The sequence below is a fragment of the Humibacter antri genome (assembly GCF_054777235.1).
Map to the genome: position 1 here is coordinate 112,772 of NZ_BAAHAW010000023.1, position 56,196 is coordinate 168,967.

At 66.6% G+C, this 56,196-nt stretch carries 48 protein-coding genes and 2 riboswitches (1 of these 50 running past the window's edge); of the genes, 29 read left to right on the plus strand and 19 right to left on the minus strand.

What is annotated here, in order from left to right; translation table 11 throughout:
- Both ACYVDK_RS11285 and ACYVDK_RS11290 read left to right on the plus strand, forming a co-directional pair.
- Window positions 1-740: the 3' portion of a 4-hydroxy-3-methylbut-2-enyl diphosphate reductase gene (locus tag ACYVDK_RS11285; RefSeq protein WP_460521805.1), read on the plus strand. The gene continues 352 nt to the left of window position 1, outside the view; only the last 740 of its 1,092 coding nucleotides appear in the window; its start codon lies beyond the left edge, outside the window; it ends in the stop codon at window positions 738-740.
- Window positions 737-1,330 (plus strand): DUF6264 family protein, encoded by a 594-nt coding sequence (locus tag ACYVDK_RS11290; protein WP_460521713.1) that lies wholly within the window; start codon window positions 737-739, stop codon window positions 1,328-1,330. Before ACYVDK_RS11285 ends, ACYVDK_RS11290 begins: the two co-directional genes overlap by 4 nt.
- Before the next feature lie 101 nt (window positions 1,331-1,431).
- Here the strand turns inward: ACYVDK_RS11290 and fbaA are convergent, their stop codons facing one another.
- Window positions 1,432-2,466, minus strand: a complete 1,035-nt coding sequence (gene fbaA / locus ACYVDK_RS11295) for a class II fructose-bisphosphate aldolase (RefSeq protein WP_460521715.1) — start codon at window positions 2,464-2,466, stop codon at window positions 1,432-1,434.
- Window positions 2,467-3,087: 621 nt separating this feature from the next.
- Here fbaA and glpX point away from each other — a divergent pair.
- Complete coding sequence (gene glpX / locus ACYVDK_RS11300) at window positions 3,088-4,062, plus strand: class II fructose-bisphosphatase (protein ID WP_460521807.1); 975 nt, start codon at window positions 3,088-3,090, stop codon at window positions 4,060-4,062.
- A 35-nt stretch (window positions 4,063-4,097) separates the two neighbouring features.
- Here the strand turns inward: glpX and ACYVDK_RS11305 are convergent, their stop codons facing one another.
- Both ACYVDK_RS11305 and ACYVDK_RS11310 read right to left on the minus strand, forming a co-directional pair.
- On the minus strand, window positions 4,098-5,450 hold the full coding sequence (locus ACYVDK_RS11305) for a DNA recombination protein RmuC (RefSeq protein ID WP_460521717.1): 1,353 nt from the start codon (window positions 5,448-5,450) through the stop codon (window positions 4,098-4,100).
- A 248-nt stretch (window positions 5,451-5,698) separates the two neighbouring features.
- Entirely contained in the window at window positions 5,699-6,283 is a 585-nt protein-coding gene (locus ACYVDK_RS11310; protein ID WP_460521719.1) for a 3'-5' exonuclease family protein, read from the minus strand.
- Between the two features lie 308 nt (window positions 6,284-6,591).
- Here ACYVDK_RS11310 and ACYVDK_RS11315 point away from each other — a divergent pair, with 308 nt between their 5' ends.
- From ACYVDK_RS11315 to ACYVDK_RS11325, 3 genes are all read left to right on the plus strand, one after another.
- Window positions 6,592-8,325: an ABC transporter ATP-binding protein gene (locus ACYVDK_RS11315; protein WP_460521721.1), complete on the plus strand. Its 1,734-nt coding sequence runs from the start codon at window positions 6,592-6,594 to the stop codon at window positions 8,323-8,325.
- Window positions 8,322-10,439 (plus strand): ABC transporter ATP-binding protein, encoded by a 2,118-nt coding sequence (locus ACYVDK_RS11320; RefSeq protein ID WP_460521723.1) that lies wholly within the window; start codon window positions 8,322-8,324, stop codon window positions 10,437-10,439. The genes ACYVDK_RS11315 and ACYVDK_RS11320 overlap by 4 nt, the downstream gene beginning before the upstream one ends.
- A gap of 89 nt (window positions 10,440-10,528) precedes the next feature.
- Complete coding sequence (locus ACYVDK_RS11325) at window positions 10,529-11,278, plus strand: class I SAM-dependent methyltransferase (protein WP_460521725.1); 750 nt, start codon at window positions 10,529-10,531, stop codon at window positions 11,276-11,278.
- Between the two features lie 34 nt (window positions 11,279-11,312).
- On the opposite strand, the gene ACYVDK_RS11330 is transcribed toward ACYVDK_RS11325, so the two are convergent.
- Window positions 11,313-12,086: a helix-turn-helix domain-containing protein gene (locus ACYVDK_RS11330; protein WP_460521727.1), complete on the minus strand. Its 774-nt coding sequence runs from the start codon at window positions 12,084-12,086 to the stop codon at window positions 11,313-11,315.
- A 145-nt stretch (window positions 12,087-12,231) separates the two neighbouring features.
- Here ACYVDK_RS11330 and ACYVDK_RS11335 point away from each other — a divergent pair, with 145 nt between their 5' ends.
- The 5 genes from ACYVDK_RS11335 (at window position 12,232) to ACYVDK_RS11355 (ending at window position 15,537) form a co-directional block, all read left to right on the plus strand.
- Window positions 12,232-12,612, plus strand: a complete 381-nt coding sequence (locus tag ACYVDK_RS11335; RefSeq protein ID WP_460521729.1) for a VOC family protein — start codon at window positions 12,232-12,234, stop codon at window positions 12,610-12,612.
- A gap of 45 nt (window positions 12,613-12,657) precedes the next feature.
- Complete coding sequence (ychF, locus tag ACYVDK_RS11340) at window positions 12,658-13,731, plus strand: redox-regulated ATPase YchF (RefSeq protein WP_460521731.1); 1,074 nt, start codon at window positions 12,658-12,660, stop codon at window positions 13,729-13,731.
- A gap of 33 nt (window positions 13,732-13,764) precedes the next feature.
- Complete coding sequence (locus tag ACYVDK_RS11345; protein WP_460521733.1) at window positions 13,765-14,046, plus strand: type II toxin-antitoxin system RelE/ParE family toxin; 282 nt, start codon at window positions 13,765-13,767, stop codon at window positions 14,044-14,046.
- The gene (locus ACYVDK_RS11350) at window positions 14,021-14,341 is read left to right on the plus strand and encodes a HigA family addiction module antitoxin (RefSeq protein WP_460521735.1); all 321 of its coding nucleotides are present in this window, start codon (window positions 14,021-14,023) and stop codon (window positions 14,339-14,341) included. Before ACYVDK_RS11345 ends, ACYVDK_RS11350 begins: the two co-directional genes overlap by 26 nt.
- 374 nt (window positions 14,342-14,715) lie before the next feature.
- Window positions 14,716-15,537 (plus strand): Fpg/Nei family DNA glycosylase, encoded by an 822-nt coding sequence (locus ACYVDK_RS11355; protein WP_460521737.1) that lies wholly within the window; start codon window positions 14,716-14,718, stop codon window positions 15,535-15,537.
- A 115-nt stretch (window positions 15,538-15,652) separates the two neighbouring features.
- Here the strand turns inward: ACYVDK_RS11355 and ACYVDK_RS11360 are convergent, their stop codons facing one another.
- Entirely contained in the window at window positions 15,653-16,051 is a 399-nt protein-coding gene (locus ACYVDK_RS11360; protein WP_460521739.1) for a PPOX class F420-dependent oxidoreductase, read from the minus strand.
- 131 nt (window positions 16,052-16,182) lie between these two features.
- Between ACYVDK_RS11360 and ACYVDK_RS11365 the strand changes: the two genes are divergently transcribed.
- Window positions 16,183-16,641, plus strand: a complete 459-nt coding sequence (locus ACYVDK_RS11365; RefSeq protein WP_460521741.1) for an SRPBCC family protein — start codon at window positions 16,183-16,185, stop codon at window positions 16,639-16,641.
- Between the two features lie 33 nt (window positions 16,642-16,674).
- On the opposite strand, the gene ACYVDK_RS11370 is transcribed toward ACYVDK_RS11365, so the two are convergent.
- The 5 genes from ACYVDK_RS11370 to ACYVDK_RS11390 all read right to left on the minus strand — a co-directional run bounded on the left by ACYVDK_RS11370 (window position 16,675) and on the right by ACYVDK_RS11390 (window position 22,694).
- The gene (locus ACYVDK_RS11370) at window positions 16,675-17,844 is read right to left on the minus strand and encodes a cysteine desulfurase family protein (protein WP_460521743.1); all 1,170 of its coding nucleotides are present in this window, start codon (window positions 17,842-17,844) and stop codon (window positions 16,675-16,677) included.
- 8 nt (window positions 17,845-17,852) lie between these two features.
- A complete protein-coding gene (gene nadC, locus ACYVDK_RS11375) occupies window positions 17,853-18,836 on the minus strand; it encodes a nicotinate-nucleotide diphosphorylase (RefSeq protein WP_460521745.1) in 984 nt (327 codons plus the stop codon).
- The gene (nadB, locus tag ACYVDK_RS11380) at window positions 18,830-20,416 is read right to left on the minus strand and encodes an L-aspartate oxidase (RefSeq protein WP_460521747.1); all 1,587 of its coding nucleotides are present in this window, start codon (window positions 20,414-20,416) and stop codon (window positions 18,830-18,832) included. The genes nadC and nadB overlap by 7 nt, the downstream gene beginning before the upstream one ends.
- A 2-nt stretch (window positions 20,417-20,418) precedes the next feature.
- Entirely contained in the window at window positions 20,419-21,732 is a 1,314-nt protein-coding gene (gene nadA, locus ACYVDK_RS11385; protein WP_460521749.1) for a quinolinate synthase NadA, read from the minus strand.
- Window positions 21,733-21,944: 212 nt separating this feature from the next.
- Window positions 21,945-22,694, minus strand: a complete 750-nt coding sequence (locus ACYVDK_RS11390; protein WP_460521751.1) for an NUDIX hydrolase — start codon at window positions 22,692-22,694, stop codon at window positions 21,945-21,947.
- Window positions 22,695-22,920: 226 nt separating this feature from the next.
- Window positions 22,921-23,020: riboswitch (glycine riboswitch) on the plus strand.
- A gap of 1 nt (window position 23,021) precedes the next feature.
- A riboswitch (glycine riboswitch) is annotated at window positions 23,022-23,123 on the plus strand.
- A gap of 81 nt (window positions 23,124-23,204) precedes the next feature.
- Between ACYVDK_RS11390 and gcvT the strand changes: the two genes are divergently transcribed.
- The 3 genes from gcvT to gcvP are packed head-to-tail and all read left to right on the plus strand — an operon-like array spanning window position 23,205 to window position 27,788.
- A complete protein-coding gene (gene gcvT / locus ACYVDK_RS11395) occupies window positions 23,205-24,431 on the plus strand; it encodes a glycine cleavage system aminomethyltransferase GcvT (protein WP_460521753.1) in 1,227 nt (408 codons plus the stop codon).
- Window position 24,432: 1 nt separating this feature from the next.
- Window positions 24,433-24,819: a glycine cleavage system protein H gene (gcvH, locus tag ACYVDK_RS11400; RefSeq protein WP_460521755.1), complete on the plus strand. Its 387-nt coding sequence runs from the start codon at window positions 24,433-24,435 to the stop codon at window positions 24,817-24,819.
- A 26-nt stretch (window positions 24,820-24,845) separates the two neighbouring features.
- Window positions 24,846-27,788 (plus strand): aminomethyl-transferring glycine dehydrogenase, encoded by a 2,943-nt coding sequence (gene gcvP / locus ACYVDK_RS11405; RefSeq protein ID WP_460521757.1) that lies wholly within the window; start codon window positions 24,846-24,848, stop codon window positions 27,786-27,788.
- Window positions 27,789-27,928: 140 nt separating this feature from the next.
- Here the strand turns inward: gcvP and ACYVDK_RS11410 are convergent, their stop codons facing one another.
- Window positions 27,929-28,909, minus strand: a complete 981-nt coding sequence (locus tag ACYVDK_RS11410; protein ID WP_460521759.1) for a hypothetical protein — start codon at window positions 28,907-28,909, stop codon at window positions 27,929-27,931.
- A gap of 268 nt (window positions 28,910-29,177) precedes the next feature.
- A complete protein-coding gene (locus tag ACYVDK_RS11415) occupies window positions 29,178-30,002 on the minus strand; it encodes a CPBP family intramembrane glutamic endopeptidase (RefSeq protein WP_460521761.1) in 825 nt (274 codons plus the stop codon).
- Window positions 30,003-30,286: 284 nt separating this feature from the next.
- Between ACYVDK_RS11415 and ACYVDK_RS11420 the strand changes: the two genes are divergently transcribed.
- The 3 genes from ACYVDK_RS11420 to ACYVDK_RS11430 all read left to right on the plus strand — a co-directional run bounded on the left by ACYVDK_RS11420 (window position 30,287) and on the right by ACYVDK_RS11430 (window position 34,929).
- Window positions 30,287-32,047 carry an ABC transporter family substrate-binding protein gene (locus tag ACYVDK_RS11420; protein ID WP_460521763.1) on the plus strand — a complete coding sequence of 587 codons (1,761 nt, stop codon included), beginning with the start codon at window positions 30,287-30,289 and terminating at the stop codon, window positions 32,045-32,047.
- Window positions 32,048-32,222: 175 nt separating this feature from the next.
- A complete protein-coding gene (locus tag ACYVDK_RS11425) occupies window positions 32,223-33,755 on the plus strand; it encodes an ABC transporter permease (RefSeq protein WP_460521765.1) in 1,533 nt (510 codons plus the stop codon).
- Between the two features lie 55 nt (window positions 33,756-33,810).
- The gene (locus ACYVDK_RS11430; protein ID WP_460521767.1) at window positions 33,811-34,929 is read left to right on the plus strand and encodes an ABC transporter permease; all 1,119 of its coding nucleotides are present in this window, start codon (window positions 33,811-33,813) and stop codon (window positions 34,927-34,929) included.
- A 23-nt stretch (window positions 34,930-34,952) separates the two neighbouring features.
- On the opposite strand, the gene ACYVDK_RS11435 is transcribed toward ACYVDK_RS11430, so the two are convergent.
- Complete coding sequence (locus ACYVDK_RS11435) at window positions 34,953-35,582, minus strand: PH domain-containing protein (RefSeq protein WP_460521769.1); 630 nt, start codon at window positions 35,580-35,582, stop codon at window positions 34,953-34,955.
- Window positions 35,583-35,722: 140 nt separating this feature from the next.
- Between ACYVDK_RS11435 and ACYVDK_RS11440 the strand changes: the two genes are divergently transcribed.
- From ACYVDK_RS11440 to ACYVDK_RS11450, 3 genes are all read left to right on the plus strand, one after another.
- Entirely contained in the window at window positions 35,723-37,633 is a 1,911-nt protein-coding gene (locus ACYVDK_RS11440) for an ABC transporter ATP-binding protein (RefSeq protein ID WP_460521773.1), read from the plus strand.
- A gap of 234 nt (window positions 37,634-37,867) precedes the next feature.
- Window positions 37,868-39,775: a GTP-binding protein TypA/BipA gene (gene typA / locus ACYVDK_RS11445; RefSeq protein WP_460521775.1), complete on the plus strand. Its 1,908-nt coding sequence runs from the start codon at window positions 37,868-37,870 to the stop codon at window positions 39,773-39,775.
- A gap of 156 nt (window positions 39,776-39,931) precedes the next feature.
- Window positions 39,932-40,375: a hypothetical protein gene (locus tag ACYVDK_RS11450; protein ID WP_460521777.1), complete on the plus strand. Its 444-nt coding sequence runs from the start codon at window positions 39,932-39,934 to the stop codon at window positions 40,373-40,375.
- A gap of 83 nt (window positions 40,376-40,458) precedes the next feature.
- Here ACYVDK_RS11450 and efeB read toward each other — a convergent pair whose 3' ends face one another.
- From efeB to efeU, 3 genes are read right to left on the minus strand one after another with little or no spacing between them, the layout of a single operon-like run.
- Entirely contained in the window at window positions 40,459-41,748 is a 1,290-nt protein-coding gene (gene efeB, locus ACYVDK_RS11455; protein ID WP_460521779.1) for a Dyp-type peroxidase, read from the minus strand.
- Entirely contained in the window at window positions 41,745-42,968 is a 1,224-nt protein-coding gene (efeO, locus tag ACYVDK_RS11460; RefSeq protein WP_460521781.1) for an EfeM/EfeO family lipoprotein, read from the minus strand. The genes efeB and efeO overlap by 4 nt, the downstream gene beginning before the upstream one ends.
- 18 nt (window positions 42,969-42,986) lie before the next feature.
- Window positions 42,987-44,621 carry an FTR1 family iron permease gene (efeU, locus tag ACYVDK_RS11465; protein WP_460521783.1) on the minus strand — a complete coding sequence of 545 codons (1,635 nt, stop codon included), beginning with the start codon at window positions 44,619-44,621 and terminating at the stop codon, window positions 42,987-42,989.
- 130 nt (window positions 44,622-44,751) lie between these two features.
- Between efeU and ACYVDK_RS11470 the strand changes: the two genes are divergently transcribed.
- The 4 genes from ACYVDK_RS11470 to ACYVDK_RS11485 all read left to right on the plus strand — a co-directional run bounded on the left by ACYVDK_RS11470 (window position 44,752) and on the right by ACYVDK_RS11485 (window position 48,137).
- A complete protein-coding gene (locus tag ACYVDK_RS11470; RefSeq protein ID WP_460521785.1) occupies window positions 44,752-45,117 on the plus strand; it encodes a hypothetical protein in 366 nt (121 codons plus the stop codon).
- Between the two features lie 120 nt (window positions 45,118-45,237).
- Window positions 45,238-45,558, plus strand: a complete 321-nt coding sequence (gene fdxA, locus ACYVDK_RS11475; protein WP_325454634.1) for a ferredoxin — start codon at window positions 45,238-45,240, stop codon at window positions 45,556-45,558.
- Window positions 45,559-45,574: 16 nt separating this feature from the next.
- Entirely contained in the window at window positions 45,575-46,681 is a 1,107-nt protein-coding gene (gene dapC / locus ACYVDK_RS11480) for a succinyldiaminopimelate transaminase (protein WP_460521787.1), read from the plus strand.
- A gap of 145 nt (window positions 46,682-46,826) precedes the next feature.
- Window positions 46,827-48,137 (plus strand): type II citrate synthase, encoded by a 1,311-nt coding sequence (locus ACYVDK_RS11485; RefSeq protein WP_460521789.1) that lies wholly within the window; start codon window positions 46,827-46,829, stop codon window positions 48,135-48,137.
- A 188-nt stretch (window positions 48,138-48,325) separates the two neighbouring features.
- On the opposite strand, the gene ACYVDK_RS11490 is transcribed toward ACYVDK_RS11485, so the two are convergent.
- Together ACYVDK_RS11490 and dapD are read right to left on the minus strand one after the other, a co-directional pair.
- Window positions 48,326-50,926 carry a penicillin acylase family protein gene (locus tag ACYVDK_RS11490; RefSeq protein WP_460521791.1) on the minus strand — a complete coding sequence of 867 codons (2,601 nt, stop codon included), beginning with the start codon at window positions 50,924-50,926 and terminating at the stop codon, window positions 48,326-48,328.
- A gap of 63 nt (window positions 50,927-50,989) precedes the next feature.
- The gene (gene dapD / locus ACYVDK_RS11495; RefSeq protein ID WP_460521809.1) at window positions 50,990-51,964 is read right to left on the minus strand and encodes a 2,3,4,5-tetrahydropyridine-2,6-dicarboxylate N-succinyltransferase; all 975 of its coding nucleotides are present in this window, start codon (window positions 51,962-51,964) and stop codon (window positions 50,990-50,992) included.
- 44 nt (window positions 51,965-52,008) lie between these two features.
- Here dapD and dapE point away from each other — a divergent pair, with 44 nt between their 5' ends.
- From dapE to ACYVDK_RS11510, 3 genes are all read left to right on the plus strand, one after another.
- Window positions 52,009-53,079 (plus strand): succinyl-diaminopimelate desuccinylase, encoded by a 1,071-nt coding sequence (gene dapE, locus ACYVDK_RS11500; protein WP_460521793.1) that lies wholly within the window; start codon window positions 52,009-52,011, stop codon window positions 53,077-53,079.
- Between the two features lie 72 nt (window positions 53,080-53,151).
- Window positions 53,152-54,402 carry a hypothetical protein gene (locus ACYVDK_RS11505; protein ID WP_460521795.1) on the plus strand — a complete coding sequence of 417 codons (1,251 nt, stop codon included), beginning with the start codon at window positions 53,152-53,154 and terminating at the stop codon, window positions 54,400-54,402.
- 64 nt (window positions 54,403-54,466) lie between these two features.
- Window positions 54,467-54,640 carry a DUF3117 domain-containing protein gene (locus tag ACYVDK_RS11510; RefSeq protein ID WP_440294658.1) on the plus strand — a complete coding sequence of 58 codons (174 nt, stop codon included), beginning with the start codon at window positions 54,467-54,469 and terminating at the stop codon, window positions 54,638-54,640.
- Between the two features lie 172 nt (window positions 54,641-54,812).
- Here ACYVDK_RS11510 and ACYVDK_RS11515 read toward each other — a convergent pair whose 3' ends face one another.
- Window positions 54,813-55,445: an O-methyltransferase gene (locus ACYVDK_RS11515; RefSeq protein ID WP_460521797.1), complete on the minus strand. Its 633-nt coding sequence runs from the start codon at window positions 55,443-55,445 to the stop codon at window positions 54,813-54,815.
- Window positions 55,446-55,588: 143 nt separating this feature from the next.
- On the opposite strand from ACYVDK_RS11515, the gene ACYVDK_RS11520 reads away from it, so the two are divergent.
- Window positions 55,589-55,927 carry a twin-arginine translocase TatA/TatE family subunit gene (locus tag ACYVDK_RS11520; protein ID WP_460521811.1) on the plus strand — a complete coding sequence of 113 codons (339 nt, stop codon included), beginning with the start codon at window positions 55,589-55,591 and terminating at the stop codon, window positions 55,925-55,927.
- The last annotated feature ends 269 nt before the right edge of the window (window positions 55,928-56,196 follow it).

Below are 56,196 nucleotides of genomic sequence, written 5' to 3' on the forward strand. Positions count from 1 at the left end.
TGACGAAGGTGCATCGTGAGGCGGTGCGGTTCGCGCGCGACGACTACGAGATCCTGCTGATCGGCCACGCCGGGCACGAAGAGGTCGAGGGCACGGCCGGCGAGGCGCCGGAGCACGTGACCCTGGTGAACGGTCCGGACGACGTGGACGCGCTGCAGGTGCGGGATCCGGAGCGGGTGGTATGGCTGTCGCAGACCACGCTGTCCGTCGACGAGACGATGGAGACGGTGCGTCGCCTGCGCGAGCGGTTCCCGAAGCTCGCCGACCCGCCGAGCGACGACATCTGCTATGCCACCCAGAACCGCCAGGTCGCCATCAAGAAGGTGGCGCAGGAGGCGGATCTCGTTCTCGTCGTCGGTTCCGCGAACTCGTCGAACTCGGTGCGGCTCGTCGAGGTGGCGCTGGAGAACGGGGCGCGGGCAGCGCATCGCGTGGACTACGCCAGCGAGGTCGAGCAGGAGTGGCTCGATGGCGTGACCACCGTGGGCGTCACGAGTGGGGCATCCGTGCCAGAGGTGCTGGTGCGGGAGTTGCTCGACGATCTCTCGGAGGCCGGCTACGACGATGTCGAGATCGTCAAGACCGCCGAGGAAGACCTGATGTTCTCGTTGCCGAAGGAACTGCGACGCGATGAGACGGGTACGCAGGATGCCCGCGCACTGGGTGGTCGGGAACGGGGCGGTCTGGAACCGGGCGACCTGGAACGGGGCGACCTGGAACGGGGAGGTCCAGCCCGATGAGCGATTCCACCCCGCGTCCCCGTCCGCAGTACGGCGAGTACGCGACAGCGGAGCAGCAGCGTGCGGCGGTCAAGGCGCCGGAGACGAACCCGCACTACTCTCCGCCCGACGAACACCCGTCGCAGGCTCCGCAGCCGTCGCCGTTCCACCCGGATGCCGTTGAGCGGCCCACGCCGCCGCAGGCGCCGGATGCCGGCAATCCTGCCGACTCGTCGGCGGGCCTCCGGCATCCTGTCGACCGCATGGCCACCATCGCGCTGCTGATGCTCGGCCTCTTCAACGTGATCACCACTATCACCGGCCGCGACGGCATCGCCGGTCAGATCGACAGCGCCTACCACAGCATGGGACTGACCGGCGACTATGTCGTGACGCCCCTGACCGGAACGGTCGCCGATGTCGTCGCCATCGCATTCCTCGCCCTCTGGGTGGTGGCGGCCGGGCTGTCAAGCTGGACGATGCTGCGCGGCAGAATCGCGTTCTGGATACCCCTGGCGGCCGGTTTCCTGGCCAGCCTGGCGAGCGTCGTCGGCTATCTCATCCTGTTCCTGCACGACCCGACGTTCCTGGCCTACCTGCAGCGCATGTGAGGTTGTGCATTACTCGGGAGGCGCGGTGCATGCGAGAAGGGCGTCGACTCGACGCCGACGCCCTTCTCGCGACGCGCTACGTCGCTTCTGCCCGACTACGTCTACTTGCCGGAGAGGGACTGACCGGCCGAGCCGAGCTGCTGCGTCGCCTCGATGACGCGCTGGGCCATGGCGGTCTCGGCGACCTTGCCCCAGGCACGCGGGTCGTACTGCTTCTTGTTCCCGACCTCGCCGTCGATCTTGAGCACGCCCGAGTAGTTCTCGAACATGTACCCGGCCACGGAACGCGTGAATGCGTACTGCGTGTCGGTGTCGATGTTCATCTTGATCACGCCGTTCGCCACAGCCTGGGCGATCTCCTCGTCGCTTGATCCGGAGCCGCCGTGGAAGACCAGGTCGAGCGGCTTCGGGCCGGTGCCGAAATGCGTCTCGATGCCCTGCTGGATCTCACCGAGGAGTTCGGGGCGCAGCTTCACGTTGCCCGGCTTGTACACGCCGTGCACGTTGCCGAAGGTGAGGGCAGCGATGTAACGGCCGTTCTCGCCGAGGCCGAGCGCCTCGACGGCCTTGGTCACGTCGCCCACAGTGGTGTACAGCGCATCGTTGGTGCCCTCGTGCTTGACGCCGTCCTCCTCGCCACCGACAACACCGATCTCGACCTCGAGGATCGCGTTGATCGCCCGGGTTCGCTTGAGCATCTCCTGTGCGATCTCGAGGTTCTCGTCCAGCGGCACGGCTGAGCCGTCCCACATGTGCGACTGGAAGATCGGGTTATGGCCGGCCTTGACCTCTTCTTCCGATGCGGCGATCAGAGGCAGCACGAAGTCTTCGAGCGCCGGCTTCGGACAGTGGTCGGTGTGCAGGGCCACGGTGATCGGATAGCTCTTCGCGACCTCGGTCGCGAATCTGGCGAACGCGAGCGCGCCGGTCGCACGCGCCTTCACGGTCTGGCCGGCGAAGTAGTCTGCGCCGCCGGTGGTGACCTGGATGATGCCGTCGGACCCGGCCTCGGTGAGGCCCTGCAGAATCGCGTTGATCGACTGGGAGGATGCCGCGTTGATCGCCGGGTAGGCGAACCCGCCCTTCTTCGCTCGATCGAGCATTTCGGCGTACTGTTCCGGGGTCGCGATGGGCATGACGTCTCCTCATGTAGCTAAGGCGGGGTCTGTTAAGAGGTCGCGACCGAGTCTAGAGGCGATTGAGGTGAGAGCCCCGCGAGCTTGCTCGTGGGGCCGAGCCGATTGAGTCTGTGAGCGCGAAGCGGCGATAGAGGCGATTGAGGTGAGAGCCCCGCGAGCTTGCTCGTGGGGCCGAGCCGATTGAGTCTGTGAGCGCGAAGCGGCGATAGAGGCGATTGAGGTGAGAGCCCCGCGAGCTTGCTCGTGGGGCCGAGCCGATCGAGCCCTTCAACCGGCATCGTCGCGATGGCCGGTGAGGCGTCCTGGATACCGCAGAAGCGCAGACGAGATCGAGCGACCGGTTCACGCTCGGTGAAGAATCGCGAATCATTCACCCAAGTGCCCCCGGGAGATTCCCGATCTGCTCGTAGCGTAGAACGCGAACGATACCGAGTCCCACTAGCAGGAACACGCGGGCGAGCGGCGGCACGGAGTTTGACCGCACCTCGGATCGCAGCAACTGATTTCGCAGGAACCAACTCATTTCGCAGGAACTAAGGAGCGCTTGTGCCCAGCGACCTGATCGATCGGCCGACAGACCTGGAAGGTCTTACCCGCGAAGACGCCCGGCCTGACGAAGTGCACCAGGCGGCGGTGCTCCGGCCGGACCGCAACCTCGCCCTCGAGCTGGTGCGTGCGACGGAGGCCGCGGCCATCCGAGCCACACCGTGGATCGGCAAGGGGCGGAAGAATGATGCCGACGGTGCCGCCGTCGATGCCATGCGTGCGTTCCTGGCCACTGTCGACTTCGACGGCGTTGTCGTCATCGGCGAGGGCGAGAAGGACCACGCACCGATGCTCTTCAACGGCGAGCATGTCGGCACCGGGCGAGGGCCCGCGTGCGACATCGCAGTCGACCCGATCGACGGTACGTCGCTCACGGCGGCGGGTCGGCAGAACGCGCTATCGGTCATCGCAGTGAGCGATCGCGACACGATGCTGGATGCTTCCGGCGTGTTCTACATGGACAAGATCGTCACCGGACCGGAGGGCGCCGGCGTCGTCGACATCCGCAAGCCTGTGGGAGAGAACCTGCGTGCGCTGGCTCGCGCGCTCGGCAAGCAGATCGGGGAGCTCCGGGTCGCGGTGCTCGATCGTCCGCGTCACGCCGGACTGATCGAGGAGATCAGGGAGGCCGGCGCCGGCACACGGCTGATGCTCGACGGCGATGTGGCAGGCGGCATCAACGCGGCGCGCCATGACTCGCGCATCGATGCGTGCATCGGAATCGGCGGGAGCCCGGAGGGCATCACGACGGCGTGTGCCCTGAAAGCGCTCGGCGGGTTCATGCAGGCACGTCCGGCGCCCCGCGACGACGAGGAGCGAGAGCGGGCTGTCGCGTCCGGGCTCGACCCCGAGCGGGTGTACGAGCTCGAGGATCTCGTGGCCGGCGACAACACTATCTTCGTGGCCACCGGCGTCACCGACGGCGGCCTGGTGGACGGCGTGCGGCGTGAGGGTCAGCTCATCCGCACTAGCAGCATCGTGCTCCGCTCCACCTCGGGCACGGTGCGCCGCATCTCGGCAGAACACCTCGTCTCGAAGTGGTGGTGATCGGCGCTCGGGCCCTGGAGCACTAACGACAGGGATCAGTGCCGGTGGTCGCCTATGGCGATCGGTTCAGCGTGCCGGTCGTCGAGCTCCGACGCAGATTCGAGCGCACCGACGAGCTCGAACGCCGTCAGTTCGCGCGGCGACTCCTCGAGGCCGCCGAGCGAGGGGATGACTTTCGACTCGTCGAGCGCGCCCAGCTTGCGGGCAGACGGCAGCACCTGCCGTTCCAGGGAGCCCACGAACTTGTTGTAGTCGTTGACGGTTCCCTTGATCGACCTGCCCAGCTTGTCGATATGCGCAGCCGTCGTCGCCAGGCGTGAGTACAGCTCGCGGCTGAGGTCGAACAGCAGTTTCGCGTCTTGCGTCAGCACGTCTTGCTGCCAGCTGAACGCCACCGTCTTCAGCACCGACCACAGCGTGACGGGGGATGCCAGCGCCACGCGCTTGCCGAACGCGAACTCCATGATGGTGGGATCGGCCTCCATCGCCCCCGAGACGAGTGACTCGCTGGGGATGAACGCGATGACCATCTCGGGTGAGGCATCCAGACCCTCCCAGTACGCCTTGCTGCCCAGCGTCGTGATGTGATCGCGCACGGCCTTCACGTGCTGCTTCATCAGCGCGGCGCGGCGGGCTGCTTCCTCGCCGGCGGCCGTCGCCGGGATCTGGCTCGCCTCCAGGAACGCGTTGAAGGGCGCTTTCGCGTCGACGGCGATGTTCTTGCCGCCTGGCAGGTGCACGACCATGTCCGGCCGACCTGCACCGGCATCCGAACTGATGCTCGACTGCACGTCGAAGTCGACACGTTCCAGCAGCCCTGCGGCCTCGACGACACTGCGCAGCTGAGTCTCGCCCCATACGCCTCTCGTGCTGTTCGAGCGCAGTGCAGAAGCCAGTGCTTCGGCCGTGCCGCGCAGGCGCTCCTCCGACTCCGATGCCGACCTCAGCTGCTGCGTGAGTTCGCCGTGCTGCCTGCTGCGCTGCTCCTCGAGGTCGGTGACCTTCTTCTGCATGCCCTGCAGCGACTCCCGCACCGGAGCGAGCGCCTCGAGCACCTTGCTCTCAGCATGCTCGCGCTCGCGCTGTGCCGTGAGTTCTTGCCGCTGCCGCTCGGCCAGCTCCTCGTACTGCTGCTGCTGGCGTCGGATGCCCTCGCGCAGTCCATCGGCCGTCGCCGTCACGGCGGCGAGCTGTTCGCGCAAAGAGGTCTGGGCCGCCTGCTCCTGCGCCCGAACCTCGGCCAGCTGAATCGCGTGCCGTGCCTCGATCACCTCGGGAGACTCGGTCGTCGCCGGCACCTGAACGCCTCGCCGGCCGTAGACGACGGCGCCGAACACGCCGGCCGTACCCCCGACGAGAAGGCCGATGATGAGGAAGAGAGCGTCCATGTGCCCATGGTCGCAGGCACCGCCGACATCCGATTGAGGCCCGCCCATGGATGCTGGCATCCATGGGCGGGCCGATTTAGGATGTTGAGCGGCGAAGCCGTGATCACATCCGATTGAGCGGTTGTGGATGCTGGCATCCGTGGGCGGGCCGATTGAGGATGTTGAGCGGCGAAGCCGCGATCACATCCGATTCATGCGACGTCGAACGACAACGATGAGCACATCGCCCCGAGCCGGTGCGGTGCGACTCAGGCCGCAGCGGCGACCTCGCCGATGTGACCGATTCGCACGGGCACGTTGGCGGCCAACTCCTCCAGCGAGTGAGCGCCGTGGCGCCCTGCCGCGTGCACGATGATCGCTGCGCAGGCCTCCGCGTCGGCGAGCGCCTCGTGGTGATGGAAAGCCTCGAAACCCGCGGCCATCGCGGCTACGGGCAGACGGTATGAGTCGAGCGAGTAGGTCTTGCGTGCGACCTGCAGGCTGCATAGGTAGTCGTATCCGGGGCAACGGATGCCGGTGGCCGCGCATGCGCCGCGGATCACGCCCATGTCGAAGCCCGCGTTGTGTGCGACGAAGGCGTCGCCGCCGGCGAAGCCGATGAGGTCGGCGAACTGCTCGGCCCAGTCACGGGCATCCGTCACGTCGCACGCCTGAATTCCGTGGATGCGGACGTTCCATTCCAGGAAAGCGTCGTGCCCGGGCGGCGGTTTGATCAGCCAGTTCGCGGTGTCGACCACGCGACCGTCGCGCACCTTGACGAGGCCGACCGAACAGGCCGATGCGCTGCTGGAATTCGCGGTTTCGAAGTCGATGGCGGTGAAGTCCAGTGGCACGCCGCCATGCTCGCACGCATGCAGTCGATGTCCTGGCACCGCTCCGGCGTGCCTGAGACACGCCATCGAACGGGAGTGTCGCGACCGATTTCGAGAAGATGCTTGCGGCCGGAATTCTCACGATATATCGTGTTCGAGGTTTCGCGATATATCGTGAGACGGCATCGCCTGTCCGGAGCTCGACACTGCTCGATTCCGCTGACAACAGAACGCGTACCGCAATGTCGGCGGTATGCCCCACAATGTAACGATCCCTCCGGCATCGCCACGCACCGCCTGCCGACGCAACGCATCCATCGGAGTCTTCTGTGCTGCTCAAACTTCTCGTCCGCTCTCTGAAGCCGTACAAGTGGCTTCTGGTCGGCGTGCTGGTCTTCCAGTTCGCGTCGGCCCTGGCCAGTCTTTTCCTGCCCAGCCTCAACGCCGACATCATCGACAACGGCGTCGCCAAGGGCGATACCGGCTACATCTGGCGCACCGGCACGCTGATGCTGGTCATCTCGTTCGGCCAGATCGTGGCCTCGGTCATCGCAACGTATTTCGCGGCCATGGCGTCGATGCGCGCGGGGCGAGACATCCGCGACCGGATCTTCGACCGGGTCTCCGCATTCTCCGAGCGCGAGGTCTCGTCGTTCGGTCCCGGATCCCTCATCACCAGGAACACGAACGACGTGCAGCAGGTGCAGATGCTGGCCATGATGTCGGCGACGTTCCTGGTCTCCGCCCCGCTGCTGGCGATCGGCGGCATCATCCTGGCGCTGCGCCAGAGCCTCAGTCTTTCCTGGCTGATCGCCGTCGCCGTGCCCGTGCTCCTGATCGTGGCCACACTGATCATCAGTCGAATGGTGCCGCTTTTCCGCAGCTACCAGAAGAAGCTCGACGCGGTGAACCGGGTGATGCGCGAACAGTTGACAGGCATCCGCGTCGTGCGCGCGTTCGTGCGCGAACCGATCGAAGAGGAGCGCTTCCGCGACGCGAACACCGACATCATGGTCGTTGGACGCAAGGTCGGGTCGCTCTTCGTACTGCTGTTCCCTGCGGTCATGCTCATCCTGAACGTGACGGTGATCGGTGTGATCTGGTTCGGCGGCATCAAGGTCGGAGCCGGCGAGGTGCAGATCGGCACGTTGTTCGCGTTCATGCAGTACGTGATGATCATCCTCTCCGGTGTGATGATGGCGAGCTTCATGACGATGATGATCCCCCGCGCCGCGGTCTCCGCCGAGCGCATCAGTGAGGTGCTCGACACCGACTCGTCGCTCGAAAGAGCCGATCGCCCGGTCTCCGAGTTCCCCGCGCCGGGAACGGTCGAGTTGGCGGATGCCTCGTTCACCTACCCCGGAGCCGAGCATCCGGTGCTCTCCGGCATCAGCTTCACGGCGAACCCGGGTGAGACCGTCGCCATCGTCGGATCGACGGGCGCGGGCAAGACCACCCTGATCTCGTTGCTTCCGCGGCTATTCGATGTCACCGACGGCGCAGTACTGGTCAACGGGGTCGACGTGCGCGGCGCAGATCTGGCCGCCCTGTGGCGGACCATCGGCCTCGTGCCGCAGCGCCCCTTCCTCTTCACCGGCACAGTCGCCTCCAACCTGCGGTTCGGGCGCGAGGAAGCAACCGACGACGAGCTGTGGCGGGCGCTTTCCATCGCGCAGGGAAGCGACTTCGTTGCCCAGATGGAGGGGGGCCTGGACGCCAGAATCGCCCAGGGCGGCACCAATGTCTCGGGCGGGCAGCGGCAACGGCTGGCGATCGCGCGAGCCATCGTTCATCGGCCGCGCATCCTGGTCTTCGACGACTCGTTCTCGGCGCTCGACCTCGCGACGGATGCCCGCCTCAGGCAGGCGCTGTGGCGCGAACTCCCCGAGGTGACCAAGATCGTCGTCGCGCAGCGCGTCTCCACGATCACGGATGCCGACCGCATCGTCGTGCTCGACGACGGCCGCATGGTCGGCCTCGGTACACACGACGAACTCCTGTCATCGAACGACACGTATCGGGAGATCGTGGAATCACAGCTCGGAGTGGAGGCAGGACGATGAGCGCCGCCCAGAAGACCCGGAGGAGCCGGGCGACGGCCAAGAGCGCGGTGACGACGGAGCTCACACCCGAGGAGAAGCTCGAACTGGAGCTCGCCGAGCAGGCGAGGCTGAGGGCCGACGACTGGAGCGGTGGGGTCGCACCGGGTAAGGCGTCGAACTTCGGCCCGTCGTTCCGGCGGCTCATCGGGCTGCTGAAGCCGAACGCGGTGGCGTTCATCGTGGCGTCTTTCCTCGGCGCCATCGGCGTCGCGCTGACGGTGATCGCGCCGAAGGTCCTCGGCGAGGCGACGAACATCCTGTTCGAGGGCGTCGTCTCGAAGCAACTCCCAGCCGGCGCCACCAAGCAGCAGGTGGTCGAGCAGCTCAACCATGCCGGCCAGCACGATCTCGCCAACATCGTGCAGGCCATGCAGAACCTCGTGCCCGGCCACGGCGTCGACTTCGTGCGGCTCAGTCAGGTGCTCGTCATCGTGCTCGCGTTGTACTGCGCCTCGTCTGTGCTCGGCTGGTTGCAGGGCTACATGATCAACGTGATCATGGTGCGCACCATGTGGCGGCTTCGCGAGCAGGTCGAGGCGAAGATCAACCGGCTTCCACTGAGCTACTTCGACCGGGTGCAGCGTGGTGAGCTCATCTCGCGGGTCACGAACGACATCGACAACATCACCCAGATGATGCAGCAGTCGCTGTCGAGTGCTCTCACCAGCGTGCTGACGGTGCTCGGCGTGCTCATCCTGATGCTGTCCATCTCATGGCAGCTCACGCTCGTCGCGCTTGTGGCGCTCCCGCTGATGGCCATCATCTTCGGCGTCATCGGCCCGCGATCGCAGAAGGCGTTCGGCATCCAGTGGCGCAAGGTCGGACGGCTCAACGCACGCGTCGAGGAGTCGTTCTCCGGCCACGCTCTGGTCAAGGTGTTCGGCCGCGAGGAGAGTTCTCGGGCTGCATTCCGTTCCGAGAACGAGGAGCTGTACCAGGCGTCGTTCAAAGCGCAGTTCCTGTCGAACACGATGATGCCGGCCATGATGTTCATCGGGAACCTCACCTACGTTGGCATCGCCGTGCTCGGCGCGCTCATGGTCGCCGGAGGCCAGCTCAGGCTCGGCGACGTTCAGGCGTTCATCCAGTACTCGCAGCAGTTCACTCAGCCGCTGTCGCAGCTGGGCGGCATGGCGGCCGTCGTCCAGTCGGGTACGGCATCCGCCGAGCGCGTGTTCGAGCTGCTCGACCAGGACGAGCAGGAGCCCGATGCGGTCGACGCTCCAGCCCCGGTGGACGGCGACGGCACGATCGAGTTCGAGCACGTGTCATTCTCGTACAGCCCCGACCGGCCTCTCATCACCGACCTTTCCTTCCGGGTGGAGCCGGGCCAGACGGTCGCCATCGTGGGCCCGACCGGTGCAGGCAAGACGACGCTGGTGAACCTGATCATGCGGTTCTACGAACTAGACGGCGGACGCATCCTGCTGAACGGGCAGAACATCGCCGACCTCACCCGACACGACATCCGGGCGAAGACCGGCATGGTGCTGCAGGATCCGTGGCTGTTCGCGGGGACCATCAGGGAGAACATCCGCTACGGGCGTGCGGATGCCACAGATGACGACATACTCCAGGCCGCTGCGGCGACCTATGTCGACCGTTTCGTGCACTCGTTGCCTGATGGCTACGACACGGAGCTCGACGAGGACGCCTCGAACGTGTCGGCGGGTGAGAAGCAGCTGATCACGATCGCGCGCGCGTTCGTGGCGAAGCCGAGCGTGCTCATCCTCGACGAGGCGACGAGCTCCGTCGACACGCGCACCGAACTGCTGCTGCAGCACGCGATGAACGCGCTGCGACAGGGCCGCACATCGTTCGTGATCGCCCACCGGTTGTCGACCATCCGCGATGCCGACCTCATTCTCGTGATGGAGCACGGCGACATCGTCGAGCAGGGCACGCACGAGCAGCTGATCGCGGCGAACGGTGCCTACTACCGGCTGTACAACGCGCAGTTCCAGCAGGCGGCGACGGATCTCGACGAGGAGTTCGCGGGCATCCAAGATCCGCTCGGGCAAGAGGCGCGGGAGATCGCGGAGCTCGACGAGCCGGATGCCGCGGTGGTCGACTGACGTACCTGCACGGCAGGGCTGAATGACCCGCCCGGATCAGGTGCCGGCTCCTTCGATCGAGGTGCCGGCACCAGCCGTATCGTGAGCACATGCGCTCACGCGATTCGAAGTTCGAACATGCCCGGTCGTTCGGCGGCGTCGCCGACGTGTACGAGGCGTCCCGGCCCGGGTATCCGGCAGAGGCCGTGGAATGGCTCGTTCGGACCGGACAATCGCGTGTGGTGGACGTCGGTGCCGGAACAGGCAAGCTGACGCGTGCGCTGGTAGCAGGCGGCCGCGAGGTCGTCGCGGTGGATCCGTCTGCACAGATGCTGGAGATACTCCGCTCCACGGTTCCCGGCGTCGAGACGCTCGTCGGCACGGGGGAACGGATGCCGCTTCCCGACGAATCAGTCGATGCAGTCACGTTCGCGCAGGCCTGGCACTGGGTCGACGCGCCGGTCGCATCCGTCGAAGCGGGCCGGGTGCTCAAGCCCGGCGGCACCCTCGGCCTGATCTGGAACATGCGCGACGAGCGCGTCGACTGGGTGCGTGAGCTGGGTGTCGCGATGCATGCGGATGGCGATCAGTACACAACAGGCATGAACACGGACCCGCAGGTGCACGCGCCCTTCGGCGAGCCCGATACTGCGTCGTTCGAATGGACCCAGCCCGTCGATCGTGACGGACTCATCGATCTTGTGCGCTCCCGCAGCTATTACGCGGTGATGGCACCGCCGCAGCAGGAGAGCACGCTGCGGGCGGTGCGCGAGCTCCTCTCGACGCATCCTCAGATCGCCGGCAGCGAGACGATCGAGCTGCCCTACGTGACGCTCGCGTTCCGATACGTGCGCCCGTGACGTAAGCGTACGTTCACCGACAACGATCCTTCAGTCAACGGGCACGGAGCTCCATCAGCGCTGCGGGTGTCATGCCCGTCAGAGACACGCACTCCCTGGTTAGGTGCGGTTGGTCGGCGAACCCGGTGATCGCGGCAGCGTCGGCGAGCGAGCCCGAACGCTCGTGCGCGACGAGAAAGCGCTGAAAGCGGTCGATGCGCTGCAGCGTCTTCGGCCCGTAGCCCACATCGGCGGTGAACAGGCGCTGCAGATGGCGGCGGCTGACGCCGAGCTCGTCCGCGAGCCCGCCGACCGTGACGCCGGGATTCCGCATCCGCCGTGCAGCGTGGGCGGAGATACGACGCTGCGAGACATCCTGCGCCACGGCCGTCGCGAAGCGCAACACCGCGCTCATCGCGTCGCCTGAGGTGCCGGCGCTCTCGACCGCACTGAGCGCGTCTCGCACGAAGGCGGAGCGGGAAGATGCCGAGCGCACGGTCCAGGCATCCGCAGCGTCCAGCCGGGAGTTCCGGATCTCGCTGAGCGGAACCCCGAAGGCCGCACCTCCGAAGCCGGGGCCGAATCGCACGCCGACGAAGACCGTGCTCTCGCCGAACGAGGTGGAGTTCGCCATCGTGTCGGGTCCGGCGACCACGACACCGACGCCGGATGCCCAGATCAGGTCGGTGCAGGCATCCGGCAGCACCAGCGCGACGCCCGCTGTGCTGCGCTCGCCGTCTCGATCGGACGTGCGGGTCCAGACGCAGTCCACGATCCCGGCCAGGGGCGCGGGAGCGGGGTACTCGGCATACCCGAGCGGAAGCGGCATGGCGGCAGCTTCGCACATCGTCGGCCGATCCGCGCCGGTGCGCCTCTGCGAGATCCTGTCCGATTCGTTCAAGACGGTCGGGGCCGCATGCGATTCACTGGCAGCAGAACGGCGAGCCGCTGACGGTTCGCGCGAAAGGAGAATCGTGTTCCTCGGACTTCGCACAGTCATCCATTCCGCACCCGACCTCGACGCCGCGAAGACGTGGTGGTCCGGGGTGCTGGGGGCACCGCCCTACTACGACGACGGCTTCTACGTGGGGTACAGCGTCGGCGGATACGAACTGGGACTCATCAAGGCAGGCGACCCCGCCTCGGGCCCGAACGTCTACTGGGGCGTCGCCGACGCCGACGCGGCAGTGGAGCAGCTGGTCGCTGCCGGTGCCGCCGTCGTTGAGTCGGTGCAGAACGTGGGTGGCGATATCCGCACTGCATTGCTCGCCGATCCGTCCGGCGCCCGCTTCGGTGTGATCGAGAATCCGGAGTTCGCCGTAGAACCAATCGAGTCGCGCGGCCCAGGGCGCTGATCGCGGCCGCCTGGCCGCTCCGGTCGCCGGATACGATGGATGCCCGTGGCTCTCACTATCGGCATCGTCGGCCTGCCCAACGTCGGCAAGTCCACTCTCTTCAACGCGCTGACCAAGAACCAGGTGCTCGCTGCGAACTACCCGTTCGCAACGATCGAGCCGAACATCGGCGTGGTGAACCTGCCCGACCCCCGCCTGCAGGTGCTGTCGGACCTGTTCCATTCGGAGCGGATCGTGTCGGCGACGGTCAGCTTCGTCGACATCGCCGGCATCGTCCGCGGAGCATCGACAGGCGAGGGCCTAGGCAACCAATTCCTCGCGAACATCCGGGAGGCGGATGCCATCGCGCAGGTCGTGCGCGGATTCGCCGACCCCGACGTCGTGCACGTGGAGGGCGAGGTGAACCCGGCCGGCGACCTGGAGACGATCGGCGCTGAGCTGATGCTGGCAGACCTTCAGACACTCGAGAAGGCCATCACGCGCTACGAGAAGGAGGTGCGCGGGCGCAAGCTCGACGCCGCAGTTCTCGAGACCGCGAATGCGGCGAAGGACGCCCTGGAACGGGGTGTGCTGCTGTCGGCATCCGGGCTCGATCTCGCGCTCGTCAAGGAGCTCGGGCTTCTGACCTCGAAGCCGTTCATCTTCGTCTTCAACGTGGACGAGCCCGTGTTGACGGATGCCGCGCGCAAGGCCGAGCTCGCCGCTCTCGTCGCTCCCGCCCATGCTGTCTTCCTCGACGCGAAGCTCGAGTCGGAGTTGGTCGACCTCGACGAAGAGGATGCCGCGGAACTCCTGGCGTCCACCGGCCAGGAGGAGAGCGGGCTGGACCAGCTTGCCCGGATCGGATTCGAAACACTCGGTCTGCAGACATTCCTGACGGCGGGCCCTAAGGAGTCGCGGGCGTGGACGATCCACAAGGGCTGGAAGGCCCCGCAGGCTGCCGGCGTCATCCACACCGACTTCGAGAAGGGATTCATCAAGGCCGAGGTCATCTCATTCGGCGACCTCGTCGAGCTCGGCTCGGTGCACGAGGCGCGCACACACGGCAGGGCGCGCCTCGAGGGCAAGGACTACATCATGCAGGACGGCGACGTGGTGGAGTTCCGGTTTAACGTCTAGCGTTATTGACGCTACGCGTTATGAGCTGAGTGTGTGATCAGATCGTTCGGCAGCAAAGACACCGAACGCATCTGGCATGAGCAGTACGTCAAGTGTGTGGATCGTGTGGAGCAACGGGCGACCCTACGGAAGCTGGAACTGATCCATGCGGCGAAGGACCTCGAAGACCTGCGGATCCCGCCGGGCAACCGTTTGGAGCAGCTTACGGGCGACCGCCGCGGACAGCACAGCATCCGCGTGAATTCACAATGGCGCATCTGCTTCGACTGGAAAGATGGAGGTGCGGAAGATGTTGAACTCGTCGACTACCACTGAGGCGGATCTGATCGAGCCGATCCACCCGGGGGAGATCCTGATGGAGGACTTCATCGAAGGTTTCGGGATCACTCAGAACAAGTTGGCAGTGTCTATCGGTGTGCCGCCGCGGCGGATCAACGAGATCGTTCACGGCAAGCGTGGGATCACTGCCGACACGGCCATCCGTCTGGCGCGCTACTTCGGCACCTCGGAGGAGTTCTGGATGAATCTGCAGTCGAACTACGAGCTTCGGATGGAACGCCGTGCACTGCAGGACAAGGTTGCAGAGATCACGCCGTTGAAGGTCGCGTGACAACGCTCACACTGACAGCGTCTCGCCTGCGCAGACGGCGACAAGGCGCCCATCGTTCTCCGTCACCTTGATCGGCACATCGAACTCACGCGCGCTGAATCGGGGTGTCTTGACTTCAGCGTAGAGCCGGCGGCTGATCCGTTGGTGTACGCCGTCCGTGAGAGAGATTCGTGGACGAGCCAGCGTTCGAGTCACACCAATCACGCGTTCGGGGAAGTGACTGGGGTAGAGCAACCGCAGGCATCGAGCGAGATCACGTGATCGAGTTGGGCGCCGCCCTGTGAACTGGTCAGGCGCAGTAGCGAGGACCGCTGGCGCGCCTCGACTTGTGACCTGCACGCGCCACCGTCGCACGTCTATGCAAGGCTGACCCCGTGCCCGAGTCACCCGAGGTGCAGGCCGTGGTCGAGCAGATCGGCGAACGGCTCACCGGTCGCGCGCTCACCGCGGTGGACGTGCTCGAGTTCCGTGTCGTCAAGACGCGGTCTCGCCCGCCGGAACGTCTGGTCGGATCAGTACTTGCCGACGCTCGGCGTTTCGGCAAGTACCTCGATCTCGTCTTCGGCGACCAACATCTCGTAGCCTCGCTCGGCAGGCACGGCTGGGCACGATGGGACGTCGCCGTCGCGCCTGAGCAGCAAGTGCCGCCCGCTCTGGCGATCCTCGGCTTCGGCGACGGTACGCGGTTGGAACTGACGGATGCCGGTGGCTGGGTGTCCCTCGCCGTGTGGATCGTCGAGGACCCGCTCGATGTCTCCGCTATCGCCGCGTTGGGACCGGATCCGGCCGATCAGGGCTACTCGCGCGCGGACTTCGACCGTGCGTTCGCCGGCCGGCGCAAACAGCTGAAGGCCGTGCTGGAGGAGCAGAAGTCCATTGCAGGCATCGGCAACGCGTACTCCGACGAGATCCTGTTCGCGGCGCGACTGAACCCGGTAGCCCACGCCTCTGCACTCGACCAGGACGAACTCGATCGGCTCTTCGAGAACACGGTCGGGGTCATGCGAGGCGCGATCGACGCGCGCCGCGGCATCCCGATGTCCGAGCTCAAGGCCGCGAAGACGGCCGCGATGCAGGTGCACGGGCGTACCGGCGAACAGTGTCCTGGATGCGACGGCACGATACGGGACTTCGCGTTCGCCAGCACGACGGCCCAGTATTGCCCGCGATGTCAGACCGGAGGCGAACTGCTCTGAACACGGGCGTGCCTTCGTGAGGCGCCCTTGCACGCGCAGGCTCTGTCCGTTCCGGCAGTGATCGACATCGCAAGGAGTTCGTGTGCGTCGCAGTTCGCAGCGGTGTGTCCGAGGCTCAGTTCGTGCCGGCGTGCTCCACGCTCATCACCAGGATGACGCGGTCGGCGCGGTCCGCCGGCGGCTGCGCATCCGCATCCCCGTACCGCCGCCCGAGGCGCACGTAGAACTCGCCTTCCGGGTCGGGCACGATGTCGACCAGACGGCCCCGCACCTCCAGGTACCGGTAGAAGTCACGCTCGCGCACGACCGCGAGGCTCATCGACGAGTTGTGCTCGAGGTTGCGATACTTCTGCCGCTTCGTGGTGTGCGTGAACCGGATGTGCTCGCCGTCGAACTCGAACCACATCGGGTTCACCTGCACGGTGTCGTCCGGCCTGATGGTGCCGAGGAATCCGAAGTTCGGCTCGACGAGCATCGGTAGCAGGTCGGCGGGGATGATGTCGGATGCCGTCATGGCTCCATCCTGTCGGATGCGCCGCTGGGAGATCATGCGGTAGAGGCGATTGAAGTGAGTGCCGTGCGAACTTGTTCGCATGGCCGAACCGATTGAGCCCATGAACGGCGCCGCCGCGATAGAACAGGAGCATGACCGAGCACGACGACGCGACGCGCGTCACCTCCGCAAGCCGTGACATCCTGGCGCCCGCCGTAGCGATCTTCGAGCTGATCGCCGACCCGACGCAGCAGCCCCGCTGGGACGGCAACGACAACCTCCTCGAGGCCGAGCCCGGGCAGCGGGTTCGCCGCGTCGGACAGGTCTTCGCGATGACGAACCGCGGTGGCCGTGTACGCGAGAACCATGTCGTCGAGTTCGAGGAGGCGAAGCGCATCGCGTGGATGCCCGCCGAGGAGGGAAAGCCGCCGATCGGGCAACTGTGGCGATGGGAGCTCGCGGAGATCGAACCGGGTCGAACGAGAGTCACTCACACGTACGACTGGACCGCATTGAACGACGAGTCTCGCCTGGAGCGGGCGCGAGCCACCACCTCTGAGCGACTGATGGCATCCGTCGACCGGCTCGCCGCTCTCGCAGAATCGCCCTGACTCGACGGCACTGGACGGGCGATTCGCCGCCCGTCAGGCGGGAGACGAAGCGGGACGCCGCACTGCAGCAACGGCCTCGACGAGCGCGTCGACCGCACGGTCGAGTTCGGACCCTACGGCACCCGTCCAGCTGAACCGCAGCGCCGTGGACGCCACGTCGTCTGGCAGCCCTATCGCCGTGAGCACGTGCGACGGCTCGGTGCGTCCGGCCGCGCAGGCGGAACCGCTGGAGGCGACGACGGCTCGGCGCTCCAGTTCCAGCAGCACGGTCTCACCGTTCACGCCGTCGATCACGAACGATGCGTGCCCCGGGATGCGCTTCTCGGGATGCCCGGTCAGGTTCGCCCCGGGAACGCGTGCGAGTACCCCGGCGATGAATCGGTCCCGGATCGGATCCGGCCCCGTACCCGCCGGCCACGCCGATCGCTCGGCTTCGGCCGACGCCAATGCTGTGGCCAGAGCGACCGCGAACGCTACGTTCTCGGTGCCCGATCGGCGCCCGCGCTCCTGGCCACCGCCGTGCAACACCGGCTCAACGGGCATGCCGCCGCGTAGGAAGACGGCGCCTGAGCCCTTTGGGGCACCCACCTTGTGCCCTGAGAACGAGAGCGCGTCGACACCGAGCCGTCGAACGTCGAGCGGGAGCCGCCCGGCCGCCTGCACCGCATCGGTGTGGAACCGAGCACCGACCCGATGAGCCGCTCCGACCAGGTCGGCGATCGGTTGAATCGTTCCGATCTCGTTGTTCGCGTAGGCCAGCGACACGAGAGTGGTGTCGGTGCGCAGCACGGCGCTCAGAGCGTCCGCAGTCACCGTGCCGTACTCGTCGACCGGCACGAGATCCACCTCGAAGCCGTGGACTCGACGCAGGTGGTCCACGGATTCGAGCACGGCCTCGTGCTCCGTCGCGGCTGTCACGACGTGGCGTCCTCGGGGGTCGCCGAGCGCGATGCCCTTGATTGCGAGGTTGTCGCCCTCGGTGCCGCCCGCGGTGAACACCACCTCGGATGCGCGGCACCCCAGCACCGAGGCGACGCGAGTGCGGGCATCCGTCAGCGCGGCAGCAGCCCGTAAACCTGCCTCGTGCGTGCTCGACGGGTTTCCGAACTCGCCCGTCAAGTACGGCCAGGCTGCCTCGAGCGCGGCGCGGCGCACCGGCGTCGTCGCCGCCGCATCGAGGTAGAGGGTGGTGGGTGCAGTCATGAGCAGGCTCAGGCGGTGGCGGGCTTGGTTTCGACGAGGTCAACCGGCGGGGAGGGGTCGACCGGCGGGGAGGGGTCGACCGGCGGGGATGGCTCAACCGGCGGGGAGGGCTTGAGCGGCGAGGAGGGCTCGATCGTAGGGGATGAGATGTCGAGGTCGAGCCCGATGTCGAGAGAGCGCACGCTGTGCGTGAGCGCGCCGACCGAGATGACGTCGACCCCCGTGCCGGCGATGGCGGCAACGGTGTCGAGGTTCACGTTGCCGCTGGCCTCCACGATCGCCCGGCCCGCCACCAGGGCGACGCCCTCACGCAGCTCGTCGACCGTGAAGTTGTCGAGCATGATCGTGTCGACTCCGCCGGCGAGCACAGGCTCGATCTGGTCCATGCGGTCCACCTCGACCTCGAGATGCGTGGTGTGACCGAGCCGTTCGCGTACGGAACGGATGGCATCGGTCACCGATCGGTCACCGGCGGTGAGTACAGCGAGGTGATTGTCCTTCGCCATCACGGCATCCGACAGCGAGTTGCGATGATTGCGCCCGCCGCCGCAGACCACGGCGTGGCGTTCGAGGGCTCTCAGCCCGGGCGTCGTCTTGCGGGTGTCGACGATGCGGGCATCCGTTCCAGCCGTCAACCCCACATATCGTGCGGTCAACGTGGCGATGCCGCTCATTCGCTGCACGAGGTTCAACGCGACCCGCTCCCCGCGCAGCATGCCCCGAGCAGGCCCTGTGATGCGGCCGAGCGTCTGTCCCTTCTCGAACCTTCCACCGTCGCCGACGAGGAGTTCTACGACGATGCGCTCATCGACGGCCAGCATGGTGCGCACGAGCACCTGACCGCCGGAGAACACTCCGGGTTCACGGGCGACCAGGCGTGCGGATGCCGTCGCCTCCGCCGGGATGAACAGCTCGCTGGTCACGTCGCCCCATGGCGCATCCTCGTCGAGGGCGATCGTGACGACTCGGTCGATGATCTGCTGGGTCAGCACGCGGCGACCACCTCTCGTGTCATGCCCTGGCGGGCTCCGATGTATGTGTCGATATGCACGTCGCCGTCGCGAAGGACGACTCTGCTGTGCACGGCCTCGGAGGCCACGTCTTGGAAGTCGCTGCGGTAGTGGGCGCCGCGCGATTCCTCGCGTGCCAGCGCCGTCCGCACGACGAGGCCGCCGACGGTCAAGAGGTTGCGCTCCTCATGCGCGGCGATGTTCGACGGCGTTGCGGCACTCGAAGCGCGTTCCAGCGCTCCGATCCGTCGCAGAGCCTCACGCAGCCCGTTCGCCTCCCTCTCGACGCCCGCATAGCGCCACATGACGTTCCCGAGATCGTTCGTTCCCGTCCTCGCGTCCGCCGACTCGTCCGCCTCTCCCGAGGGAGTGGTGTCCTCCACGGGCGAGGTCGGAAGCTCGGTAGCAGACAGCGCGTCGGAGGCGCGGGCCGCGAAGACCAGACCCTCCAGCAGAGAGTTGGAGGCGAGTCGGTTCGCTCCTTGCGCTGCGGTGCACGCCGCCTCGCCGATCGCGAAGAGACCGGGAATGCTCGTTCGGGCCCAGGCATCGGTCTTCACCCCGCCCATCCAGTAATGGGCGGCGGGCGTCACCGGGATCGGCTCGGATGCCCAGTCGAGTCCGGCGGCGGCGCACGCCGATTGGATGGTCGGGAACCGACGGGCGAGGAATCGGCGACCCAGCCCCGTCGCATCCAGAAGCACCGGCGCGCCGTTCTGCGCCGTCATCTGTCGTGCGATCGCCCGGGCGACCACGTCGCGAGGCGCTAGCTCCGCATCCGCATGAACGTGCTGCAGGAATCGCGATCCCGTGGCATCCAGCAGCACCGCGCCCTCACCGCGCACCGCTTCCGAAACGAGCGTTCCGCCCGGCACCGCCAGCGCGGTCGGATGGAACTGATAGAACTCGAGATCGGCGAGTTCGGCGCCGGCCCGCCACGCGGCGGCGACCCCGTCGCCTGTTGCGCCGTGTGGGTTCGTCGTGTGTTCATACAGCCGTCCCGCGCCGCCGGTCGCGAGTATCACGGCCTCTGCCGCGAGCACCCCGGCGCGCCCGTCCGCATCGAGCGTGCGCACGCCGACCGGGCGGCCGGAATCCATGACGAGATCGGTCAGCATCGTGTTCTCGACGACACGGATTCCGGATGCCCGCACCCGCGCCGCCAAAGTCACCTCGATAGCGCGTCCGGTAGCGTCGCCCCCCGCGTGAAGCACCCTCGGGCGGGAGTGCGCGGCCTCGAGACCGCGCGCAAGTTCGTCGTCCGACCGGTCGAACGGCACTCCGAAGCGCACCAGTTCGCGCACGAGTTCCGGGCCCTCGGAGCAGAGGATGCGCACGGCATCCTCGTTGCCGAGTCCGGCGCCGGCCCGCAGAGTGTCTTGCACGTGCAGTTCGACGCTGTCGTCGGCGAACAGCGCCGCCGCTATGCCGCCCTGTGCGTACAGCGTGTTGCTCTCCTGCAATGCACCCTTCGTGAGCAGCGTGACGTCGGCGAACGCCGCGATCCGGAGCGCGGCCGTGAGGCCGGCGATGCCGCTGCCGACGATCACCACCCGGGGCATTCTCAGGCCGCCATCGTCGTGTCGGGGCGCGCAGCGAGCATCCGCTCGAGCGCCACTGCGGCATCGGTCGCGACCTCATCGGTCACGCGCACCCGATTGACGACCTCGCCGCGCACGAACGACTCCAGCACCCAGGCGAGGTATCCGGGGTGGATGCGGTACATCGTCGAACACGGGCACACGACCGAGTCGAGGCAGAAGATGGTGTGCTGCGGATACTCCGCCGCGAGTCGCTGCACGAGGTTGATCTCGGTGCCGATCGCGAACGTCGACCCGGCGGGCGCTGCCTGGATCGCCTTGACGATGTAGTCGGTCGAGCCGTATTCGTCTGCGGCGTCGACCACGTCCATCGGGCACTCGGGGTGCACGATGACGCGCACGCCGGCATGCTCCGCTCGTGCCTGGGCGATCTGCGACACCGTGAACCGCTTGTGCACGGAGCAGAAGCCCTGCCAGAGGATGACCTTCGCGTCTCGCAACGACGGCGCGTCATTGCCGCCGAGGCTCTTGCGCGGATTCCACATCGGCATCTGTCCCACGGGGATGCCCATCGCCTTCGCCGTGTTCCTGCCCAGGTGCTGGTCGGGGAAGAACAGTACCCGACGGCCGCGCTCGAACGCCCATCGCAGCACGGTCGACGCGTTCGACGAGGTGCAGACGATTCCGCCGTGCCTGCCGCAGAACGCCTTCAGCGCCGCCGACGAGTTCATGTACGTGACGGGGATCACGGATGCCGTACCGCCGGCATCCGTGATCCCCCCGGCCTGCTCGTCCCGATACAGCTCCATGAGCTGCTCCCACGCCTCCTCGACGGAGTCGATGTCGGCCATGTCGGCCATCGAGCATCCGGCCGCCAGGTTCGGCAGGATGACGCTCTGCCGGCTCGAGGTCAGGATGTCCGCGGTCTCTGCCATGAAGTGCACGCCGCAGAACACGATCGCCTCCGCCTCCGGATGCGCCTTGGCCGCATTGGCGAGTTGGAACGAGTCGCCCACGAAGTCCGCGAACCGCACCACCTCGTCGCGCTGGTAGAAGTGGCCGAGCACCATCACGCGCTCGCCGAGCGTCTCCTTGGCAGCACGGATGCGATCGGCCAGCTCGTCGGCGGACGCGTCGCGGTACTCCTGCGGCAGCTCGCCCTGGACGGGCGAGCCGGCCGGGATCGCGTCACCCATGGACGCCCCTGGTCCATACCCGGGCATTCCCAGGTCGAACTCCCACGGTGCCTCCACGAGCTCGGGCGTGCAGGTCTCGCCCCGCTCATCGCCCGAGGAGATGAGCTGGATCGTGCGTTCGACGGAGGCGGTGATGGTCATGAGATGCCTTCTCGGTTGTGGAGTGATCGGAAAGTGCCGCCGGTTGAGCCTGCCTGCCGGGCACCGCTGCCTGCCTGCCTGCCGCTGGTTGCCTGCCTGCCGCGGGCACCGCTGGTTGAGCCTGTCGAAACCAGCTCTCGGCGGTGTGGTGAGGCCAAGCTCAACCGGCCGGGGGAGGTACGTCCCCAGGAGCCTCGGGCCGTGCGTGCCACTCATGGGGGCGGCAGCGGTCCGTTGTCGGCGAGGTCGACGGATGCGTCGTACCGGTAGAGCTTCGGCGGCCGGTGCCGGGTGCCGGTCAGGCGTTCGCCGGTGTCGACGAGCGAGTCGGATGCCTCCATGGCCCGCCGGAAGTTCGCCGGGTCGAGCGGTCTGCCGAGCACCGCCTCGTGCACTTCGCGCAGCTGCGCGAGCGTGAACGTCTCGCCGAGCACGGCGTGAGCGATGCGGGAGTACTCCATCTTGGTGCGCAGCCGCCACAGTGCGTACTCGACGATGACGTTGTGGTCGAATGCGAGCGGCGGCAACTCGTCCGCCGGAAACCAGCGCACATTCTGGCCGACCGTGGCACGGGACGCCTCGCCGGAGCCGACGAGCGCCCAGTACACGATCGAGACGACGCGGGCCGCGTCGGACGTGCCGGCGGGGGAGCGGTCGACATCGCCGAACGCGTAGAGCTGTTCGAGGTAGCGCGGCGCGAGGCCCGTCGTGTCGCCGAGCGTGCGGCGTGCGGCATCGGCCAAACCCTCCGTCACACGGAGGGGGCCGCCCGGCAGTGCCCATCGGCCCTCGAACGGCTCTCGGATGCGTCGCACGAGCGGTAGCCAGAGCGTGGATGCCGAGCCCTGTGCGCCGAAGCGATCGTCCGAGCGCAGGGCGAAGATGACGGTCGAGACCGCGAGCTCGACATCCGCGCCGGATGCCTGTGCTCGCACGGTGGGGCCGCTTGCGTCTGCGTTCATGGTGAAGTCCGATGTGACTAAAGGTTCGAATGACCTGAAGTGATCATACACCTTAAGGTCACATGGACCCATCCACCTGAGAACAGGCAGTAATGCGGTTGTCGCGTGAGGACAGGCAGGATCTGCCTGTTTCTGTGCGATGTGCCTGTTGTCCCCGAGGCGGCGCACGCCGGTTCCGTGAAAGCTGCGCGCGATAAGCTGAGCGCACAACAGAAGATCGGGCCACACGGTCGATGCGGGAGAGTCCGCGCGGGTCCTCCCGCAGCGGGCACCGAAGGAGCAATCCTCCCCGACAATCTCTCAGGTACCCCTACCGCATCGAGCTGGCCGCTCTGGAGAGCAGTCCGCGGCATCCGCCTCGGGCTCGCCCACGGTGAAAGGTCCGCGCTCGCGGGCCGAATCTCTCAGGCATTCAGTGACAGAGGGGGAGTTCTCACGAGACGTGTCGCATGACGCGTCCGTCCTCGACGGGTGACCCCAAGTTCCCCCGCGAACAGATTCGGAGAACTCATGGCCCAGCCCTCATCGCAGAAGCAGGCCCCATCGCAGAAGCTGTCGCCGCTGAACGACGCGCACGTCGCCGCCGGAGCGAGCTTCACGGACTTCGCCGGATGGCAGATGCCGGTGCGGTACTCCAGCGACCTGGCCGAACATCATGCCGTGCGTACCGCCGCCGGGCTGTTCGACCTCTCGCACATGGGCGAGATCGTCGTGCTCGGACCACAGGCCGCCGACGCACTCGATCACGCGCTCGCCGGGCGCCTGTCCGCACTGAACCACGGCCAGGCGAAGTACAGCCTCCTGCTGAACGCGCGGGGCGGCATCCTCGACGATCTCGTCGTCTACCGCACGGGCACCGACCGCTACCTGGTCGTGGCCAACGCGGCCAATCGGCACAAGGTGGCCGAGGAGTTGACGACGCGGTCGGCATCCTTCGAGGCGGATGTCTACGACGAGTCCGACGACATCGCCCTGATCGCGATCCAGGGCCCACGCGCGCTGGAGATCCTGCAGAACGTCGAGGGGCTCGGAATCGAGGCCGGCGACGACGTTCCCGAGGACCACGAGGAGCCCGACGTCGAGAACGCGCTTGCCGGTCTGAAGTACTACCGGTCCCTGTCCGGCACGTTCCAGGACCATCCGGTGCTGATCGCCCGCACCGGCTACACCGGCGAGGACGGCTTCGAGCTGTACATCGCGCCCGACAACGCGCCGGCGCTGTGGGATGCGATGCTCGAGACGGGCGCCGGAGCAGGCATCGTGCCCGCTGGACTCGCCGCTCGCGACACGCTGCGTCTGGAAGCGGGCATGCCGCTCTATGGGCACGAGCTGACGGAGGGCACTTTCCCCTCGCAGGCCGGGCTCGGGCGGGTGGTCGTGCTCGACAAGCCGGCCGACTTCGTCGGTCGGTCCGCGATCGAGCAGGGTGCGCCGCATGATGCCCGCGTGCTCGTCGCTCTGGAGGGCGCGGGCAAGCGCGCCGCCCGCGCCGGGTACACACTTCACGCGCACCCGTCGGACGAGACCGAACCCGGCTCCGCCGCCGCAGGCGACGATTCCCCGATCGGCGAGGTCACGTCGGGGGCGCTCTCGCCCACGCTCGGGCATCCGATCGCGCTTGCCTACGTCGACCCGCGATACGCCGAGGCCGGCTTCGAACTCGACGTGGATGTGCGCGGATCGCGCATCACGTTCACCGTCACCACCCTGCCCTTCTACAGCAGAAAGAAGAACTGACATGGCCGTGCCCACCGATCGCCGTTACACCGCAGAGCACGAGTGGGTGCTCGGCGACGGCGACACCGTCACCGTCGGCATCACCGAGTACGCCGCCGAGAAGCTCGGCGATGTCGTGTTCGTCGACCTCCCGGCGGCCGGAAGCGACGCCGCCGAGGGCGCCGTCGTCGGCGAGATCGAGTCGACCAAGTCGGTCGGCGAGCTCTTCGCGCCGGTCACCGGTGAGGTGCTCGAGTCCAATCAGGCGGTGGTCGACTCGCCCGAGCTCGTGAACTCGGACCCGTTCGGCTCGGGCTGGCTGCTCAAGGTGCGGGTCGCCGACGCAACGCGGCTGGAAGACCTGCTGGATGCCGCAGCCTACGCGGCGCTGATCGGCGACTCGGAGTGAGCGCCGGCCCGGACGAGCGCCGCCCGATGAGCGCAAGATCTTTCGGGGAGGGGGTCCGCAGCACGTTCGCCGATCGTCACATCGGTCCGGACGCGGAAGCGACGCGCAGCATGCTCGACGCACTCGGCTTCGCCTCGGTGGACGAGCTGGTGCGCACGGCCGTGCCCAAGGGCATCCAATCGCCCGCTGATGCAGACCTGCCGAACCGGTCACTGCCCGTCGAGGGTGTGAGCGAGCGGGATGCCCTGACGGAGTTGCGCGATCTGGCGTCCCGCAACCGTGTGAACACGTCGTTCCTCGGGCTCGGCTACTACGGCACGGCGACCCCGGCGGTCATCCAGCGGAATGTACTGGAGAACCCGAGCTGGTACACCGCCTACACGCCGTACCAGCCGGAGATCTCGCAGGGGCGCCTCGAGGCCCTCCTCAACTTCCAGCAGATGGTGTGCGACTTGACCGGCCTCGACATCGCGAACGCGTCGATGCTCGACGAGGGCACCGCCGTCGCGGAGGGGATGCTGCTGGCTCGGCGCGGTTCACGGGCCAAGTCCAGCGTCTTCCTCGTCGACGCGGATGCCTTCCCGCAGACGCTTGCGATCCTGCGCGGTCGCGCTGCGGCCGTCGGAATCGATCTCGTCGAGCTCGATCTCGCCTCGGTCGACGCAGGTGAGCTGCCCGAAGCGTTCGGTGCCTTCATCCAGTACCCGTCGGCATCCGGTCGGGTCTGGGATCCGTCGGCCGTCATCGACGCCGTACATGCCGGCGGCGGTCTCGCAGTCATGGCCGCTGACCTGCTCGCGCTCGCCCTGCTCAAAGCACCCGGCGAACTCGGTGCCGACATCGCGGTGGGCACCACCCAACGTTTCGGCGTGCCGATGGGGTTCGGCGGTCCGCACGCCGGTTACATGGCGGTGCGCAGCGGACTCGAACGCCAGCTCCCCGGACGCCTCGTAGGCGTCAGCCAGGATGCCTCAGGCAAGCCCGCCTACCGGCTCACCCTGCAGACCCGCGAGCAGCACATCCGGCGGGAGAAGGCGACCAGCAACATCTGCACCGCTCAGGTGCTGCTCGCGGTGATGGCGTCGATGTACGCGGTGTACCACGGCCCGCGCGGCATCCGTGCGATCGCGCAGAACGTGCACGCGAACACGGCGCTGCTCGCAGACCTGCTCACGCAGCGCGGCGCACGAGTGCTGACGGAGTCGTACTTCGACACCATCCGTGTGCAGGTCGGCGACGCTCGGCGCACCGCCGAAGAACTGCACGAGGCCGGCATCCTTGCGCTCGTGGTCGACGAGACGACGCTGTCTTTCAGCGTGGACGAGACGAACGTGGAACGCGTGTTCGGGGGCATTCCCGGCATCGTGGCGGGGCCGGCACAACCTGGAAAGGTCCCCGGCGACGAGTACTACCAGTCGGAGCCGGGCGAGTCGGTCGCCATGTCGCCGGAGCGATTCCGCAGATTCCCTGACGAGCTTGCGCGAACGAGCGGCTACCTCGAGCATCCGGTCTTCAACTCGTATCACTCCGAGACGGGGATGATGCGCTACTTGAAGCTGCTCGCCGACAGGGACTATGCGCTTGACAGGGGCATGATCCCGCTCGGGTCGTGCACCATGAAGCTCAACGCGGCCACCGAGATGGCGGCCGTCACGTGGCCGGAGTTTGCGGCCGTGCATCCGTTCGCGCCCGCATCCGATGTCGGCGGCTACCTCGATCTGATCGCCCAGCTCGAGACGTGGCTGGCGGAGCTCACCGGGTACGACACGGTCTCACTGCAGCCCAACGCGGGCAGTCAGGGAGAGCTTGCAGGACTGCTCGCCGTTCGCGGATACCACGATGCCAACGGCGATACGCATCGCTCGGTATGCCTCATCCCGCAGTCCGCGCACGGCACGAACGCCGCGTCGGCCGTGCTCGCCGGCATGCGGGTCGTCGTGGTGGCGACGGATGCCACGGGCAACGTCGACCTCGACGACCTCCGCGCCAAGGTGGCCCAGCACGCTCCCGAGCTCGCCGCGTTGATGATCACCTACCCGTCGACGCACGGCGTGTACGAGCATGACGTGGCCGACGTGATCGACGCCGTGCACGCTGCAGGGGGACAGGTCTACATCGACGGTGCGAACCTGAACGCGCTGCTCGGCTTCGCCCGCTTCGGCGACTTCGGCGGAGACGTCTCGCATCTCAACCTCCACAAGACGTTCTGCATTCCGCACGGCGGCGGCGGTCCAGGTGTCGGCCCCGTCGCGGCGAAGGCGCACCTCGCGCCGTTCCTGCCGGGCCACCCGCTCATGCAGTCGAACGACCACGTGGGGTACGCGCACGACGGCGCACCAGTGTCTGCCGCGCCGTACGGGAGCCCGAGCATTCTGCCGATCTCCTGGGCGTACGTGCGCATGATGGGCGCCGAGGGACTCGCTCGTGCAACGGGCGCAGCAGTGGTGTCGGCCAACTACATCGCTGCCAGACTTCGCGAGCATTACCCGGTGCTCTATGCGGGCGAGCGCGGCCTGGTGGCACACGAGTGCATCCTCGACATCCGTCCGCTCACCGATGCCACGGGCGTCACCGTCGACGACGTCGCCAAACGCCTCATCGACTACGGATTCCACGCGCCCACCATGAGCTTCCCGGTCGCGGGCACGCTGATGGTGGAGCCGACCGAGAGCGAAGACATCTCCGAGCTCGACAGGTTCGTCGAAGCGATGATCTCGATCAAGGCCGAGGCGGATGCCGTCGGAGCCGGCGCCTTCCCGGCCGACGACAACCCGCTGCGCGGCGCTCCCCACACGGCGGAGTCCGTCGTCGTGGGGGAGTGGACGCACCCTTACACGCGCGAGCAGGCCGTCTACCCCGTTCCGGGCCTCGTGCGGGGAAAGTACTGGCCGCCGGTGCGCCGCATAGACCAGGCCTGGGGAGACCGCAACCTGTTCTGCGCCTGCCCGCCGGTCGAAGCGTTCGCCTAGCGGCGCCCGCTCCGACCGCCGTCCCGGTGCACCACACCACCCACCCCCGCGAGACTGCACGCGCACCCCGAAACGAAGGTTATTGCCCGCTGTCTCGGGCCGGGCGTGCAGTCTCGCGAGTGGCGCGGGGACCGAGTCGCCTATTGGGACCGCAACGCTTTCGCGATACCGGCAAGTGACGCGGCATCCTCGGCACGGATGGGCAGCAGGCCAGCTCTGAGCACCTCGGCACGCAAGGGTGAGACCAGGACGACGTCGCGCCATCCCCAGTGAGCGATGCCGTCGGCGCGCTGGAGCAGGCGCCGATCGCGCTCCTTCTCGGCACGGATGGTTGCGAGCGGTTCCGTGCCGAGGGACCCGTCGTACTTGATATCCCCATCGGATTCGCCGGCCACCCGTGTTCCCTCCCACCAGAAGTCGACGCGGTCGACACCTCCGTCGTACGGAAACTCAATCTGCAGCGCAGGCCGTTCGAAGCCGAGCCACAGCAGCACGGCGAGACTCATGCCCTCTAGCGGAGTTTCCGGCAGGGCGGTGGCATTCGCGACCACCCAACGAGCGTGTCTGCGTCCCCGAGTGCTCGGCCGGCTCTCGTTCCCGTCGGCCAGCAGGTCGAGGCTGAGGGTCGCGTCGTCGCGCAGCGCCGCGTTCGCGAGCGTGAATCCGATGATGTGGTGGCGGCTCCGCGCGATATCGAGGACGGTCGTCGCGCGACCAGTGGCCAGGATCCCGCCGAGATCGACGATGTCATCGCGTTGCGCGGCCGTGTGCGTTCGGATGCCGTGATGCAGGCGAGACGTGGACTCCGTGCCGCCGAGGATGTGCACGATGCCCGGGTCGCCGAAGATCGGCAGGGCCCAGAGCGCTGCCGCCGACTCATAGCAGAAGATGGCATCCGGGTGCGTCAGTGCGACGGCATGCACCCGGCATAGGTAGCGCTGCCATGGCGCGAGCTCACTCCAGTCCTCGGTTCGCGCGTAGACGGCGCGACCGACGCGCACGACCTGCTTCCGCGCCAGTAGACGCTCGACGTGGGTCAACTGCGTCACGTGCATCAAGGGGATGGGTGGCCGCGCGACCACACGGATGGCGGCGGGTGTTGTGGTTCGTGAAAGCTGCATCCGTGAAGCTTGACCAGCCTGGTCGCCTTTCAGACGCTCGGCCTATCGAACTGTGGATAACTCGTCACGCTGTTCCACCGGCTCCACGCGTGCGCGAGACTGCACGCGCCGCCCGAAACAGTGGTTATCACCCGCTGCCTCGGGGCGGGCGTGCAGTCTCGCGGGCGGTGAGCGGGTGGAGGCCGGCGGTGAGCCGGTGGAGGCCGGCGGTGAGCGGGTGGAGGCGGGCGGTGAGCCGGCGGAGGCATTCGTCGCGCGGTCATCGCAGTCACTTCGAGGGGCCGAAAATGCCCGGCCATAGTGCGACCGCGAGCGGATAGCCCACAAACGAGACGATGTCGAGCAGGCTGTGCGCGACCACGAGTGGCGCGGTGCGTCCCCACCGCCGGTAGCACCAACCGAAGACGACTCCCATGGCGGCGTTGCCGAAGAACGGCCCGATTCCTTGGTACAGGTGATAGTTGCCGCGCACGAGCGCGGACGCGACGATCACCCACCACGAGTTCCAGCCCAGCTGCTTGAGGCGCGTGAAGAGGTATCCGATCATGATGATCTCCTCCTGCAGCGCGGCCCGCACGGCGGAGAGCAGCAGAACGGGTACCGTCCACCAGTACTGGTCGAGGGGAGACGCCTGCACGTCGACGGTGATGCCTATCGCACGCCCCACCGCGTACAGCGCCAGCCCGGGCACACCGATCACCGCGAGCAGCAGCGCACCGCCGCCCAGGTCACGCCACGGCTGAGACCAGTCGAGGCCGATGCGCCGGAAACCGCTTCGCGCCGGCTGCCAGAGCAGGTAGACGACGAGCGCGACCGCCATCAACGAGAACCCGATGTCGAGCACCTGGTACGTGAAGTCCACCCACTGCGTCGACGACTGCGACGGATTCAGCTGGGCGCTCTGGTTCTTCAAGGGAGTGGGAGCTGCCAGCCGCTGCACGATCGTGAAGATCGAGTACACGGCGGACTGCCCGAGCGACAGTCCGAGAACGATGGCGACTTCCCACCACAGCCGCGCGCGATCGCCGCGTTCCAGCACGCCTTCGAGCGGGAAGGATGCTCGTGGCAGCCGCACGTCGCCCGCCTCGCCCATGCCAGTCATCCTGTCATGAACGACCTGGTCACCGACACGAGGTCTGCGCAGTGAATCATCGATGATGAGCGATGCTCATGATTGATCAAATGTTGCAATTCGCGACGAAAATCTGCGCGATTTCGGAAATAGACGCTCGAATCTTGCTCACACGGTCACTACCTCGTAACGGTTCCCGCCGTGGGTTTTGTGCCGCGCCGGAGAGGTGTCTATCTTCATTCCTATCTCGTGTGCGCCGCAGTACCCCTGTTCGGCGTGCGCCAAATCCCCAACCAGGAGGAACATTGAAGATCACGCGAAAGCGTCTGCGTCCCGTTATGGGCGCGGTCGCGGTCGCCGCCGCCGCGGGCCTAGTGCTCTCCGGCTGCACGACGAGCACTCCCTCGAGCGAGGCATCGTCGGGCGGAAAGACCATCACGGTCGCCCAGGTCAATGAGGCGACGTCGTTCAACACGAACACTCCTCAGGGCAACCTGGACACCAACGGCTACATCAACCAGATGACCCAGCCGCAGTTCTTCACGCTGAACCAGAAGTTCCAGATCGTGCCGAACACCGACATCGGAACCTACAAGAAGCTCAGCAACAGCCCGCTCAAGGTCGAGTACACGCTGAATCCTGATGCGAAGTGGTCCGACGGCGTCTCGATGACAGCTGACGACCTGATTCTCGGTTGGGCCTGGAACAGCTGCTACTACGACTCCGCCAAGTTCGACGCCGCCGGCAACGTCACCTCCGGTACGCAGTACTTCACCACCGCTGCGGGATGCGTGTACTCGACGAACCTGCCGAAGGTCAGCAACAACAACCGCACGATCACGTTCACCTATGACCAGCCCTACGTGGACTGGCAGCTCGTGAACCCGATCCAGTTCCCCGCTCACGCCGTCGCAAAGGAGATCGGTGTCAGTCTGAAGGACCTGACGAACGCGTTCCTCAAGACGCCGAAGGGCAACCCGGACAGCCCAGCTGCTCCGAACGCGACCATCCAGAAGGCTGCAAAGCTCTTCAACACCGGCTACGACGCCACCGCGTTGCCCAAGGACAAGAACCTTCTGATCTCCGGTGGCCCGCTCGAGGTGTCCGCATGGACTCCGAAGCAGTCGATGACCTTCGTACCGAACCCGTACTACAAGGGCTCTCACCAGGTGAAGTTCGGCAAGCTGGTCATGCGGTTCATCGGAGACGCCAACGCTCAGGTCACGGCGCTGCAGAACGGCGAGGTCGACGCGATCCAGCCGCAGCCTTCCGCCGACACGATCAAGGCGCTGAAGTCGGTGTCCGGAGTTCACATCCTGCAGGGCGACCAGACGGCGTACGACCACCTGGACCTGAACTTCAAGTCTCCGGTGTTCAGCGACCCGACCGTGCGTGAGGCGTTCCTGCTCACGGTTCCGCGCCAGGACATCCTGAACGCGATCATCACGCCGATCAACCCCAAGGCGAAGGTGCTCGACTCGCAGATCTTCCTGCCGGGGCAGGACGGATACACGGAGACCGTCAAGAACAACGGATCGTCCGCCTACGACAAGGTCGACATCGCCAAGGCGAAGCAGCTGCTCGCCGGCAAGACGCCGACCGTCAAGATCCTGTACAACACGGGCAACCCGAACCGCGTGGACTCGTTCCAGGCGATTCAGGCATCGGCGGCCAAGGCCGGTTTCAACGTGGTCGACGGCGGCTCGCCGCAGTGGGGCACGCTGCTTCCGGGCGGCAACTACGACGCGTCGATCTTCGGCTGGATCAACCCGGGTGCGGGCAACGCCGCGCTCCCGCAGCTGTTCCAGATCGGCAACGGCAGCAACTACAACAACTTCAACAACCAGCAGGCCAGTGACCTGGCGGTGAAGTCGCAGACGACGCTGGACCCGAGCAAGCTGATGCAGATCAAGCAGCAGATCGACGCGATCGCGTTCAAGGACGCGTACGGTCTGCCGCTGTTCCAGCTGCCGGGCGTGTTCGCCTACACCGGCAAGGTCAAGGGCATCGAGTACTACGGTGGCCAGAACGGGATCTTCTGGAACTTCTGGCAGTGGACCAAGTAATCCGCTCCATCGAATGATCAGCTAAGATCACACGAGTCGCGCGGGGCGTCGGACCAAACCGGTTCGACGCCCCGTCGCTGGGCACGACCTGTTCGGCGTAGCATCTGGTACGCATGTCGGCAATGTCGCCGTTCGATTCGATCGTGCCTCCAGATAGCAGAGGTTCTCGTTCTCCATGGTCAGTTACATCGCGAGGCGCATCGGCGTCTCGATCCTTATCCTGATCGCCGCATCATTCATCATGTATGTGCTCGCGGCGAACTCCGGAGATCCGCTTCAGGATCTCGAGGGCTCCAACTCCCCGAACAAGCAAGCCCTCATCGATGCCCGTATTCAATCGCAGCATCTCGACCTGCCGACTCCCGTTCGCTGGCTCCTATGGCTGGGCGGCGTTGCCCGGTGCATCGTGCCGGTGGGCGGCGGATGCGACCTGGGCACCACGTTCCAGAACCAGCAGGTCGCACAACTGCTTCCGCAGGCCACGATGGCAACACTTCAACTCGTCACGGTGGCGTTCGTGCTGGCGGTCGTGCTCGGCGTCACATTGGGCATCATCACCGCGCTCCGTGCCTATAGCGGGTTCGACTACTCGATCACCCTGGTGAGCTTCTTCCTGTTCTCGCTGCCGTCGTTCCTGATCGCGGTGCTCTTGAAGAGCTTCATCGCGCTCGGCTACAACAACTTCCTGGCCGACCCGACTCTGTCCCCGCTGGCTCTGGCCATCTGGGGTGTCGTTGTCGGACTGGTCGTGCAACTCATCGTGGGCGGAGCGTTCCGCAAACGAGTGATCACGTTCCTGATCGCCGGAGCGGTGACCGCGATCATCCTGTGGTTCATGTCGGTGACGCAGTGGTTCATCAAGCCGTCACTGGGCCCGGTGATCGTGATCGTGTTCTGCGCTGCCATAGGTTTCGGCATCGTCGCGCTCCTGGCGGGCACACACAACCGCAAGGCCTGGACGGCTGCGGGCATCAACGTGGCCATTGCGATCGCGTGCTACTTCGGACTGCAAGGGCTGCTGAACGTCTCGAGCATCGGAACGCTGATCATTCTCGCCGTCGCCGCTGTCGGTGTCGGCCTGGTGGTCGGCTTCTTCGTGGGCGGCTACGACCGTGGCCTGATGATGCGCATCGGAGCGCTCACGGCGTTCTTCAGCTCCGGCGTGATCGTGCTCGACCGCTTCATGCGGTCGTGGCCGGCATACATGGACGACACCAACGGACGCCCTCTGGCCACGGTCGGGTCGGCGACCCCCGGGCTCAACGGCGATGTCTGGATCACGGGACTCGACACGTTCAGCCACTTCCTGCTGCCGACCCTGAGTCTTCTGCTGATCAGCTTCGCGAGCTACACCCGGTACTCACGGTCCGGGATGCTCGAAGTGCTCGGCCAGGACTATGTGCGTACTGCGCGGGCGAAGGGCCTCCCTGAGCGCACGGTGATCGTGCGGCACGCGTTCCGCAACATGCTGATCCCGATCACGACGCTCGTGGCGACCGACATCGGAGCTCTCCTGGGTGGTGCGGTGATCACGGAGTTCGTGTTTGGCATCAGCGGCATGGGCCAGCTGTTCGTCGCCGGCCTCTACCGAACCGATGTCAACCCGATCATGGGCTACTTCATCGTGGTCGCCATCACCGCCATCGCGTTCAACTTCCTCGCCGATCTGACGTACTCGGCGCTCGACCCGCGGGTGCGTGTGCGATGACCGATTCGAGCACGCGCGCACAACGCAAGGAACGACTGGCTACGGAGGTGGCCGCATGAGCACTATTCAGGGAAACCTTCCCGAGCCGAGCTTGAGTGACGGTGTGGACCTGGCCGGTTCTGCTGATCGTGAGAAGAGCCAGAGCCAGGGGCGGATCATCTTCCGCCGGTTCCTCAAGAACAAGGTGGCGGTAGCGGCGCTGATCATCTATGTGGCGGTCTTGCTGTTCTCGGTCTCCGCCATCGGCATCGGCCCTATCCACGGTTGGTGGCCGTACTCCTACAAGCAACTGAACTCTCTGGTGAACCAGGGAAATCCCACGCTCTCGCTGTGGCCCTTCAGCTTCGGCGAGCATCCGTTCGGCCAGGACCGTATCGGCAAGGACTACTTCGCACTCACGATGCGAGGAATTCAGAACTCGGTCCTGGTGATGGTCGTGCTCGGCCTGTTCGCCACCGTGCTTGGTGTCGTCGTGGGTTCGATCGCCGGTTACTTCCGCGGCTGGGTCGATGCGGTGCTCATGCGCATCACCGACATCTTCATCGTTATCCCGGTGATCGTCATCGGCGCGATCGTCGGTCGCACCGCCGGCGGGCTCGGCGCGTTCGGGTTGGCCGTGCTCCTTGGTCTCGTCTCGTGGATGGTGATCGCCAGGTTGGTGCGCAGCGAGTTTCTCGCGCTGCGGGAACGTGAGTTCGTCGAAGCGGCGCGAGTGGCGGGAGCGTCGGACGCGCGCATCATCTTCCGACACATACTTCCGAACGCTGTCGGCGTGATCATCGTCGCCTCGACACTGTTGATAGCCTCGGCGATCTTGCTGGAGACGGCCATCAGCTACCTCGGTTTCGGCATCAAGCCTCCGGACTCGTCGCTGGGCCTCCTGATCAGCCAGAACCAGAGCGCGTTCAGCACGCGTCCGTGGTTGTTCTGGTGGCCGGCGCTCTTCATCGTGCTGCTCGCGCTGTGCGTGAACTTCGTCGGAGACGGCCTTCGTGAAGCGTTCGATCCGCGGCAGCAGCGCTTCAGTCTGAAGCGCACGCGTGAACCGGAGCCCACCGAGGCCGAGGCTTCGCAGACACAGGCAGCGGCCGCTGCAGCGGAGTCGACGGTGAGCCGCGCGTCATCGAGCGAGCCCGGAGACGGGTCGCCCGGGAGCGGGACCGGTGCCCGATGACCGTATCGCCGGCTCACATCGGTTCAGAGCACGAACACGAGAACGGTGGCGATCAGCGGAGCGGCCATGATGCCGTTCAGCCACCAGTGAACACGGATGTGCACGGGCGTCTCATCGGCGAAGCCTGCGTCGATATGTCCGGCGTCACGCAGCCTCGCCCATCGTTCGCGGATGAGGTAGGCCGCCTGGCCCGACTCGCTCGCGATCAGGTCCCCGGGCCGGATGCTGCCGTTTTCGCTCACCGGCGCCATCTCGACGCGACCACGTTCTTGCTTGCGGGCGGCCATGGCGGCTCCGGTGCGGCCGGGTGCCGGCGCCGCCCAGACGCTGTAACGGTGGCCGGGCGTGAACAGCGTGAGGGCGTACTTCGTGTCGATGTGGATGAGCGCCGGCCACGGCACCTCGATGGTACGGAAGACGTTGACCACCCGGATGCCGTCGTCATCGATCTGAATGCTCGGGCGCCACAGCGCGACCCACGCCAGCAGAGCGACCAGGGCCACCGGCACCGTTGCGAAGGGGTCGCGCAGGCCGCCGTGAACCCACACATAGCCCGCCAGGACGAAGGCGTCCAGGGCCCACACGACGACCGCGAGCACGCGGTTGAATCTCGAAACGAAAACATCACGGTCGACGGCCGCGGAATTCTGCATGGATCCATCGTGACAGCATCCGCTTACGCTTCCGTGCACGTGCCGCCCGCGACCCGGGCAGCACGACGACTCGCGACGCGGCCCACCGGCCGTGGACGACTTGGAATACGGCCTACCGGCCGAGAAGGGGCCGCCGTCTGATGGCACCGGAGAACAACACCCCCGTTCTTGAGGTCTCCGACCTCAGTGTCGACTTCGCCGTCGACAACGTCTGGGTTCCCGCGGTCAAGAAGCTCAACTACTCGATCAAGCGCGGCGAGGTCATGGCGCTCGTCGGCGAGTCCGGCTCCGGCAAGAGCGTGAGCTCGATGTCTGTGCTCGACCTGCTGCCGGCGAACAGTCGGGTGAGCGGTTCCATCAAGCTGAACGGACGCGAGTTGCGTGGTCTGTCGGCAGCGCAGATGCGCGGCATCCGGGGCAAGGACATCGCAGTCATCTTCCAGGAGCCGATGACGGCACTGAACCCCGTGCTCACGGTCGGGTTCCAGATCATCGAGACCCTCCGCATCCACTACGGCATCTCGCCGCACGAGGCCAGGGAGAGGGCGATCGAGCTGCTCCGGCTCGTCGAGTTGCCCGACCCGGTCAAGGCATTCAACTCGTACCCGCACCAGCTCTCCGGCGGACAGCGGCAGCGTGCCATGATCGCCCAGTCGATCGCGTGCGACCCCGGTCTGCTGATCGCAGACGAGCCGACGACGGCGCTCGACGTGACGGTGCAGGCCGAGATCCTCGATCTGATCCGCAACCTGAGCGACAAGCTCGACTCCGCCGTGCTGCTGATCACGCACGACATGGGTGTCGTTGCCGATCTCGCCGACCACGTCGCGGTCATGCGGCGCGGCGAGGTGGTGGAGGCCGGCCCCACGCTGCAGATCTTCCGCGAGCCGAAGCATCCGTACACCATCGCGCTGCTGGATGCCGTCCCTCACCTCGGTCAGGGCGCCGAGGGTCAGGAGATCGACGTCACCGTCGCGTTGGCCGCTGTTGCACTGGCGGAGGACGAAACCCCGACGGGGCTGATGGAGCAGATCGAGGTGAACGAGCGCGCACTCGAAGAGTCGCGCGAGGTGGCGGCCGAACTCGACACTCGTGAAAAGGTGCTCGAGTTCAAGAACATCGTCATCGAGTATCCGGGACACGGCCGGGTGAAGGCGTTCCGTGCAATCGACGGCGTCGACCTCACCGTGCACAAAGGCGAGGTGATGGGCTTGGTCGGCGAGTCCGGATCGGGCAAGACCACGCTCGGCCGGGCTGCGATCGGTCTGCTCCCGGTGACCGCGGGCGAGCTCAACGTCACGGGCGTGAACCTGTCGACGTGGAATCGCAAGCGGGTTCGCCAGGTGCACAAGAACGCGGGCATCGTGTTCCAAGATCCAGCGTCGTCGCTGAACCCGCGCATGACGATCGGCCAGTCGATCGGTGAGCCGCTGATGCTGGCGAAGGGGCTGAAAGGCCGAGCGCTCGATAAGGAGGTGCTCGGCCTGCTCGACAGCGTCGAGTTGCCCAGAGCGTACAAGTCGCGATACCCGCACGAGCTGTCCGGCGGACAGAAGCAGCGCGTCGGCATCGCGCGCGCGATCTCGCTCCACCCCGTGCTCTTGATCGCCGACGAGCCGACATCGGCCCTCGACGTCTCGGTGCAGGCCACGGTGCTCGAACTGATCAAGAATCTGCAGGCCGAATTCCAGTTCGCCTGCCTTTTCGTCACACACGACCTCGCCGTCATCGACGTGCTCGCCGACCGCATCGCCGTGATGCATCTCGGCCGGCTCGCCGAGGTGGGAACCCGCGATGAGATCCTGCGCAATCCGCAAGACCCGTACACGCAACGCCTCATCGCGGCGGTTCCGCTCCCCGACCCGGAAGTGCAGCGGGAGCGGCGCGAACTGCGTGCGCGCATCCTCGCAGCGGGCAGCGACGAGTACGACAACAAGGCGCTCCACCCCGATGCGGGCGAGTACGCGAAGCCGCAGCAGTATCCGGCGGCCGCGGGATACGGCGGGGGCGGCGAGGAGCCCGAGCCGAACGAGAAGCGGCCGATCGACTGACCCGTTTCGCCCATCGAGCTCGTCGAAACCAGGCCGCGGCGCAGGATTCGGCCCTTCGACGAGCTCAGGGCGAGCCGAGCTCCGCCAGCGGTAGACTTCTCAGGGGCGGGTATTCTCCCGCTCTTTCGTGGTGCCCGCCCGCACCGAGTGCGTGAGGCGGCGCATCCGACTTCGGCTTGGTCGCTTCGAAGCGGGCAGGCATCCACTTCATCCCTGCACGCGAGGACAACAGCCATGGCCATCCGCTCCCGTGACGATCTGCGCAACGTCGCGATCGTCGCACACGTCGACCACGGTAAGACGACGCTCGTCGACGCCATGCTGAACCAGACCCACTCCTTCGCCGAGCATGCTCACGTCGAAGAGCGGGCGATGGACTCCAACGAGCTGGAACGTGAGAAGGGCATCACGATCCTCGCCAAGAACACGGCGATCTTGTACAACGGCAAGCATGCGAACGGCACCCCGGTCACGATCAACGTGGTCGACACCCCCGGCCACGCGGACTTCGGCGGCGAGGTGGAACGCGGCCTTTCCATGGTCGACGGTGTCGTGCTGCTGGTGGACGCCAGCGAGGGCCCGCTGCCGCAGACTCGCTTCGTGCTGCGCAAAGCGCTGGAAGCGAAGCTGCCGGTCATCCTCGCGGTGAACAAGACGGACCGACCGGATGCCCGCATCACCGAGGTCGTGCACGAGAGCCAGGACCTGCTGCTCGGTCTTGCCTCCGACATGTCCGACGATGTGCCCGACCTCGATCTTGACGCGATCCTCGACGTGCCGGTCGTCTACGCGTCGGGTAAGGCGGGACGGGCATCCGCCACCGAGCCGTCCAACGGCCAACTACCGGACAGCCCGGACCTGGAGCCGCTGTTCGACGCGATCCTCACCCACATTCCGGCGCCGACATACGACGACGAGGCTCCGCTGCAGGCGCACGTCACGAACCTGGACGCCTCGCCGTTCCTCGGCCGACTCGCCCTGCTGCGAGTGTTCAACGGCACCATCCAGAAGGGCCAGACGGTGGCCTGGGTGCGGCACGACGGTGACACCCACAGTGTGCGGGTCACCGAACTGCTGATGACGAAGGCGCTGGACCGCTACCCGGCCGAGAGTGCGGGCCCCGGCGACATCGTCGCCGTTGCCGGATTCGCCGACATCATGATCGGAGACACGTTGGCCGATCCCGACGACGTGCGACCGCTTCCGGCCATCCACGTCGACGAGCCGGCGATCTCGATGACGATCGGCACCAACACTTCGCCGCTGATGGGCAAGGTCAAGGGCCACAAGCTCACTGCGCGCATGGTGAAGGACCGCCTCGACCGCGAACTCGTGGGTAACGTCTCCCTCAAGGTGCTCGACATCGGGCGACCGGATGCCTGGGAGGTGCAAGGACGCGGAGAGCTCGCGCTGGCCATCCTGGTGGAGCAGATGCGTCGTGAGGGTTACGAACTCACCGTCGGCAAGCCGCAGGTGGTCACCAAGCGAGTCGATGGCAAGGTGCACGAGCCGTACGAGCACCTGACGATCGACGCACCCGACGAGTACCTCGGCGCGATCACACAGCTGCTCGCAGCGCGCAAGGGTCGCATGGACAGCATGGCGAATCACGGAACCGGCTGGGTGCGCATGGAGTTCATCGTGCCCTCGCGCGGCCTGATCGGATTCCGCACCGAGTTTCTCACGATCACACGCGGCACGGGCATCTCCAACGGCATCTCGCACGGCTACGGCGAGTGGGCGGGCCCCATCGTCACCAGGAGCAACGGCTCGATCGTCGCCGACCGTGCCGGGGTGGTCACGCCGTTCGCGATCATCGCCCTGCAGGAGCGTATGACGTTCTTCGTGAACCCGACCGAAGAGGTCTACGAGGGCATGGTCGTCGGCGAGAACTCGCGGGCGGATGACATGGATGTCAACATCACCAAAGAGAAGAAGCTGACCAACATGCGTCAGTCGACCGCTGACAACTTCGAGTCGATGACGCCGTCGCGTCAGCTGACACTCGAGGAGTGCCTCGAGTTCGCCCGCGAGGACGAGTGCGTCGAGGTGACGCCCGAGATGGTGCGGATCCGCAAGGTCGAACTGGACCAGCAGACCAGAGGCCGCGCCGCTGCCCGAATGAAGCGCGAATCCCTTTAGCGTCGTCGCGCATCCCGAGTTGTGCTGCCGGTCCGATCGCCGGCAGCGGACATCCGCCAACCTTGAGGAATGCTTGGAATCACGGATGCCCGCGCAGCAGGCCGCGCTACTTTACCGGTGTCGGCTCTCTGCCGGCGTCGAGCACCTGGAGTCAGCATGGTCAGCACCCGTCGTGCTCTGGTCGCCATTCCGCTCGCCGTGCTGCTGGCCCTCGGGTCGACAGCGGCGTTGTCGGGATGCAGCGTGCAGGGCCTGGTGAAGAACGTGACGCACGGTCACGTCGACCTCGGCGGCAGGTCCGTGCCCGCGGACTTCCCGAAGGCCGTGCCGCTGGCCAAGGGCGACGTGGTCTACGGGGCGTCGGTGGGGTCATCCGACGGCAAGATCTGGAACGTCACGATCAAGGTCAGCGGCCCTGACGCGATCGACGCCGTGAACGCCCAATTCGCCGACGCCGGCTATGAGCAGGACCTGAACAACCGCACCGACAAGGGTGGCACGTCGTCGTTCACGAAAGATCCGTACTCGGTGCTCGTGGTCATCGCGAAGGACTCGTCGAACCGATGGGTCGCCAACTACACGGTGACCCAGAAGAAGTAGCGCGCTGGAACTTGGAGCGAAGGCCATTTCCGACCTTTGCCGCGAGGTCAGCGCCGACGGTCGTCTCGGCCGTCGGTCGTGGTTCAAGCGAAGAGTTGCTCCGCCAGGAAGTGCCCAGGCTCAGGCGCCGGAGGGACCGCGAACACGGCCGATCCGATGTGCGAGATGTACTCGTTCAGGCGGTCGTACGACCCCAGCCGCGTCTGCAGCTTCACGAAATGCGCCGGATCGTTCATGTAGGCGATGAACATGAGGCCGGCATCCAGCTGCCCGAACTGATTGATGCCGTCGGTGTAGTTGTAGGCGCGGCGGAGGATCTTGAGGCCGTCGTTGTTCTCATGAGCGGCGAGCGCGACGTGCGAGTTCTGGGCGATGACATGCGCGCCGTCCGCAGTCTTGGCGAAGTCCGGGGTGTCGAACTCCTTCGTGCCGGTCAGCGGTGCGCCCCCGGACTTGCTGCGGCCGAAGACGGCCTGCTGATCTCCGATGCGATCGGCATCCCAGATCTCGATGTTCATCTGGATCTTGCGGGCGACCTGGTAACTGCCGCCCGACATCCACCCGGCGTCGGGATCGAGCCAGACGAAGTCGCGGTATTCGTCGTCGGTGCGGATGTTGCGAGTGCCGTCCTTGAACCCCATCAGGTTGCGAGGCGTGGTCTGGTTGGCGCCAGCTGAGGCGCGTCCGAAGCCCATCACGGTCCAGCGGGTGCTCACGGTGCCGCGGCCCATGCGGGCGAGATCGCGGATGGCGTGGTAGGCCACTTGTGGGTCCTCCGCGCACGCCTGCAGGCTCAGGTCGCCGCCGGTGAACTCCTTCTGCAGGTTGTCGCTGGCGAGTTCGGGAAGGTGGTCGAGCAGCTTCGGCTTCTTGGCGGCCAGTCCGAACCGGTCGTCGAAGACGCCGGGCCCGAGTCCGAGCGTGACGGTGAGGGCGTTCGGGCTGAGGTCGGCCGCCTCGCCGGTGTCCTGCGGTACGGCGCCCGGACGGGTGGGCTCTACGAGGCCGACCGGCTTGCCCTGCATGAGCTGCGCGATACCGGCCGACCACCTCGCGAACAGCGACTGGAGATCTGTCGCCGTGCTGCCGGCATCCACGTCGAACGTCATGTAGACGCAGTGCCGTTGCGGCTCGGTGCGGATGCCCGCCTGGTGCCCTCCGCCGTAGAACGGGTAGCTCAGTGCCGCATCGAGCGCATCGCCCTGGTCTTTCGGCGTCAGCGCCTGCACGGCGAGTGTGCCTCCCACACCGCCCAGCGCACCGACCGCGAGGCTGCCGGCACCCATGGCGAACAGTCCGCGGCGACTGAGGCGCGACGATTCGTCAGGCTTCGGGGCTGCGGCCTCTTCCTGAGCTTCGGACGCATCGGTCATTGCGCGGTCGCGACCTTCTCGGCAAGGCGGGAGAGCGGGTCCTGCAGGGCCTGCACCGCCTGGCTGAGCGTGTTCGCGTCGCTCGCGCGGAGCTCGGCCGTGTAAGTCTTGTAGCCGCCGATCGCGGACGGGTCGCGATACGCGTCTAGCATGTCGTTCACCTTCTCGAACTGCTTCGCGATCTGTGCCGTGAGGCCCGAGTCGATCTTCGTCAGCCCGGGCTTGAGGTACTCGAACGCCTGCTGCGACCCCTCGACGTTCGCAGCGAAGTCGACGAGGTCGGTGTGGCTGTAGGCCTCCTCCTCGCCTTTGATCTTCGACGACTGAACCTCTTCGAGCAGCCCCGCTGCTCCGTTGGCGAGGTCTTCCGGCTTGTAGCTCAGCGACTTCGCGAGACCGGTGAGCGTGGTGACGTTCTTCTGAAGCTCGGCAGCGAGCTGCTTGGTGCTCTCAGTGATCGCACCGTTCTGCCAGAGGTCGCGTTCGATGGCGTGAAAGCCGTGCCAGCCGACGGAGCTGTCGAGGTTCGATGCCCGCATGTCGATCAGGTAGTCCAGGTTGCCGGCGTTGTCGTTCGCCTTCGTGCCGGGCAGGACGAAGCCGTCGACATCGGACTCGATGCGTTCGTAGAACGGACGCGCCTTTCCGTATGCCTGTTCCGCGGCGGTGACGTCGCCCGAATCGACCGCCGATTTGAGAGCGGCGACACCCTGCACGAGGCCGGCGAGCTGATCGTCGACATAACCCGCGTATGCCGTCGCCCCCTGCTTCAGCAGGGTCTGCACACTCCCGTCCTTCGGGCTGGCGGCCTTTCCGGTGACCGTGAACGGTATGTTCTCGTTCCTGCCGCCAGGGCAGTAGAGCGTGTAGGTGCCGCCGCCGAGGGTGAGCGTGAAGCTCACCGGCTTCAGGCCTGGTGCGAGGTTCTCCTTCTCGCCGATGATCCGCTGGTCGCTCTGCAGTTCGACCTCGGTGATGCCTGTGGCGCTCTCGTTGCGAACGGTGAACGTGATCGGACCTGCCGGGGCGGAGGCGTGGTCCATGGTGCAGGCATCCGCCGATCCGTCGTTCGCCAGAGTGATCTTCACCTGCGATGCACCGGAGGCGGACGGCTTGGTCGCGGAATCGTCGGCGGCGCATCCGGCGAGCAGGAGCGTGGTGCTCACCACCGCTGCGACTGTCGTGCCGATGCTGACGCGACGACGGCTGCTGGGTTGCATTCGGTGTACTCCAGTGGGTCAGGACGCCGTCGGTCGTGCGACGTCGCTCGGGGGTGTGCTCTGGGCGGCATGCGGAGTGCCAGACGGGATGCCAGGCACGGCCGCATGTGAATCTGTCGCCGACAACGAATCGGCAGCCTGCGAATCGGCGGCCTGCGAGAGAGTGCGCCGCGCACGGATGCCTCGCGCGGCGAGCACGATCGCGGCGATCGCGAAGACGAGCGGCAGCCACAGCTTCCACAGCACCGCTTCGCGAGCGGATGCCTGTGCCGCGGCGATCGCGTCGCGTGACACCGCGACGGTCCCGGGCTTGACGGCCCAGGTGCCGCGACCGTCGTCGACGGCGAACGACCGCGGGGCCGCCAGGCCGCCACCTGTGATCGTGACGACCGTGCGCGCGTGGCGTGCGGCATCCACGAGTCCGTCGCCGAAGGTGTAGACCGCCACAGACGTGGTCGTCGTCCAGGACGCCGAGTAGGGGCCGGGTGCGCGCACGGGGTCGATGCCCACCGGAATGCGGCCGCCGTTCAGCTTCACCAGAGCGTCGAGGCCAAGAGAGCCCGGACGTGCGGCGGGATGCGTGATCGTGGTGGACGCCCATGCCCGGTTCGCGCCGTCGTGCGAGGTCGGTGTCGGCCCGGTGAGCGGGAAGGAACCGGTGCCCTGTTTCGTCACCACGAGTCGTGCGCGGTCGCCCTGCGACTGGAAGTGGGCGACACCGCCGTTCGTAAGTGGGACGACCGTGGCGAGGTCGGGACGAGACCCCAGTGGCACGGCGACCGCGAGCACGATCGCAGCTGCTCCGAGGACGGCAGCCGAGACGAGCATCGCTCGCGGCACGGCACGGCCGGTGAGCTTCAGCCGCTTCGGCCACAGGGAGTATGCCAGCACGGGCGCCACGTAGAGCACCCAGCCGAGCACCTCGATGACCCGCGGGTCGGCGGGTATGCCGAGCACGCCGGTGATCAGCGCGGCCTGCACCGAGCCAGGGGGAGCGAGCCAGGAGAGGTCGACCGTGCGCTGCTGCCCGAACGAGATCCAGCCGGCCTCGTGCGCGGTTCGCAGCGTCGTGACGACGAGCCCACCGGCGACGAAGACGAGGAAGACACCGGTGACGGTGAAGAACCGCGAGAGGTTCAGCCGCACACCGCCGGTGTAGAGGCCGATGCCGATCGCAACCGCTGCCGCGATGCCGATCACAGCACCGAGTGCCGCGGCGCCGGCGCTGGTCGATGCCTGGAACGTCGCCAGCAGGAAGACGGAGGTCTCGAATCCCTCCTTGAGCACCGCGAGGAACGCCATGCCCGCCAGTGCCCAGGTCGTTCCCGAGCCGAGGGCGGCGGCCGCCTCCCGCTCCAGCTCCTTCTTCATGGCGCGGGAGTTCTTCTTCATCCAGACGATCATCGTGGTGACGAAGACCACGGCGATGGCGCCGATGATCGCTTCCATGCCCTCCTGCGCGGCCTGGGGAAGGCTCGCCTCGATCGCCTGCAGGATGACGCCGACGGCGATGCTGAGCGCCAGTGCGGCCGAGACTCCGAACCACATGGGTTTCAGCGACGCCCCGTTGCGCTTGAGGAACGCGGCGATGATGCCGACGATGAGCGCGGCCTCGAGGCCTTCGCGAAGGCCGATGACCAGGGTTGCGAGCACAGCGAAGCCTTCGGATTGTGTGGTGGGATTTCGGTAAGGCTAACCTTACCTGGATCGACTGTAAGGGCGAGAGGCTCGGGCTGTCCACTCGTTCGTCACGCTGGATGCGTGCCGGCCGTAATATGGCGCCATGTTGCTGCGCGTGCTCACCGCCGTGATCCTCGGCATCGTCGGGCTCGTCTTCGGCATGCTCGGCACGGTGGTGCACAGCGCCACGATTGGCTCCTGGCAGGCGCCGTGGGGCATCGTGGTCGCGTTGCTCGCGCTCGCCTGCCTGCTGGCCGGGATCCGGCTTCTGGGCGCCGGTCGCCTCTACGCGGCTTGTGCCGCGCTCGGCGCCCTTGTCGCGATCGCCGTGCTGTCGCAGCGGAGTTTCGGCGGATCCGTGCTCATCACGAACGGTGTGCTGGGCTGGATCTGGATGGCCGGTGCCGTCGCGATCGCGCTGCTCGCGGTCCTGTGGCCGGGTGATCGCAGGCGCGTGCAGGCCTCCTGAGCCGGGGCATCCGCCCCACCCACCGTCCGTGTCGCTCCGTGTCGACGCATCGTCTGGCGGCTGCGGACAACGCCCTAGACTGGCATGGCGCTCAAGAAGCCCGAGAGGAGCCAGTGGACCGTGACCTATGTCATCGCCCTGCCGTGCGTGGACGTCAAAGACAGAGCCTGTGTCGACGAATGCCCGGTGGACTGCATCTATGAGGGCGAGCGCACGCTGTACATCCACCCCGACGAGTGCGTCGACTGCGGCGCCTGCGAGCCGGTCTGTCCGGTCGAGGCGATCTATTACGAAGACGACCTGCCCGAGGTGTGGAGCGACTACTACCGCGCGAACGTGGAGTTCTTCGACGACATCGGATCGCCCGGCGGTGCGGCCAAGGTGGGCGTGATCCCGAAGGACCACCCACTGGTGGCGGCGCTTCCGCCGCAGAACCACTGAACCGCGGAACAGGCACGTGACCCGGCCCGACCTGCCCGACTACCCGTGGGACCTCGTGGCGCCGTTCGCGGAACGCGCCCGCAGGCATCCTGACGGCATCGTCGACCTCTCGATCGGCTCGCCGGTCGACCCGACGCCGGAACCGGTGCGCCGGGCGCTGGCCGAGTCGACGGATGCTCATGCCTACCCCCAGACGGCCGGTACCGCTGAGTTGCGCGACGCCATCGTGTCGTGGTTCGAGCGACGCAGGGGAGTGCAGGGCCTCACGGGTGCGAACGTGCTGCCCACCATCGGATCCAAGGAACTCGTCGCCCTCCTTCCTGTGCTGCTCGGGCTGGGGCCGGGCGACGTGGTCGTGCACCCGCGGGCGGCGTACCCGACGTACGCGATCGGGGCGGCGATCGTGCAGGCGACGCCGGTGGCATCCGACGATCCGGCCGAGTGGCCGGAGAGCACGCGGCTGGTCTGGCTCAACTCTCCCGGCAACCCTGACGGGCGTGTGCTCGACGAGCACTTCCTGCGCGCTGCTGTGCTGCGGGCACGTGAATTGGGTGCCGTGATCGCGAACGACGAGTGCTACGCCGAGTTGGGCTGGGAGGGGCGGTGGGCTCGCGAGCCGGTGCCGAGCATCCTTGATCCACGTGTCGTGGCCGACGACGTGTCGGGTGTTCTGTCGGTGTACTCGCTGAGCAAGCAGTCCAACATGGCCGGCTACCGGGCGGCGTTCGTGGCGGGCGATCCGGCGCTGATGGCCAGGCTCCTCACCCTGCGCAAGCATGCCGGGCTGATGCTTCCGGCACCCTTGCAGAGCGCAATGGTGGTTGCGCTCGGCGACGACGAGGCCGTCCGCGAGCAGGTCGAGCGCTATCGGCGCCGCCGCGAAGCGCTGAAGCCGGCGCTGCAGGAGTCGGGCTTCCGCATCGATCACAGCGAGGCGGGGCTTTACCTCTGGGCGACAGCCGGCGAGGATGCCTGGAGCACGATGGGCAGGCTGGCCGGCGTAGGCGTCCTGGCCGGTCCTGGCGTCTTCTACGGCAAGTTCTTCCCGCAGCACGTGCGCTTCTCGCTCACGGCCACCGACGAGCGGATCGATTCAGCAGCCGAACGACTCGCCACGCTCTGAGACAGCGCAGAGGAAGACATCCAGTCGCCCCTTTTGCGGTTTCATTGCGCCGAAAGGAGCGGTCGTTGGTGGGTACGACAGTGGACCACCTTTGCCCGTAGGCTGTACTGGCACGAAGTTCGGCGGTGACTGTGAGGAGGCTCGAGTGAACGCAGGTGGTCACGACGGAGGGGACGGCGACACGCGAGCCACTCTGACGTACCCGGGCGGTACAGCCGAGTTCCCGATCCTGCGCAGCGTCGACGGTGCCTCGAGCATCGACATCTCGACGCTCGCCAAGCAGACCGGCCTCACCTCGCTCGACTACGGTTTCGTGAACACCGCGGCAACCCGCTCGGAGATCACGTTCATCGACGGCGATGCGGGCATCCTTCGCTATCGCGGGTATCCGATCGAGCAGCTCGCGGCGAACTCGACATTCCTCGAGGTGGCCTGGCTGCTCATCCACGGGGAGCTGCCCACCCCCGACGAACTCGGCGACTTCGACGAGCGCATCCGCCGTCACACCCTGCTGCACGAAGACCTGCGCAGCTTCTTCGGCGCGCTGCCGCACGACGCGCACCCGATGTCGGTGCTCTCCAGCGCGGTCTCGGCGCTCGGCACGTTCTACCAGGACTCGCTGAGCATCAGCGACCCCGAGGCGGTGGAGCTCTCCACGATCCGGCTGCTCGCCAAGCTGCCCGTGATCGCTGCCTACGCGCACAAGAAGAGCCTCGGGCAAGCGTTCCTCTATCCGGACAATTCACTGAGCTTCGTCGACAACTTCCTGCGGCTCAACTTCGGCACGCTGGCGGAGCCTTATGAGGTGAACCCGACGGTGTCGCAGGCGCTGGAGCGCCTGCTCATCCTGCACGCGGATCACGAGCAGAACGCGTCGACCTCGACGGTGCGACTCGTCGGGTCGACCCAGGCGAACCTGTTCGCGTCGGTCTCAGCCGGCATCAACGCGCTCTACGGTCCGCTGCACGGCGGTGCGAACGAGGCGGTGCTCGACATGCTGGCGAGAATCCGCGACTCGGGCGAGAGCGTGCACCGCTACGTCGAGCGCGTGAAGAACAAGGAAGACGGCGTGCGCCTGATGGGCTTCGGCCACCGGGTGTACAAGAACTACGATCCACGCGCGAAGCTCGTCAAGGAGAGCGCCGACGCCGTGCTGCAAGACCTCGGCGTGCACGACCCGCTGCTCGACATCGCCAAGGAGCTCGAGCAGATCGCCCTCGACGACGACTACTTCAGCCAGCGCAGGCTCTACCCGAACGTGGACTTCTACACGGGTGTCATCTACAAGGCGATGGGCTTCCCGACACGCATGTTCACCGTGCTGTTCGCGATCGGTCGCCTGCCGGGATGGATCGCGCACTGGCGCGAGCTGAACGCGGACACCGCAACGAAGATCGGCCGCCCGCAGCAGCTCTACGTGGGCGAGGCGGAACGGGACTACCCGGCAGGGAGCTGAGCGGGTTTCAGGACCGACCAAGGGGCGGGTCCTGCACGGGGCCTTCCGCCCAATTCAGGACAGCAAACGCTTTCTCCTAGTGCCTTGATCGCGGTGACCGCTTACAGCCTGAATTGCGTCGACGGAGCAGAGAAGTCGACGCAGCGGAGGTCTGGGGCGGGCGAGCGGTGCTCGCCCGTGTGCGGGGACTACGCAGCCGGGATCAGTGTCAGGGTGTCCTGCGTTGACTTCGCGACGGCATCCGGGCTGAACGCCCACGTTCGCGTTCTGTTGTTCTGCCAGAGCGTGGTCTGGTCCGCATAGTGCGGGTTGAACGCGTGCCCCGAGTCGCCGGTGAGGTTGATCCAGGTGGAGTGGTCGAAGTCGCTCAGGTCGACCACCTGGCGCATCGATGGCACCCAGTTCACCTGGTAACCCTGCGAGGCGTCCCAGCCGACGGCATCCACCACGGATGACGCGCCGCCCAGCTTGTACGGCCCCCGGTTGAACAGCCACTCGATCGGCGCGATGCCTGACTCGCCGAAGCTCTGATTCGTGATTTCGAGCGTGTGGATGTCTCCCCATTTCCATTCAGACATCTCAGGACCCATGAGCTTCACGGCCTCGTGGTACGCCTGATCGGCCGCATACGCGAACATCTCGTCGCGGTCGGTCACGCCGAGACCGTCGTCGACCCACCACGAGGAGTCCTTCTCCTTTGCGAGAGCGTCGACGACCTGGAACCATCGGTCGCCGCCCACCGGTGCAGCACCTGCCGGGAGCTTTCGGGCGAACGCGTCGTGCAGCAGGTTGCGCCAGAAGATGTTGAAGTAGGCTGCAGCGGCGCTGTCTTCGTCGTCGCGGTAATTCCAGTGCTGGAGCAGATCGACGGCGCGCCGCGTTCCGGGGTTGAGTGCGACGGTCTTCAGAATCGGGACGAGCGCCGCCGCGTTGGCGTCGTAGGTGTCTGCATCGATCTTGGACATGTCGGACGACGTGATCTTCCGCCCCGACGCGATCAGCTTCTCGAGGTCGGCGGTGATGCGGTCGGCGCGATAGCCGGCATCCCAGTCCTTCGTGAGATTGGATGAGAAGTCCGGACCGACCGCGGCATTGTTCGCGGTGACGATGAACCCGCTCGACGGGTTGTACACGCTGGGCAACTGGTCGAACGGGATATAGCCGCTCCAGCCGTATGCGCTCGACCAGCCGGGAGTGATCGTGGTGCCGTCGCCCTGCTTGCGGATCGGGATCACGCCCGGCGCCTGGTAGCCGATGTTCCCTTTCGTGTCGGCGTAGAGCAGGTTCTGCGCCGGCACGGCGAACTGGCGGGCGGCGTCGCGGAAGCCCTGCCAGTCGGTGGCCTTGTCGAGGGTGAAGAGAGACTCAGCGGTCGTGCCCGGAGTGAGCGCGGTCCATTCCAGCGAGAGGGCGTACTTGCCGCCCGGAGTGTCGCCGACCGGCCTCTGGTGGCTCTTCACGATCGTGTCGTAGTCGCCTCCCGAGACGATCGGGCCGTGAATCGTGGACCGCACCGTGATGGTCACGGGCTTTCCGCCGGCAACCTTGATCGTCTCCTTGCGCGTGGTGAAGGGAAGCACCTGTCCGTCGTATTCGTAGCCTTTCCCGCTCAGCCTCTCCAGGTAGAGGTCGGTGACGTCAGGACCGAGGTTCGTGAAGCCCCATGCGATGTGGTCGTTGTGTCCGATCACCACCCCAGGCAGCCCCGAAAAGCTGAACCCCGCGACGTCGAACGGGCAGGATGCGCTCACGTGCGCGCAATGCAGCCCTACCTGGTACCAGATGCTCGGAGCGGCCGGCCCCAGGTGCGGGTCGTTCGAGAGCAGCGGCTTGCCCGTTGCCGTGTGCGAGCCGGCGACGACCCACGAGTTGGAGCCGATGTCGTCGCTGTTGATCCCGAGAAGTGCCGGTACCTCGGCGGCGGACGTCTGCACCTGTGACGCGAGCGTCGCGATGTCGTGTGCCGAGGCATCCGCGCTCCTACCGGAGGCCGATGGTCCGGAGCCGAGCAGTGCGGCTGCCGAAGGTGCGGAATCCGCAGGGTCGACTCGCGTGGCGTCTCCGCCGCCGGCATCCGTGATCGTCGGATGCGACGAGTACGGGTATTGCGGATGCAGTTGAGCGATCTGGTCGGGGGAGAGCTTCGTGGCGAGCAGCGCACGGTCGAGCTCGTCCCCGAGGTTGGATCGCAGGTCCCATGCCATCGCCTTGAGCCATGAGACCGAGTCGACCGGCGTCCACTTCTCCGGCGTGTAGCCCGGAGTCTGGAGCCCCAACACCGCGTACTCGAGGGAGATGTCGGCGCCCTTGTGGTCTTTCAGGTACGCGTTCACGCCGTCTGCGTACGCCTGATAGTACGAGAGCGAGGTGGGGTCGAGGTTCTTGACCTCTTGTTCGGCGACTCGCCGCCAGCCCAGCGTGCGGATGAACTCGTCTGTGCCGATCTGGCTCGTGCCGAAGAGCTCGCTCAATCGCCCTGCCGTGACGTGTCGGCGAAAATCCATCTCCCAGAACCGGTCCTGTGCGTGCACGTAACCCTCGGCCAGGAACAGGTCGTGCGTGTTGGACGCCGTGATCTGCGGGATGCCCGCGTTGTCGCGTCGGACCTGAACCTGAGCCTTCAGGCCGGGAATCGAGATACCACCGGTGGTCTGCGGGAACGAGCGAGTGACCGTCCAGAAGCCGAGCACGCCTACGATCACGGCAAGCGTCACGATGATGGCGAGCAGAATTCCCAGAAGGCGCCAGAACGGATGCCGTCGGATCAGGCGGGGTGCATCGGTGCCCACACATCACTCCTTCGTGTCGCCCTCGCCATGCTATCGGGGGCAGGAGCCGGGACGGGGATCGCCCTATGCGTGCAGCGTCGCGTTGAGACGGATGCCCTCACCGCGGCGCTGCAGCACCTCGACGGCTCCAGTCAGCGAGTTGCGACGGAACAGCAGGTTCGGCATGCCGGAGAGCTCGACGGCCTTCACGGTCTGGGGTCGGCCCGCGGCATCCGGAGCGGATCCGACGACCACGACCTTCGTGCCCGCGGTGACGTACAGGCCGGCCTCGACGACGCAGTCGTCGCCGATCGAGATGCCGATGCCGCTGTTCGCGCCGAGCAGCGAGCGCTCGCCGATGGCGACGCGCTGCGTTCCGCCGCCGGAGAGCGTGCCCATTATCGAGGCGCCACCGCCGATGTCGGATCCGTCGCCCACGACGACACCCTGCGAGACGCGTCCCTCGATCATCGAGGCGCCCAGCGTGCCCGCGTTGTAGTTCACGAAGCCCTCGTGCATCACGGTGGTTCCGGGGGAGAGGTGGGCGCCGAGACGCACCCGAGAGGCATCCGCGATGCGCACGCGGTCGGGCACGACGTAGTCGAGGAGTCGCGGGAACTTGTCGATGCCGCCGGCCTGGATGCCCCCTCGCTGCAGCGAGGGCCGCAGGCGCGCGTAGTCGTCGGGGTGCATCGGGCCCGCGTTCGTGAACGCCACGATCGGCAGGTGGGCGAAGAGGCCGTCCAGGCTGATCGCGTTCGGGCGCACGAGGAGGTGGGAGAGCAGGTGCAGCCGCAGGTAGGCATCCGGTGTGCTGCCGATCGTCGCGCTCAGGTCGATCTCGACCGCGCGGGCATCCACGCGTACGTTGCGCCGGGCATCCTCTCCGGTGGCGGCTTCGAGCTCGGCCGGCACGATCCACGGCTCCCGGCCGGCGGGCATTCGACCCAGTTGCGGCTCCGGATACCAGGTGTCGAGCACCGTGCCGTCGCCGGCGACCGTGACCAGGCCGTATCCCCAGGCGTGGGTCGCTACGGTCGACGGGGCGTCGGCGGGCATGGCGGCATCGGCGGAGGCTGCGGGCATGGCTCTAGATTAGTGGGGTGCCTCTGGACCTCACGGCCGGCCCGGTCGACCTCACCCGTACCATCTGCGACATCGAATCCGTCTCGGGGAACGAGAAGCAGTTGGCGGATGCCATCGAGCACGCCGTGCGTGCTCTCGACCATCTCGAGGTCACCCGGGTCGGGAACAACATCGTCGCCCGCACGAACCTGGGCCGCGAGAAACGCGTCGCCATCGCCGGCCACATCGACACCGTTCCGGTGCACGACAACCTGCCCACACGGTTCGAGACCCTTGCAGGCGTGGACTACCTGTGGGGGCGCGGCACGGTCGACATGAAGGCCGGAGCGGCCGTGCAGCTCTCGCTCGCGCCGCAGCTGGTCGATCCGCGCTACGACATCACGTGGCTCTGGTACGACAACGAGGAGGTCTCCTCCGACCTGAATGGCCTCCGGCGGCTCTCCGTCGAGCGGCCTGACCTCGTCGAGGCGGATTTCGCCATCCTGGGCGAGCCCAGCGGGGGAGAGGTCGAGGGCGGCTGCAACGGAACGCTCCGGGTCGACGTGCGAACCACCGGCCTGCGCGCGCATTCGGCACGCCCCTGGGTCGGGGACAACGCGATCCACAAGGCTGCGCCCGTTCTGCAGACCCTCGCCCGCTACACGCCGCGGGAAGTGCACGTGGACGGGCTCGTGTACCGCGAGGCCCTGAATGCCGTGCTGATCAGCGGGGGCGTTGCCACCAACGTCATCCCCGACGAGTGCGTCGTGCACGTGAACTACAGGTTCGCGCCCAGCAGGTCAGGCGAAGAGGCGGTGCAGATCGTGCGCGACCTGTTCGGCGAGCACCACGTCACGGTCGTCGACCTCGCCGAAGGCGCACGTCCGGGGCTGGACACGCCGTTCGCGCAGGAGTTCCTGTCGGCGGTGGGCGCGACGGCAAGGCCGAAGTACGGGTGGACGGATGTCGCGCGATTCGCCGCACTCGGCATCCCCGCCGTCAACTACGGGCCCGGCGACCCGTTGAAGGCGCATGCGGATGACGAGCGCGTGGCGCTGTCGGAGATCGTGGCCTGCGAACAGGGTCTGCGCCGCTGGCTCACGGCCTGATGACGCGACCCTGTGACGACGACGCTGTGACGACAACACCGTGACGACGACGATGACGCCGATGGGCTCGCGGTGACGGGCGCCGACACCGGCTACCTGGTGCTGAGACCGAGAATGCTGCCTGCGAGCATCCGTCTGCGTTATCGCCTCACGCCGTGGTGGGTGAAGGTCATCGTCGTCTATCTGCTCGCACGGCTGGTGAGCACGGTGATGCTCCTCGTGCTGGCGAGCGTGCAAGGCCCCAATCCGTGGACCGGCGCTCATCCCGGGTACTTCGACTACGCGTCCATCTGGGACGGCCGCTGGTACGACATCGTCGCGGAGGCCGGGTATCCGAAGGCCCTTCCGATCGGCGCAGACGGCACCGTGCAGCAGAACGCGTGGGCGTTCCTGCCGGCCTACCCGTTCCTGGTGCGCCTGGTCATGACGATCACGTTCTTGCCGTGGTCGCCGGCCGCAGTGCTCGTCTCGTTCGGCTTCGGGCTCGGCGCCGCCCTCGTGTTCTACCGGCTGATGGCCCTGCGCCTGCCAGGGGCGACGAGCCTCTTCGCGACCGTGATCTTCTGCGTCGGTCCTACGTCGCCGCTCTTCCAGCTCGCGTACGCCGAGTCGATGTACCTGTTCTTCCTCATGCTGGCGCTGTACCTGCTGCTCAGACGTCGGTACTGGTGGATGCTCGCCCCCGTGCTCGTGATGGCCTTCACACGTCCCAGTGGGCTGGCCTTCGCCCTCGCGATGGGCTTCCACGTGGTGTACCGCTGGGTGGTGCGGCGGCGCGACGGCTTTTCGCTGCGGGAGCGCGTGGCATCCGTTGTCGTCATGGTCGTCGCGGGTGCGTCGGGGATCGCGTGGCCCGCGATCGCTGGCCTGGTCACCGGAGTTCCCGATGCGTACACCGCGACGGAGCTGTCGTGGCGCGCCGACTACATCGGGCATGTGCACCTCATACCGTTCACCCCGTGGGTCCAGGCCGCCCAATGGTGGTTCGGCCTGTTCCTGCAGACCTCGCCCTGGCTGGGCTACATCACGCTCGCGACGGTGGTCGCGCTGTTCGGCATCTGGATGTTCGCGCCGTCGGTGCGCAGGCTCGGCGTCGATCTGCGTTTCTGGTCGGTCGCCTACGCGCTGTACCTGCTGGCGGTGTTCTTTCCGCAGTCCAGCACGTTCCGGCTGCTGGCGCCGATGTCGCCTCTGGCCGGCGCGATCGCTTCACCGAAGAGCAGAACCTATCGGATTGTGGTCGTCGTGCTCTGCCTCGCACTGCAGTGGGGATGGCTGCTCGTGTGCTGGGGTGTGGACGGTCTGGACTGGTCACCGCCGTGAGGCGATTTCCCAGCAGTTCATCAGATGTCGGATAATAGAGGGACATCCACGAAAGGGGAGCTACATGGCGGCCATGAAGCCGAGAACCGGAGACGGACCCATGGAGGCTGTGAAGGAGGGGCGCCTCATCATCGTGCGCGTCCCCCTTGAAGGTGGAGGCCGGCTCGTCGTCTCGGTCAATGACGCCGAGGCTCAGGAGCTTCACGATGTGCTCGGAGCGGTCATTTCGGGCAGCTGACGCCTGCGCAACAAAGCACCACACGAACGAGAGCGGATGCCTGTGGGCATCCGCTCTCGTTCTGCGTGCGCCCCGCGAGTGAAGGGCCCCGCGAGTGACGGCGCCCACGAGTGAAGGCCCGCGTGTGAAGGGCTGAGAGTGAAGGGCTGAGAGTGAAGGGCTGAGAGTCGGCTCAGTCGCCGAGTTTGGTGAGCTGAAGCAGACCGTCGCCCACCGTGCTCAGCGCGCTGACGACGGCAGGCGACGCGGCGATCTCGGTGACGAGCGTGCGGAAGCCGGTGGTCACCTCGTCGCGTTGAGCGGGGTCGGCGACCCTGCCCTTCCACAGGGCGTGCGCGACGAGCACCGTGCCTCCCGGACGCGCCAGGCGCAGCGCGTGCTCGACGTACTCGATCGCGCCGGCGGGGTCCGCGTCGACGAACACGATGTCGTACGCGTTCTCGTTCATCCTCGGAAGCACGTCCCGGGCACGGCCGGTGATCAGCCGAACGCGGGCAGGCTGGATGCCCGCCTCGGTGAAGTTGGATCTGGCACTGTGCAGATGGTCGGGTTCGACGTCGATCGAGGTGAGCGTGGCCGAGGATCCACCGCGCAGCAGCCACAGGCCGGACACCCCGACGCCGGTGCCCACCTCGAGGATGCTGGTGGCCCTCGACGCGGCGGCGATCACGGCGGACTGCGCACCGATCGCCGGCGCGACGGGTTCGACGCCGACCTCGAGGGACTGCGCCCTCGCCGCCTGAATCGATTCCGGTTCGGCGACGATATCGTTCGCGAACTTCCAGCTCTGATCGTGAAGTGACACGCAGGCTCCTTCCTCGGGCTCAACACTACGGCCATGCAGGCCGGGTTCCCGGCTGCCGCGCTCAGGGCATGAGGAGCCGTGCGGTGGGTAACGAGATGGTGATGACGCATCCAGTGTGCAGCCGCTCGGGTTACTCTTTACGGGTGTTCGGTTTGACCATGGAGAAGCTGGTGATCATCGCGGTGATCGCCGTGTTTCTCATCGGACCCAATCGGTTGCCGAAATACGCCGCCATGCTGGGGCAGTGGGCGCGCAATCTGAGAAACCTGGCCACCAACGCGACCGAGAAGATGCGCGAGGAACTGGGGCCCGAGTTCGATGACGTCGACTGGCGCAAGCTCGATCCCCGGCAATACGATCCGCGCCGCATCATCCGTGACGCCCTGCTCGAAGATGAGCCGGCTCCCACGCTGAGCAGGCCGGCCAAATCCACGCGGCTCGACGACGGGGCGCTGCCTCCGTTCGACAGCGAAGCGACCTGATTCCCGCGGGGCCGCGGGCGCCGTTCCTGGCGCCGCCGCATCCGTCCACCGAGTGCCTGCTGACAGAGCTACCCGCGTGGTGGAGCCGCGGTAGGTGCTGTCCGAAAGCCGCATCCGTTCACTGAGCGAGCGTCAGTGAGTCGAAGTTCGGTTCCGGCTGCGCACGCTGGAGCGGAAAACGCACGATCGGTCGGACGCTTCTAGTTGTACCCGGCCAGGACGTTGGTGGCGGCGAGCCTGGTTGAACGAACGAGAACCTCCGAGTGGGA

Coding starts and splice junctions, on each gene's coding strand:
- ACYVDK_RS11370 (WP_460521743.1), bottom strand. CDS start 17,844: ATGACTGCACCCACCACCCTCTACCTCGATGCGGCGGCGACGACGCCG.
- ACYVDK_RS11410 (WP_460521759.1), bottom strand. CDS start 28,909: ATGCAGCTTTCACGAACCACAACACCCGCCGCCATCCGTGTGGTCGCG.
- nadA (WP_460521749.1), bottom strand. CDS start 21,732: ATGACCATCACCGCCTCCGTCGAACGCACGATCCAGCTCATCTCCTCG.
- dapD (WP_460521809.1), bottom strand. CDS start 51,964: ATGCCCGCCGACGCCCCGTCGACCGTAGCGACCCACGCCTGGGGATAC.
- ACYVDK_RS11450 (WP_460521777.1), top strand. CDS start 39,932: ATGGTCAGCACCCGTCGTGCTCTGGTCGCCATTCCGCTCGCCGTGCTG.
- efeB (WP_460521779.1), bottom strand. CDS start 41,748: ATGACCGATGCGTCCGAAGCTCAGGAAGAGGCCGCAGCCCCGAAGCCT.
- ACYVDK_RS11440 (WP_460521773.1), top strand. CDS start 35,723: ATGGCACCGGAGAACAACACCCCCGTTCTTGAGGTCTCCGACCTCAGT.
- efeO (WP_460521781.1), bottom strand. CDS start 42,968: ATGCAACCCAGCAGCCGTCGTCGCGTCAGCATCGGCACGACAGTCGCA.
- gcvP (WP_460521757.1), top strand. CDS start 24,846: ATGAGCGCAAGATCTTTCGGGGAGGGGGTCCGCAGCACGTTCGCCGAT.
- ACYVDK_RS11470 (WP_460521785.1), top strand. CDS start 44,752: ATGTTGCTGCGCGTGCTCACCGCCGTGATCCTCGGCATCGTCGGGCTC.
- ACYVDK_RS11435 (WP_460521769.1), bottom strand. CDS start 35,582: ATGCAGAATTCCGCGGCCGTCGACCGTGATGTTTTCGTTTCGAGATTC.
- ACYVDK_RS11320 (WP_460521723.1), top strand. CDS start 8,322: ATGAGCGCCGCCCAGAAGACCCGGAGGAGCCGGGCGACGGCCAAGAGC.
- ACYVDK_RS11305 (WP_460521717.1), bottom strand. CDS start 5,450: ATGGACGCTCTCTTCCTCATCATCGGCCTTCTCGTCGGGGGTACGGCC.
- ACYVDK_RS11415 (WP_460521761.1), bottom strand. CDS start 30,002: ATGGGCGAGGCGGGCGACGTGCGGCTGCCACGAGCATCCTTCCCGCTC.
- ACYVDK_RS11430 (WP_460521767.1), top strand. CDS start 33,811: ATGAGCACTATTCAGGGAAACCTTCCCGAGCCGAGCTTGAGTGACGGT.
- ACYVDK_RS11325 (WP_460521725.1), top strand. CDS start 10,529: ATGCGCTCACGCGATTCGAAGTTCGAACATGCCCGGTCGTTCGGCGGC.
- ACYVDK_RS11510 (WP_440294658.1), top strand. CDS start 54,467: ATGGCGGCCATGAAGCCGAGAACCGGAGACGGACCCATGGAGGCTGTG.
- ACYVDK_RS11330 (WP_460521727.1), bottom strand. CDS start 12,086: ATGCCGCTTCCGCTCGGGTATGCCGAGTACCCCGCTCCCGCGCCCCTG.
- ACYVDK_RS11350 (WP_460521735.1), top strand. CDS start 14,021: ATGTTGAACTCGTCGACTACCACTGAGGCGGATCTGATCGAGCCGATC.
- ACYVDK_RS11290 (WP_460521713.1), top strand. CDS start 737: ATGAGCGATTCCACCCCGCGTCCCCGTCCGCAGTACGGCGAGTACGCG.
- gcvT (WP_460521753.1), top strand. CDS start 23,205: ATGGCCCAGCCCTCATCGCAGAAGCAGGCCCCATCGCAGAAGCTGTCG.
- nadB (WP_460521747.1), bottom strand. CDS start 20,416: ATGCCCCGGGTGGTGATCGTCGGCAGCGGCATCGCCGGCCTCACGGCC.
- fbaA (WP_460521715.1), bottom strand. CDS start 2,466: ATGCCCATCGCGACCCCGGAACAGTACGCCGAAATGCTCGATCGAGCG.
- ACYVDK_RS11365 (WP_460521741.1), top strand. CDS start 16,183: ATGACCGAGCACGACGACGCGACGCGCGTCACCTCCGCAAGCCGTGAC.
- typA (WP_460521775.1), top strand. CDS start 37,868: ATGGCCATCCGCTCCCGTGACGATCTGCGCAACGTCGCGATCGTCGCA.
- ACYVDK_RS11360 (WP_460521739.1), bottom strand. CDS start 16,051: ATGACGGCATCCGACATCATCCCCGCCGACCTGCTACCGATGCTCGTC.
- ACYVDK_RS11390 (WP_460521751.1), bottom strand. CDS start 22,694: ATGAACGCAGACGCAAGCGGCCCCACCGTGCGAGCACAGGCATCCGGC.
- ACYVDK_RS11425 (WP_460521765.1), top strand. CDS start 32,223: ATGGTCAGTTACATCGCGAGGCGCATCGGCGTCTCGATCCTTATCCTG.
- gcvH (WP_460521755.1), top strand. CDS start 24,433: ATGGCCGTGCCCACCGATCGCCGTTACACCGCAGAGCACGAGTGGGTG.